Annotated in this window: 52 protein-coding genes and 1 pseudogene (2 of these 53 only partly in view); 23 read left to right on the top strand and 30 right to left on the bottom strand. The window is 66.7% G+C overall.

The features are described 5' to 3' along the window. A protein-coding gene (locus ACZ5TO_RS08685) for a flagellar biosynthetic protein FliO (RefSeq protein ID WP_464800219.1) crosses the window boundary here: on the bottom strand, positions 1-511 show its 5' portion. Its footprint begins 452 nt before the window's first position; the window shows 511 of its 963 coding nt (coding positions 1-511); it begins with the start codon at positions 509-511; the stop codon falls past the left edge of the window. 269 nt (positions 512-780) lie between these two features. Here ACZ5TO_RS08685 and cckA point away from each other — a divergent pair, with 269 nt between their 5' ends. Further along, positions 781-3,381, top strand: a complete 2,601-nt coding sequence (gene cckA, locus ACZ5TO_RS08680; protein WP_464800218.1) for a cell cycle histidine kinase CckA — start codon at positions 781-783, stop codon at positions 3,379-3,381. A 267-nt stretch (positions 3,382-3,648) separates the two neighbouring features. On the opposite strand, the gene ACZ5TO_RS08675 is transcribed toward cckA, so the two are convergent. Both ACZ5TO_RS08675 and ACZ5TO_RS08670 read right to left on the bottom strand, forming a co-directional pair. Then, positions 3,649-4,575, bottom strand: coding sequence for a pseudouridine-5'-phosphate glycosidase (locus ACZ5TO_RS08675; protein WP_464800217.1), 927 nt, complete (start codon positions 4,573-4,575; stop codon positions 3,649-3,651). 46 nt (positions 4,576-4,621) lie between these two features. Next, on the bottom strand, positions 4,622-5,569 hold the full coding sequence (locus ACZ5TO_RS08670; protein WP_464800216.1) for a carbohydrate kinase family protein: 948 nt from the start codon (positions 5,567-5,569) through the stop codon (positions 4,622-4,624). Between the two features lie 228 nt (positions 5,570-5,797). Here ACZ5TO_RS08670 and recA point away from each other — a divergent pair, with 228 nt between their 5' ends. From recA to ACZ5TO_RS08655, 3 genes are all read left to right on the top strand, one after another. Further along, a complete protein-coding gene (gene recA / locus ACZ5TO_RS08665) occupies positions 5,798-6,883 on the top strand; it encodes a recombinase RecA (RefSeq protein WP_464800215.1) in 1,086 nt (361 codons plus the stop codon). A 313-nt stretch (positions 6,884-7,196) separates the two neighbouring features. Continuing rightward, complete coding sequence (gene alaS / locus ACZ5TO_RS08660; RefSeq protein WP_464800214.1) at positions 7,197-9,860, top strand: alanine--tRNA ligase; 2,664 nt, start codon at positions 7,197-7,199, stop codon at positions 9,858-9,860. A gap of 109 nt (positions 9,861-9,969) precedes the next feature. Continuing rightward, positions 9,970-11,202: a GGDEF domain-containing protein gene (locus tag ACZ5TO_RS08655; RefSeq protein ID WP_464800213.1), complete on the top strand. Its 1,233-nt coding sequence runs from the start codon at positions 9,970-9,972 to the stop codon at positions 11,200-11,202. On the opposite strand, the gene ACZ5TO_RS08650 is transcribed toward ACZ5TO_RS08655, so the two are convergent. The 7 genes from ACZ5TO_RS08650 to ACZ5TO_RS08620 form a co-directional block, all read right to left on the bottom strand. After that, positions 11,203-11,841, bottom strand: coding sequence for a glutathione S-transferase family protein (locus ACZ5TO_RS08650; protein ID WP_464800212.1), 639 nt, complete (start codon positions 11,839-11,841; stop codon positions 11,203-11,205). It lies immediately after the preceding gene. 94 nt (positions 11,842-11,935) lie between these two features. Further along, entirely contained in the window at positions 11,936-13,141 is a 1,206-nt protein-coding gene (locus tag ACZ5TO_RS08645) for a multidrug effflux MFS transporter (protein ID WP_184142207.1), read from the bottom strand. A gap of 125 nt (positions 13,142-13,266) precedes the next feature. Beyond that, a complete protein-coding gene (grxD, locus tag ACZ5TO_RS08640) occupies positions 13,267-13,602 on the bottom strand; it encodes a Grx4 family monothiol glutaredoxin (RefSeq protein ID WP_184141403.1) in 336 nt (111 codons plus the stop codon). Positions 13,603-13,755: 153 nt separating this feature from the next. Continuing rightward, on the bottom strand, positions 13,756-14,016 hold the full coding sequence (locus ACZ5TO_RS08635) for a hypothetical protein (protein ID WP_184141405.1): 261 nt from the start codon (positions 14,014-14,016) through the stop codon (positions 13,756-13,758). Between the two features lie 5 nt (positions 14,017-14,021). Next, positions 14,022-14,255, bottom strand: a complete 234-nt coding sequence (locus ACZ5TO_RS08630; protein WP_184141407.1) for a BolA/IbaG family iron-sulfur metabolism protein — start codon at positions 14,253-14,255, stop codon at positions 14,022-14,024. 17 nt (positions 14,256-14,272) lie between these two features. Then, a complete protein-coding gene (gene purL, locus ACZ5TO_RS08625) occupies positions 14,273-16,510 on the bottom strand; it encodes a phosphoribosylformylglycinamidine synthase subunit PurL (protein ID WP_464800211.1) in 2,238 nt (745 codons plus the stop codon). Positions 16,511-16,612: 102 nt separating this feature from the next. After that, a complete protein-coding gene (locus tag ACZ5TO_RS08620) occupies positions 16,613-18,034 on the bottom strand; it encodes an aminotransferase-like domain-containing protein (protein WP_464800210.1) in 1,422 nt (473 codons plus the stop codon). Between the two features lie 91 nt (positions 18,035-18,125). Here ACZ5TO_RS08620 and ACZ5TO_RS08615 point away from each other — a divergent pair, with 91 nt between their 5' ends. Further along, positions 18,126-18,341 carry a DUF1127 domain-containing protein gene (locus ACZ5TO_RS08615; RefSeq protein ID WP_464800209.1) on the top strand — a complete coding sequence of 72 codons (216 nt, stop codon included), beginning with the start codon at positions 18,126-18,128 and terminating at the stop codon, positions 18,339-18,341. A gap of 6 nt (positions 18,342-18,347) precedes the next feature. Here the strand turns inward: ACZ5TO_RS08615 and ACZ5TO_RS08610 are convergent, their stop codons facing one another. From ACZ5TO_RS08610 to purC, 5 genes are read right to left on the bottom strand one after another with little or no spacing between them, the layout of a single operon-like run. Continuing rightward, positions 18,348-18,740 (bottom strand): hypothetical protein, encoded by a 393-nt coding sequence (locus ACZ5TO_RS08610; RefSeq protein WP_464800208.1) that lies wholly within the window; start codon positions 18,738-18,740, stop codon positions 18,348-18,350. A gap of 47 nt (positions 18,741-18,787) precedes the next feature. Then, the gene (gene purQ / locus ACZ5TO_RS08605; RefSeq protein ID WP_464800207.1) at positions 18,788-19,459 is read right to left on the bottom strand and encodes a phosphoribosylformylglycinamidine synthase subunit PurQ; all 672 of its coding nucleotides are present in this window, start codon (positions 19,457-19,459) and stop codon (positions 18,788-18,790) included. Continuing rightward, positions 19,456-19,716, bottom strand: coding sequence for a hypothetical protein (locus ACZ5TO_RS08600; RefSeq protein WP_246434213.1), 261 nt, complete (start codon positions 19,714-19,716; stop codon positions 19,456-19,458). The genes purQ and ACZ5TO_RS08600 overlap by 4 nt, the downstream gene beginning before the upstream one ends. A gap of 12 nt (positions 19,717-19,728) precedes the next feature. Then, on the bottom strand, positions 19,729-19,971 hold the full coding sequence (purS, locus tag ACZ5TO_RS08595; protein ID WP_184141419.1) for a phosphoribosylformylglycinamidine synthase subunit PurS: 243 nt from the start codon (positions 19,969-19,971) through the stop codon (positions 19,729-19,731). Between the two features lie 29 nt (positions 19,972-20,000). Beyond that, positions 20,001-20,765, bottom strand: a complete 765-nt coding sequence (gene purC, locus ACZ5TO_RS08590; protein WP_064330132.1) for a phosphoribosylaminoimidazolesuccinocarboxamide synthase — start codon at positions 20,763-20,765, stop codon at positions 20,001-20,003. A gap of 227 nt (positions 20,766-20,992) precedes the next feature. Here purC and ACZ5TO_RS08585 point away from each other — a divergent pair, with 227 nt between their 5' ends. Further along, positions 20,993-21,313, top strand: coding sequence for a DUF1476 domain-containing protein (locus ACZ5TO_RS08585; RefSeq protein ID WP_184141421.1), 321 nt, complete (start codon positions 20,993-20,995; stop codon positions 21,311-21,313). A 61-nt stretch (positions 21,314-21,374) separates the two neighbouring features. Here the strand turns inward: ACZ5TO_RS08585 and ACZ5TO_RS08580 are convergent, their stop codons facing one another. Further along, entirely contained in the window at positions 21,375-23,960 is a 2,586-nt protein-coding gene (locus ACZ5TO_RS08580; protein WP_464800206.1) for a sensor domain-containing protein, read from the bottom strand. Positions 23,961-24,044: 84 nt separating this feature from the next. Beyond that, positions 24,045-24,605 carry an RBBP9/YdeN family alpha/beta hydrolase gene (locus ACZ5TO_RS08575; RefSeq protein ID WP_464800205.1) on the bottom strand — a complete coding sequence of 187 codons (561 nt, stop codon included), beginning with the start codon at positions 24,603-24,605 and terminating at the stop codon, positions 24,045-24,047. A 169-nt stretch (positions 24,606-24,774) separates the two neighbouring features. Between ACZ5TO_RS08575 and ACZ5TO_RS08570 the strand changes: the two genes are divergently transcribed. After that, entirely contained in the window at positions 24,775-25,575 is an 801-nt protein-coding gene (locus ACZ5TO_RS08570; RefSeq protein WP_464800204.1) for a DUF2189 domain-containing protein, read from the top strand. 96 nt (positions 25,576-25,671) lie between these two features. Here the strand turns inward: ACZ5TO_RS08570 and purB are convergent, their stop codons facing one another. From purB to ACZ5TO_RS08540, 6 genes are all read right to left on the bottom strand, one after another. Beyond that, positions 25,672-26,979, bottom strand: a complete 1,308-nt coding sequence (gene purB, locus ACZ5TO_RS08565; protein ID WP_464800203.1) for an adenylosuccinate lyase — start codon at positions 26,977-26,979, stop codon at positions 25,672-25,674. Between the two features lie 64 nt (positions 26,980-27,043). Further along, positions 27,044-27,577: a hypothetical protein gene (locus ACZ5TO_RS08560; protein WP_464800202.1), complete on the bottom strand. Its 534-nt coding sequence runs from the start codon at positions 27,575-27,577 to the stop codon at positions 27,044-27,046. 1 nt (position 27,578) lies between these two features. Beyond that, on the bottom strand, positions 27,579-28,310 hold the full coding sequence (locus ACZ5TO_RS08555) for a DUF2259 domain-containing protein (RefSeq protein ID WP_464800201.1): 732 nt from the start codon (positions 28,308-28,310) through the stop codon (positions 27,579-27,581). Beyond that, entirely contained in the window at positions 28,307-28,984 is a 678-nt protein-coding gene (gene rpe, locus ACZ5TO_RS08550; RefSeq protein WP_464800200.1) for a ribulose-phosphate 3-epimerase, read from the bottom strand. The genes ACZ5TO_RS08555 and rpe overlap by 4 nt, the downstream gene beginning before the upstream one ends. Before the next feature lie 70 nt (positions 28,985-29,054). Continuing rightward, positions 29,055-30,056, bottom strand: a complete 1,002-nt coding sequence (locus ACZ5TO_RS08545; protein WP_464800199.1) for a P1 family peptidase — start codon at positions 30,054-30,056, stop codon at positions 29,055-29,057. Beyond that, positions 30,053-31,126 (bottom strand): ABC transporter substrate-binding protein, encoded by a 1,074-nt coding sequence (locus tag ACZ5TO_RS08540; RefSeq protein ID WP_464800198.1) that lies wholly within the window; start codon positions 31,124-31,126, stop codon positions 30,053-30,055. The genes ACZ5TO_RS08545 and ACZ5TO_RS08540 overlap by 4 nt, the downstream gene beginning before the upstream one ends. 216 nt (positions 31,127-31,342) lie before the next feature. On the opposite strand from ACZ5TO_RS08540, the gene ACZ5TO_RS08535 reads away from it, so the two are divergent. The 7 genes and pseudogenes from ACZ5TO_RS08535 (at position 31,343) to ACZ5TO_RS08505 (ending at position 35,945) form a co-directional block, all read left to right on the top strand. Beyond that, entirely contained in the window at positions 31,343-31,795 is a 453-nt protein-coding gene (locus tag ACZ5TO_RS08535; RefSeq protein WP_184142213.1) for a flavin reductase family protein, read from the top strand. A gap of 78 nt (positions 31,796-31,873) precedes the next feature. Then, entirely contained in the window at positions 31,874-32,749 is an 876-nt protein-coding gene (locus tag ACZ5TO_RS08530) for an AAA family ATPase (protein ID WP_464800357.1), read from the top strand. Between the two features lie 2 nt (positions 32,750-32,751). Next, positions 32,752-33,987, top strand: a complete 1,236-nt coding sequence (locus ACZ5TO_RS08525) for a vWA domain-containing protein (RefSeq protein ID WP_464800197.1) — start codon at positions 32,752-32,754, stop codon at positions 33,985-33,987. Between the two features lie 13 nt (positions 33,988-34,000). Beyond that, a complete protein-coding gene (locus tag ACZ5TO_RS08520; protein WP_184141441.1) occupies positions 34,001-34,333 on the top strand; it encodes an XdhC family protein in 333 nt (110 codons plus the stop codon). Then, positions 34,333-35,031, top strand: a complete 699-nt coding sequence (locus ACZ5TO_RS08515) for an XdhC family protein (RefSeq protein ID WP_464800196.1) — start codon at positions 34,333-34,335, stop codon at positions 35,029-35,031. The genes ACZ5TO_RS08520 and ACZ5TO_RS08515 overlap by 1 nt, the downstream gene beginning before the upstream one ends. Further along, positions 35,007-35,624 (top strand): annotated as a pseudogene (locus ACZ5TO_RS08510) (nucleotidyltransferase family protein); the annotation flags it as partial. The gene ACZ5TO_RS08515 and the pseudogene ACZ5TO_RS08510, both read left to right, overlap by 25 nt. Positions 35,625-35,627: 3 nt before the next feature. Then, complete coding sequence (locus tag ACZ5TO_RS08505) at positions 35,628-35,945, top strand: TfoX/Sxy family protein (protein WP_184141445.1); 318 nt, start codon at positions 35,628-35,630, stop codon at positions 35,943-35,945. Here the strand turns inward: ACZ5TO_RS08505 and ACZ5TO_RS08500 are convergent. The 5 genes from ACZ5TO_RS08500 to ACZ5TO_RS08480 form a co-directional block, all read right to left on the bottom strand. Next, positions 35,918-36,355, bottom strand: coding sequence for an NUDIX domain-containing protein (locus ACZ5TO_RS08500; RefSeq protein ID WP_464800195.1), 438 nt, complete (start codon positions 36,353-36,355; stop codon positions 35,918-35,920). The two genes, ACZ5TO_RS08505 and ACZ5TO_RS08500, sit on opposite strands and share 28 nt — an antisense overlap. Before the next feature lie 8 nt (positions 36,356-36,363). Further along, complete coding sequence (locus ACZ5TO_RS08495; RefSeq protein WP_184141449.1) at positions 36,364-37,854, bottom strand: DEAD/DEAH box helicase; 1,491 nt, start codon at positions 37,852-37,854, stop codon at positions 36,364-36,366. A gap of 191 nt (positions 37,855-38,045) precedes the next feature. Then, on the bottom strand, positions 38,046-39,317 hold the full coding sequence (locus tag ACZ5TO_RS08490; protein WP_464800194.1) for a M23 family metallopeptidase: 1,272 nt from the start codon (positions 39,315-39,317) through the stop codon (positions 38,046-38,048). 98 nt (positions 39,318-39,415) lie between these two features. Continuing rightward, a complete protein-coding gene (locus tag ACZ5TO_RS08485) occupies positions 39,416-40,243 on the bottom strand; it encodes a ferritin-like domain-containing protein (protein WP_464800193.1) in 828 nt (275 codons plus the stop codon). A gap of 22 nt (positions 40,244-40,265) precedes the next feature. Continuing rightward, positions 40,266-40,733 (bottom strand): peroxiredoxin, encoded by a 468-nt coding sequence (locus tag ACZ5TO_RS08480; RefSeq protein ID WP_464800192.1) that lies wholly within the window; start codon positions 40,731-40,733, stop codon positions 40,266-40,268. Between the two features lie 150 nt (positions 40,734-40,883). Between ACZ5TO_RS08480 and ACZ5TO_RS08475 the strand changes: the two genes are divergently transcribed. After that, entirely contained in the window at positions 40,884-44,282 is a 3,399-nt protein-coding gene (locus ACZ5TO_RS08475) for a YhdP family protein (protein ID WP_464800191.1), read from the top strand. Between the two features lie 204 nt (positions 44,283-44,486). Here the strand turns inward: ACZ5TO_RS08475 and tyrS are convergent, their stop codons facing one another. Further along, a complete protein-coding gene (gene tyrS / locus ACZ5TO_RS08470; RefSeq protein WP_464800190.1) occupies positions 44,487-45,740 on the bottom strand; it encodes a tyrosine--tRNA ligase in 1,254 nt (417 codons plus the stop codon). Positions 45,741-45,830: 90 nt separating this feature from the next. Between tyrS and ACZ5TO_RS08465 the strand changes: the two genes are divergently transcribed. Together ACZ5TO_RS08465 and ACZ5TO_RS08460 are read left to right on the top strand one after the other, a co-directional pair. After that, entirely contained in the window at positions 45,831-46,952 is a 1,122-nt protein-coding gene (locus ACZ5TO_RS08465) for an anhydro-N-acetylmuramic acid kinase (RefSeq protein WP_464800189.1), read from the top strand. A gap of 89 nt (positions 46,953-47,041) precedes the next feature. Next, positions 47,042-48,220, top strand: a complete 1,179-nt coding sequence (locus tag ACZ5TO_RS08460; RefSeq protein WP_464800188.1) for a GGDEF domain-containing protein — start codon at positions 47,042-47,044, stop codon at positions 48,218-48,220. Positions 48,221-48,276: 56 nt separating this feature from the next. Here the strand turns inward: ACZ5TO_RS08460 and ACZ5TO_RS08455 are convergent, their stop codons facing one another. Beyond that, positions 48,277-48,954 (bottom strand): alpha/beta hydrolase, encoded by a 678-nt coding sequence (locus tag ACZ5TO_RS08455; RefSeq protein WP_184141463.1) that lies wholly within the window; start codon positions 48,952-48,954, stop codon positions 48,277-48,279. Between the two features lie 209 nt (positions 48,955-49,163). Here ACZ5TO_RS08455 and ACZ5TO_RS08450 point away from each other — a divergent pair, with 209 nt between their 5' ends. The 6 genes from ACZ5TO_RS08450 to ACZ5TO_RS08425 form a co-directional block, all read left to right on the top strand. Further along, complete coding sequence (locus tag ACZ5TO_RS08450; RefSeq protein ID WP_464800187.1) at positions 49,164-50,321, top strand: cysteine desulfurase family protein; 1,158 nt, start codon at positions 49,164-49,166, stop codon at positions 50,319-50,321. 137 nt (positions 50,322-50,458) lie between these two features. Continuing rightward, on the top strand, positions 50,459-51,928 hold the full coding sequence (sufB, locus tag ACZ5TO_RS08445; RefSeq protein ID WP_184141467.1) for a Fe-S cluster assembly protein SufB: 1,470 nt from the start codon (positions 50,459-50,461) through the stop codon (positions 51,926-51,928). Between the two features lie 113 nt (positions 51,929-52,041). Further along, positions 52,042-52,203, top strand: a complete 162-nt coding sequence (locus ACZ5TO_RS08440; protein ID WP_184141469.1) for a hypothetical protein — start codon at positions 52,042-52,044, stop codon at positions 52,201-52,203. Between the two features lie 46 nt (positions 52,204-52,249). Beyond that, entirely contained in the window at positions 52,250-53,005 is a 756-nt protein-coding gene (gene sufC, locus ACZ5TO_RS08435; protein WP_184141471.1) for a Fe-S cluster assembly ATPase SufC, read from the top strand. Positions 53,006-53,027: 22 nt separating this feature from the next. Next, complete coding sequence (sufD, locus tag ACZ5TO_RS08430) at positions 53,028-54,302, top strand: Fe-S cluster assembly protein SufD (protein ID WP_464800186.1); 1,275 nt, start codon at positions 53,028-53,030, stop codon at positions 54,300-54,302. A 22-nt stretch (positions 54,303-54,324) separates the two neighbouring features. Then, positions 54,325-55,381, top strand: partial view of a cysteine desulfurase gene (locus ACZ5TO_RS08425; protein WP_464800185.1) — the 5' portion only. The gene runs 182 nt beyond the window's last position; the window shows 1,057 of its 1,239 coding nt (coding positions 1-1,057); its start codon is at positions 54,325-54,327; the stop codon falls past the right edge of the window.

The raw sequence follows: 55,381 nt of genomic DNA, 5'->3' as shown, positions 1-55,381 counted from the left end.
CGGCGGTCTCCTCGTCGGCGGCGTAGAGCACCTTGCCCATGGCGGAAACGCCGTCGGGCTGGTTGGCCGGGCGGCGCTCGGCGGCGCTTGCCGTCGCGACGGCGGCGGAACGGGCGGCGACCGGCGTTTCGACCGGCCTGGTGAGAGGTTCCTGCGCCGGCTGCTGCACGGGCTCGGCCTTGTGCGCCTTCTGCTCCACCGGCTGCGCGGTGCTTTCGGCCGGCGTGGACACGATGCGCGATTCGATCACCACGTCCGTCGGTCCGCCGATCATGATGAGATGTTCCACGTCGTCGCGGCGCACCAGCACGAGCCGGCGGCGTGTATCGATCGCCGCGGCGTCGAGCACGGCAAGGCGCGGCAGCCGGTTGCGCCCGCCGCGGATGAACGGCGAGGAGGGGCGTCCGCGGACGATCCACAGCACGAGCGCGAGGCAGAGAAGGCCGAGCAGCACCACCACGGCGGCGACGATGAACTTCGTGCCGTTCTCGGTGAGAATCTCCTGGAACATGGGCGGTTACTCCTTTTCGGCACGGTGGCTGCATTTGAAGGCTTTTTTCGGGCTCCTACAAGCCGCCTTCGCCGGTTGTCCAGCGCCGATTGCCGGCCTGGGCGGCCCTGCGGCCGGCAATCGGCTGAATCAGTGGGAATATTCCCTGTGAATTGGCGGCCTTGCTTCCCCTCGACGGCTTTTTGCGCTTCCCTCGGGCGGATAAACATGATTCCCGCATCGCATGCGGATGGCAGACAGTGCCGCGCGCCGGTGCAGACGAGGGATTGATGACGACGATGAAGCGGCCGGGCGAGGACACTATGCCGATCGTGGACCGCGGCATGCGGCCGGCGGTCGCGTTGCGGATCGTGCTGCTCGCCCTCGTGCTGGCGGCCTCCGCCGGCGCGTTCATCGTCTTCAAGAACCAGCTCGACAACGAACTGGTGCTCGGCGTTCTCGGCGTTCTCGCCATGGCCGGCATCTTCTTCGTCGTTTCCGCGCTCATCGGCTTCATCGAGGTGATGCCGGAGGCGAAGGATTCCGGCGAGCTTGCCCAGTCCTTCCTCGATTCCCATCCCGACGGCACCGTCGTCACCGACCGCAAGGGCCGCATCGTCTATGCCAACGCCGCCTACGGCGCGCTGACCGGGGCGAAGGGCGGCGCGGAAATCCAGACGCTCGAAACCTTGCTGTCGCGCAACCGCGAGGCGACGGAGGCCGTCTACCGCCTGACCAACGGCCTGCACGAGGGCAAGGAAGGCGCGGAGGAGTTCCGCGTCCAGAAGACGCTCAACGCCGCCTCCTCCAGCGGCTCCGGCGCGCACTGGTATCGCCTCAAGGCGCGCGTGCTGCCGAGCCGCAAGGGCGGCCAGCCGCTCTATATCTGGCAGATTTCCGACATCACCTCCGAGCGGGACGACCAGGAGCGCTTCTTCAAGGAATTGCAGAACGCCATCGATTATCTCGACCATGCGCCGGCCGGCTTCTTCTCCGCCGGGCGCAAGGGCGAGATCGTCTATCTCAATGCGACGCTCGCCGAATGGCTCGGCATCGACCTGACGAAATTCCAGCCCGGTTCGCTCGCCATTGCCGACGTCGTGGCGGGCGAGGGGCTTGCGCTCATCCAGTCCGTGCAGGCCGAGCCCGGCCTCAAGCGCACCGAGACGCTGGACCTCGATCTCCGGAAGACCAACGGCCAGAGCCTTCCGGTGCGCATCGTGCACCGCGTCTCCTCCATGCGCGACGGCGCGCCGGGCGAAAGCCGCACCATCGTGCTGGCGCGCGAGGAGGGCGGGCAGAACGACCAGTCCGCCTCCATCGCCTCGATGCGCTTCACGCGCTTCTTCAACAATACGCCGATGGCGATCGCCTCCGTCGACGGGGACGGGCGCATCCTGCGCACCAACGCGCCCTTCCTGAAGCTCTTTTCCGGCGTCGTCTCGCGGGACGACATCGACCGCGGCGTCAAGCTCGAGACCATCGTGCACGAGACCGATCGCGTGCGCCTCGAGGCCGCCGTGGAGGCCGCCAAGGACCGGCAGGGCGATATTCCGCCCATCGATTCCCTGCATCCGGCCGATGACGGCCGGCATTTCCGCTTCTACGTGAACGCCGTCATCGATCAGAGCGACGAGGCGCCGGAAGAGGCGGCCATCGTCTATGCCGTCGAGATCACCGAGCAGAAGGCGCTCGAAACGCAGATGGCGCAGACGCAGAAGATGAACGCGGTCGGCACGCTCGCCGGCGGCATCGCGCACGACTTCAACAACGTGCTGACGGCGATCCTGCTCTCCTCCGACCACCTGCTGCTCTCCGCGCGTCCCTCCGATGCGAGCTTCGCCGATCTCATGGAGATCAAGCGCAACGCCAACCGCGCCGCCGTGCTGGTGCGCCAGCTTCTCGCCTTCTCGCGCAAGCAGACGATGCGCCCGACCGTCCTCAACCTCACCGACGTCATCGGCGACCTGCGCATGCTCGTCGACCGCATGACCGGCACCAACGTCAAGATCGACGTGGAATACGGCCGCGACCTCTGGGCCGTGAAGACGGACCTCGGCCAGTTCGAGCAGGTGCTGATCAACCTTGCCGTCAATGCGCGCGACGCCATGCCGGAGGGCGGCACCATCACCTTCCGCACGCGCAACGTGCCCGCCGAGGAAGCGGCCGCGCGCAACCTGCGCGACCTGCCGCCGGGCGACTATGTGGAAGTGGAGGTCGCCGACCAGGGCACCGGCATTCCGCAGGAGATCATCGACAAGATCTTCGAGCCCTTCTTCACCACCAAGGAAGTGGGCAAGGGCACGGGCCTCGGCCTTTCCATGGTCTACGGCATCGTCAAGCAGTCCGGCGGCTACATCTACCTCGATTCCGAGGTCGGCAAGGGTACCACCTTCCGCATCCTCATGCCGCGCCATATCGAGGAGATCGTGCCGGAAGCCGAGGCGGTGCCGCAGGCCGGTGGCGGGCAGGCCGCTGCCGCCCTCCCGGCGCCGGAAAAGGAGCCGCGCGACCTGACCGGCGGTTCCGCCGTCGTCCTTCTCGTCGAGGACGAGGAGGCGGTGCGCCGCGGCGGCAAGCGCATGCTGGAGACCCGCGGCTACACGGTGCACGAGGCCGGCTCCGGCGTGGAAGCGCTCGAGATCATGGAAGAGCTGGACGGCGCGGTCGACATCGTCGTCTCGGACGTCGTCATGCCGGAAATGGACGGGCCGTCGCTGCTGCGCGAATTGCGCAAGACCTATCCGGACATGAAGTTCATCTTCGTCTCCGGCTACGCCGAAGACGCCTTCGCCCGCAACCTGCCCGCCGACGCCAAATTCGGCTTCCTGCCGAAGCCCTTCTCGCTGAAGCAGCTTGCCGAGGCGGTGCGGGAGATGCTGGACGCGTGAGGCTGCGGGGCGGCGTTTGCGCTGTGCGGCTTCGATGGATGGGGGGAGGCGGCTGCTTACTCTATCCCCCACCATCCGGGCCGCACCCTCTCCTCCGTCATGCTCGGGCTTGACCCGAGCATCCACAGCCGCAGGTGCCGTGTGGATCCTCGGGTCAAGCCCGAGCATGACGACCTTGGAGGGTGGTGCTGCACGGTGGCGGGGCGACAGGAAAGAGACGGCGAAGCACGAGAAAAGCGGTCGGCGTGAACCGGCCGCCCGCGAATATCAATCCACCAGTGCCACGGCGATTTCCGCCGCAAGCCGCGCGTTGTTCTCCACCAGTGCGATGTTCGTCTTGAGGCTGCGCCCGTCCGTCAGGTGGAAGAGGTTGTCGAGCAGGTAGGGGGTGACGGCCTTGCCGGCGATCTCGTCGCGCTCGGCGTTGTCGATCGCGCGGGCGATGTAGATCTCCATTTCCTCGCGCGGGATCTCGTCGGCCTCCGGCACGGGATTGGCGATCAGCATGCCGCCTGTAATGCCGAGCGCTTCGCGCACCGCCTGGAAATTGGCGATGGCGGCCGGGCTGTTGAGCATCAGCGGGCTCTTGAGCCCCGAATCGCGCGACCAGAAGGCCGGGAAGACCGGGCTGTCATAGGTGACGACCGGCACGCCGCGGGTCTCCAGCACTTCCAGCGTCTTCGGAATGTCGAGGATCGCCTTGGCGCCGGCGCAGACGACGATGACACCGGTGCGCGCCAGCTCCTCGAGGTCGGCCGAGATGTCGAAGGTCTCTTCCGCGCCGCGATGTACGCCGCCGATGCCGCCGGTGGCGAAGACCTTGATGCCGGCAAGCGCCGCGCCGATCATCGTCGCCGCGACCGTGGTGGCGCCCGTGCGGCGCTCGGCGATGGCGAAGGCGAGGTCGGCGCGCGAGACCTTCATGGCGCCCTCGCTCTGCGAGAGCGCTTCGAGCTGCGCATCCTCAAGGCCGATATGCAGCACGCCGTCGATCACCACGATGGTGGCCGGCACGGCGCCTTCCTCGCGGATGATGCGCTCGACGCTGCGCGCCATGTCGAGATTGCCGGGATAGGGCATGCCGTGGGTGATGATGGTCGATTCGAGGGCGACGATCGGCGCGCCGCGCGCCTTTGCGGCGGCGACTTCGGCGGAATATTGCAGCGGCAGGCTGGGGGTGAGGGGGCTGGTCATGACGTGTCCTTACGCGATCCTGGGAGGAATCCTGGGCAAAAAAGTCTCATGACAGGATTTCGGCCTTCGGCACAAGAAAAAGTGCGTCGGCAAGCGCCTCTTCCGACATTTCCTCGGCGACGGCGAGGGGCGAGCGCACGGTGATGGCCGCCGCCGCCACGCCATGGCGCAGCGCCTCGCCGATCCCCGCGCCGCGGGCCCAGGCGCTGAGGAAACCGGAGGCGAGCGAATCGCCCGCCCCGGTGACGTCGCCGAGCGCGGGGATATCCGGCGGCACGACGAGGGCGGCGCCCGTCTCGTCGAAGGCGACGACGCCCCGGCCGCCGCGTGTCACCACGCCTGCGGAAAGTCCCGCTTCGCGCAGCGCCTTCGGCCAGTCGGCCGGGTCCTCCGGCGAAGCGCCTGTCAGCGTGCGGGCCTCCGCCTCGTTCATGAAGAGGAAGGCGAGGGCGGAAAGGTTTTCCCTGAACCGCACGACCTTCGCCGGCGAGATGGCGATGCCGGCGAGCGGCAGCCGCAAGGACGTCGCAGCCCGGGCGATCGCGGCAAGCGTTTCGGCCGGCAGGTTGGCGTCGGTGAGGATGACATCGGCCTCCGCCATCGCCTCGCGCATCGCCCGCTGCTGCAGGCGGCGCGGCGAGAACAGCCGGTAGAGCTCCATGTCGGCGAGCGCGATGACGAGGTTGCCGTCCCGCTCGATGATCGCGGTATAGCTCGGCGTTGCGCGGTCGAGGAAGACGAAGGGCGTGTCCTCGACGCCCGCCGCTTCCGCCGCCGCCGTCACGATATCGCCGTCCGCATCCCCGCCGCGCGGCGAGACGAGCCGCACGCGGTGGCCGAGCCGGGCGAGGTTGCGCGCCGCGTTGAACGCGCCGCCGCCCGCCTCCACGAACCACGTTCCCGGATTGCTCGCCCCCGGCGCCGTCTCGCCGGCGATGCGCCCGCGCCTGTCCACATGGGCGCCGCCCAGCACCAGTATCCTGCTACCCGTCATCGTCATCCTCTATGCGCCGATTCGGCCCCGAACGCCCGCCGCGGCAGGGGTTCCGGACCTGTTCGCCCGCCTGTTTCATCCACCGGAAACGAAAATAGAACACGCACTCGATTCACAAATCCATTCAAATGGATGATGGTACCTTGCAAAACGAGAACAAAATGTGTACATAGCTTTCATCGGCGGCTTCGTTGCCTGTCTTGCTTCAATAACCTAAAGGTGGACCAAATGGCACAGAACACTTTGCGGCTCGTAGAGGATAAAACAGTGGATAAAAGCAAGGCACTCGAAGCGGCTCTCTCCCAGATCGAGCGCTCGTTCGGCAAGGGCTCCATCATGAAGCTCGGCGGCAAGGACAGCGTGATCGAGGTCGAGACGGTCTCGACGGGTTCGCTCAGCCTCGACGTCGCGCTCGGCATCGGCGGCCTGCCGAAGGGCCGCATCATCGAGATCTACGGGCCGGAAAGCTCGGGCAAGACGACGCTGGCGCTGCAGACCATCGCCGAATCCCAGAAGAAGGGCGGCATCTGCGCCTTCGTCGATGCCGAACACGCGCTCGATCCGGTCTATGCCCGCAAGCTCGGCGTCGACCTTGAAAACCTGCTGATCTCGCAGCCGGACACCGGCGAGCAGGCGCTCGAGATCACCGATACGCTGGTGCGCTCCGGCGCCATCGACGTGCTGGTCGTCGACTCGGTCGCAGCGCTTACGCCGCGCGCCGAAATCGAGGGCGAGATGGGCGAGAGCCTGCCCGGCCTCCAGGCCCGCCTGATGAGCCAGGCGCTGCGCAAGCTGACGGCGTCCATCTCCAAGTCCAACACGATGGTCATCTTCATCAACCAGATCCGCATGAAGATCGGCGTCGTCTACGGTTCGCCGGAGGTGACGACCGGCGGCAACGCGCTGAAGTTCTACGCCTCCGTCCGCCTCGACATCCGCCGCATCGGCGCCGTCAAGGAGCGCGACGAGGTGATCGGCAACCAGACCCGCGTCAAGGTCGTCAAGAACAAGATGGCCCCGCCCTTCAAGCAGGTCGAGTTCGATATCATGTACGGAGAGGGCGTGTCCAAGACGGGCGAGCTCATCGACCTCGGCGTCAAGGCCGGCATCGTCGAGAAATCGGGCGCCTGGTTCTCCTACAACAGCCAGCGCCTCGGCCAGGGCCGCGAGAACGCCAAGACGTTCCTGCGCGACAACCCGGATCTCGCCCGCGAGATCGAGACGGCGCTGCGCCAGAATGCCGGCCTCATCGCCGACCGCTTCCTGGAAAACGGCGGGCCGGATCCGAACGACGGCAGCGACGGCGAAGTGTAATCGCCGCGCAACGGTGGTGAAAAACTCGAAAGACCGGCCTCTTCTTCGCGAAAGGCCGGTTTTTTGGTGTCTGGACAGGTGCCGAGGCGGGCGATAAAAGCCTTGGGTTCGCGCGCGCGCCCGGGGTTTCCGGCCTTTTTGGGAAGGCTGTCGGCAGGCGCGCGCAACTTCGACGGAATTCGCGGATGGATGGCCCCGAGCGGCCTCCGGCGGGCACTCCGGCCGGCGGGGCGATTTCGCATCTGCTGAACGTGACATTGGGTGGATGACGCGCCGGCCACCGGCGTGCGCAGGGCAAGATGAAGGACGCGATATGAGCGGCGTGAATGAGATCCGGTCGACTTTTCTCGACTATTTCCGAAAGAACGGACACGAGGTCGTGCCGTCCAGTCCGCTCGTGCCGCGCAACGACCCGACCCTAATGTTCACCAATGCCGGCATGGTGCAGTTCAAGAACGTCTTCACCGGCCTGGAGACGCGTCCCTATTCCACGGCGGTCACCGCGCAGAAATGCGTGCGCGCCGGCGGCAAGCACAACGACCTCGACAATGTCGGCTATACCGCGCGCCACCACACCTTCTTCGAGATGCTCGGCAACTTCTCCTTCGGCGACTACTTCAAGGAGCGCGCGATCGAGCTTGCCTGGAATCTGATCACGAAGGAATTCGGCATCGACAGGACGCGGCTGCTCGTCACCGTCTACCACACGGACGACCAGGCTTTCGACCTCTGGAAGAAGATCGCCGGCCTTTCCGACGACCGCATCATCCGCATCCCGACCAGCGACAATTTCTGGGCGATGGGCGATACCGGCCCGTGCGGCCCCTGTTCGGAAATCTTCTACGACCACGGCGACCACATCTGGGGCGGCCCGCCCGGCTCGCCGGAAGAGGACGGCGACCGCTTCATCGAGATCTGGAACCTCGTCTTCATGCAGTTCGAGCAGTTGACGAAGGAAGAGCGCGTCGACCTGCCGCGTCCGTCCATCGACACCGGCATGGGCCTCGAGCGTATCGCCGCGCTCCTCCAGGGCAAGCACGACAACTATGACATCGACCTCTTCCGCGCGCTGATCGAGGCCTCGGTCGAGGCGACCGGCGTTCCGGCCGAGGGCGAGGCGCGCGCCAGCCACCGCGTCATCGCCGACCACCTGCGTTCCTCCGCCTTCCTGATTGCCGACGGCGTGCTGCCGGCCAAGGACGGCCGCGGCTATGTGCTGCGCCGCATCATGCGCCGCGCCATGCGCCACGCCCAGCTGCTCGGCGCCAAGGAGCCGCTGATGTGGAAGTTGCTGCCGACGCTGGTCGGCGAGATGGGCCGCGCCTATCCCGAGCTCCAGCGCGCCGAAGCGCTCATCTCCGAGACGCTGAAGCTGGAGGAAACCCGCTTCCGCACCACGCTGGAGCGCGGCCTCAATCTCCTCTCCGACGCGACCGGCACGCTTCACAAGGGCGACATGCTGGACGGCGAGACCGCCTTCAAGCTCTACGACACCTACGGCTTCCCGCTGGACCTGACGCAGGACGCGCTGCGCGCCCGCGAGATCGGCGTCGACCTTGCCGGCTTCACCGATGCCATGGAGCGCCAGAAGGCCGAGGCGCGCTCGCACTGGGCGGGCTCGGGCGACAAGGCGACCGAGACGATCTGGTTCGAGCTGAAGGAGAAGTTCGGCGCGAGCGAATTCCTCGGCTACGACACCGAGACGGCCGAGGGCGTCGTCCAGGCGATCGTCCGCGACGGCAAGGCGGTCGATTCCGCCTCGGCCGGCGATGAGGTGCAGATCGTCTTCAACCAGACGCCGTTCTATGGCGAATCCGGCGGCCAGATGGGCGATACGGGCACGATTGCGGGCGACAATGCGAAGCTTTCCGTTTCCGATACGCATAAGAAGGGCGAGGGCCTTTTCGTGCATGTGGCGACCGTCGCGGAAGGCACGCTCAAGGTGGGCGATGCCGTGGCGCTGACGGTCGACCATGCTCGCCGCTCGCGCCTTCGCGCCAACCATTCGGCGACCCACCTCCTGCACGAGGCGCTGCGCGAGGTGCTCGGCACCCATGTCGCGCAGAAGGGCTCGCTCGTCGCGCCCGAGCGCCTGCGCTTCGACGTGTCGCATCCCAAGCCCATGTCGGCCGAGGAACTGCGCGTCATCGAGGACATGGCGAACGAGATCATCGTGCAGAACGCGCCCGTCACCACGCGCCTGATGACCGTGGACGACGCGATTGCCGAGGGCGCCATGGCGCTCTTCGGCGAGAAGTACGGCGATGAGGTCCGCGTCGTCTCCATGGGCACGGGCGTTCGCGGCGCCAAGGCGAACCGGCCCTATTCGGTCGAGCTTTGCGGCGGCACGCATGTTTCCGCCACGGGCGAGATCGGCCTCGTGCGCATCGTTTCGGAAAGCGCCGTCGGCTCGGGCGTGCGCCGTCTGGAAGCGCTGACGGGCGAGGCGGCCCGCGCCTATCTCGCCGAGCAGGACGAGCGCGTGAAGGCGCTCGCCACGGCGCTGAAGGCCCAGCCGAACGAAGTGCTCGCCCGCGTCGAGGCGCTGGTCGACGAGCGCCGCAAGCTGGAGCGCGAACTGACCGAGGCGAAGAAGAAGCTGGCGCTGTCCGGCGGCGGTTCGGCCGGCGGGGACGAGGGCGTGCGCGAGGTTGCCGGCCTCAAATATCTCGGCAAGGTCGTCACCGGCGTCGAGCCGAAGGACCTGAAGAGCCTTGCCGACGAAGGCAAGAAGAGCCTCGGTTCCGGCGTCGTCGCCTTCGTCGGCGTTTCGCCGGACGGCAAGGCGAGCGCGGTGGTCGCCGTGACGGAAGACCTGACGGGCCGCTTCAGCGCGGTTGACCTCGTGCGCCGCGCCTCCGAGGCGCTCGGCGGCAAGGGCGGCGGCGGGCGTCCCGACATGGCGCAGGCCGGCGGGCCGGACGGCGGCAAGGCGGCCGATGCCATCGAGGCGGTCGCTTCGGCACTCGCCGGCTGACCTTCCTTCGGGATACGGAATCGAGACGACGGCGGGCCTCGGCCCGCCGTTTTCGTTTGCGAAGTCTTCAAGGTTTGCGCCTAGTCTCGCCGCGTGCGGAGTGCGTGCCTTGATTGAAGATATCATCAGCATATCGACCTTGATGATCTGTACCTTCCTGTCGACCATGGTCGTCGGGATTTTCATGCTCCAGGTCTGGCTGACCGACCGGCGCCATGCGGCGGCCGGCTACTGGTGCGTTTCCATGTGGGTCGGCTCGCTGTGCACGCTGCTCTATGCGCTTCGCCCGGTCGGCTTTCCCCTGTTGACCGTCGGGCTCAGCAATGCGCTCGCCGCCTTCGCCTATGCCCTCATGTGGGCGGGCTTCCGGGTGTTCGACCGCCGGCGGGTCCATCTGCCGGTCGTGCTCACCGGGCCGGCGCTTTGGGGGCTCGCCTATCTCTTCCTGCCGCAGGTTTCGGGCGATGTGAACAACCGCATCATCCTCTCCTCGGTGATCATCACCACCTATTCGCTCTGGATGGGCGTCGACATCTGGCGCGGACGCGGCGGCGAAAGGCTGCCGACCCGCACCATGTCCGCCGTCTTCTTCCTCACCCACGGCGTCATCTATTCGCTGCGCATTCCCATGGCGATCCTCACGCCGGCGCAGCTTGCCCACGGCACGGCCTATTCCGCCTGGTTCGCCGTGTTCTCGCTGGAGCTGTTCGCCCACACGATCCTTGCCGCCGTCGCCATGCTGGTGCTCATCAAGGAGCGCGGCGAGGCGCTTTACCGGCAGGCTTCGCGCACAGACGCGCTGACCGGGATACCCAACCGCGGCTCCTTCCTCGAAGACATCCAGACGCGGCTCTCCGGCAAGGGGCAGGGCACGCTGATGATCTTCGACCTCGACCGCTTCAAGGCCATCAACGATACCCACGGCCATGTCGCGGGCGACACGGTGCTGAAGCGTTTTTCCGCCCGCGTCAGCGCCCTGCTGGAGGATGGCATGCTGTTCTGCCGCTTCGGCGGCGAGGAATTCGCGCTTTTCGCGCCGGTGCACGATATCGCCCGGGCCGAAGCCTTCGCGGAAATGCTGCGCCGGGAGACGGCGGGTATCGCCATCGCCTCGGGCGCGGGCGATATCCGCATGTCCGTCAGCATCGGCCTTGCCGATGTCGCGACCTTCGGGGCGGATTTCGACCGGCTGCATTCCGCCGCCGACAGTGCGCTCTATGCCGCCAAGGAGGCCGGGCGCGACCGCGTGATGCGGGCGACGCCCTCCGCCGGCCTTCCGGATATGGCCGGCCGCATGCGGGCCGCCGATGCGCCACCGGCAAGCACCGCGCTGACGGCTTGATCAGCCGGCGTTGGCCGCCTGAAGCTGGCGGTGCATCTCCTCGTCGTCGAGGGCCTTGGCTTTCAGGTGGGCGGGGCGATCCTTCAGGCGATCCCAATAGGCCTGGAATTCCGGCCGCGGCTCGATCGTGTTGAACTGCAGGCCCCAGTTGACGTGCGCGCCCACATAGACGTCGGCGGCCGTGAAGGTATCGCCGGCAATATAGGGCGTGCGGCCGACGGCGAGTGACAGTGCGTCCATCACCGCTTCGAAGCTGCCGCAACCGATGCTGCGCTGGCGTTCCTTCGGGATCTCGATGCCGAAGGCCTTGAGGGAGACGGCCGTTTCCAGCGGGCCGGCGGCGAAGAAGAGCCAGCGGTAGTAGTCGGCGCGGGCATCGTTGGCCGGTGCGAGGCCGGCTTCGGGGAAGGCGTCGGCGAGATAGGCGCAGATCGCCGCGCCCTCGGTAACGACCGCCTTGCCGTGGCGGATGGCGGGCACCTTGCCCATCGGGTTGAGCGCGAGATAGTCCGGCGCCTTCATCGAGCCGTCATAGGTCAGCCATTGTATGCGGTAGGGCGCGCCCACCTCTTCCAGCATCCAGCGAGCGATGCGCCCGCGCGACATGGGGTTGCTGTAGAAAACCAGTTCGTCTGCCATGGGCCTCTCCTGTGCTGGCGGGAGAATAGGGCAAGGTACGGACGCTGCAAGGGGCAGAAAAAAGCCCGTCGGCGGGACCGTCGGGCTTTTCGTTTCAGACCGGCTTGTTGTGCGGCTGGAAAAGTTTCCCGCGCTCGGCGAGGAGCACGAAGACGAGGCCGACGATCGACACGGAGAAGAAGCCGGTGACGAGCGGCAGCGCCGTGCCGTTGAAGGACTGGCCGATGACCGCGCCGATGATCGTGCCGCCGGCCGTGCCCATGAAGCCGAGCACGGAGGAGGCCGTGCCGGCGACGTGGCCGAGCGGCTCCATGGCGAGCGAGTTGAAGTTCGAGCCGATCCAGCCGAACTGGAACATCGCCAGCGCGAAGAGCACGATGAAGATCGGGAAGGGCACATGCGGCGTCCACAGCAGCGTCAGCACCAGCCAGAGCGTGTTGATGCCGAGGAAGCCCAAAAGCGCGCCATGCGACAGGCGCCGCATGCCGAACCGGCCGACGAGGCGCGAATTGACGAAGGACGACAGCGCCATGAAGGTGGCGACGCCCGCAAAGGCGAGCGGGAACCACACGCCGAGCTCGTAGATGCCGACATAGATCTGCTGGGCCGAGTTGATGAAGCCGAACAGCGCGCCGAAGATGAAGGTGCTCGCCAGCGTATAACAGAGTGCCACGCGATCCGTCAGCACGATGCGGAAGCCGCCGAGCACCGAGCGCACCGTGAAGGGGCGCACGTCGTCGGCATGCAGCGTCTCGGGCAGGCGCAGGTACATCCAGGTGCCGATGACGGCGGCCATCACCGCCATGAAGACGAAGATCAGGTGCCATTCGCCGAACAGCATGACGATCTGCCCCGTGCCCGGCGCCATGACCGGCACGACCATGAACACCATCATGATCAGCGACATGACCTCGGCCATCGCGCGCCCGCCGAAGACGTCGCGGACGATGGAGACCGTGATGACGCGCATGGCGGCCGAGCCGATGCCCTGGATGAAGCGCAGCGCAAGGAGCGCGGCAAAGCTCGGCACGAGGATCGCCGCAAGCGAGGAGACGACGTAGATGGCAAGGCCGAAGAACATGGGGCTGCGCCGGCCGAAACGGTCGGAGACCGGGCCGTAGAGAAGCTGCGCGAAGGCAAAGCCGATCAGGTAGGCCGAAATGACATATTGCCGATGGTTCTCGTTTTCCACGCCGAGGCTGGCGCCGATCTGCTGGAGGCCGGGCAGCATGATGTCGATGGCAAGCGCGTTGAGCGCCATGAGGAGCGCCATGAGCGCGATGAATTCTATCTTGCCCATGCCTTTCAGGCGCTGGGCCGCTTCGGGGGAAAGTCCAGTCATATCAATTTAATCCATGAAAGAGATAAGGCGCCGCTTTATGCGGCGCCTTTGAAAAGCTCTGGGCCGGAATGGACCGTTAAGCGTCAGGCGGCGCCCTTGACGGCGATACCCTGTCCCTGAAGGTGGGACTGCAACTCGCCCGACTGGAACATCTCGCGCACGATGTCGCAACCGCCGACGAACTCACCCTTCACGTAAAGCTGCGGGATGGTCGGCCAGTTGGAATAGTCCTTGATGCCCTGGCGGATGTCGGCGTCGGCGAGGACGTTGATGCCCTTGTAGTCCACACCCACGTAGTCGAGGATCTGCACGACCTGGCCGGAGAACCCGCACTGGGGGAATTCCGGCGTGCCCTTCATGAACAGGACGACGTCGTTGCTCTTCACTTCGTTTTCGATGAAATCGTGGATGCCGCTCATTGTCGTATTCCCTAGCAAATCGGTTTCAAGGACCGATGCGATGAACCATTCGCCCTAGATAACAACCTCGGGTGACAAATGCCATAAGGCCCTCGCAAATTTTGCAAGGGCCGTTCCCGCTCCCGTTCAAGGTGTTGCGCGTTGGCCGCGGTTCTACCGGCTGCGCTGGCGGCTGCGGCTTGCCGCCGTCTTGCGGCGGCTCACCTGCTTGCGCGGGCGCTTGGCCGCCTTCTTCTCCGGCTTCAGCGCCGCCTCGAGGATATCGCCGAGGAGGCCGCCGGAGGCTTTCTTGCGCGTCGTCGTCTTGCGGCGCGTGCGCCTGGTCGTCGCCTTGCGCACGCCGGTCTTCTTCAGCACCTCTTTCAGGGCTGCATCGACCACGCCGGAAACGAGCTCGTCGAGAAGGCCGGCCATGGCGGTCAGTCCGGGATGGAGGTCTGGAGGGCGAGGGCGTGCAGGACGCCGCCCATGTTGCCCTTCAGGGCGTCGTAGACCATCTGGTGCTGCTGCACGCGGGTCTTGCCGCGGAAGGCTTCCGCGATGACCTCGGCGGCATAGTGGTCCCCATCGCCGGCAAGATCGCGGATGACCACCTTCGCTCCGGGAATGCCGGTCTTGATGAGGTCTTCGATATCGCCGGGTGACATGGCCATGGAATTCTCCCTTATCGTTATTCTGCGGCGGCAGCGGCGTTGCCGTTGCCATCCATGAAGTCAGGGAACCATGATTCATGGGTGTCGCGCAATTGTGCAATCGGCAGCGAGAAGAGGCCTTCCACGGTCAGCGCATCGCCGCCGACCTTGCCGAGGCGGCGGAAGGGCACGCCGGCGCCTTCCGCATTGGCGGAGATGAAGTTGGCGAGATCGGCCGGGACGGCGATCACGTAGCGGGCCTGGTCCTCGCCGAAGAGGAGGGCATGGGCCGGGCCGTTCGCCTCGGAAAGGTCGACCGTGGCGCCCTTGCCGGAGGCCATCGCCATTTCGGCGAGCGCGACGGCAAGGCCGCCGGAGGAAATGTCGTGGCAGGCCGTGACCTGGCCGTTGCGGATGGCCGAGCGGACGAAATCGCCGTTGCGGCGTTCGGCGTGGAGGTCGACTTCCGGGGCGGGGCCGTCGATCCTGCCGACGACGTCGCGCAGATAGACGGACTGGCCGAGATGGCTGCCGTCGACGCCGATGAGCAGGAGGTGGTCGCCGTCCTTCGCGCCGCCGATCTTCGCCATGACGGACCAGTCGGGCAGGAGGCCGACGCCGGCGATGGTCGGGGTCGGCAGGATCGCGACGCCGTTCGTCTCGTTGTAGAGCGAGACGTTGCCGGAGACGATCGGGAAATCGAGCGCGCGGCAGGCTTCGCGGATGCCTTCGATGGCCTTGACGAACTGGCCCATGATCTCCGGCTTTTCCGGATTGCCGAAATTGAGGTTGTCGGTGGAGGCGAGCGGCTCGGCGCCCGTCGCCGTGATGTTGCGCCAGCATTCGGCGACGGCCTGCTTGCCGCCCTCGAACGGATCGGCCTCGACATAGCGGGGCGTGACGTCCGAGGAGAAGGCGAGCGCCTTGCTTGCATGGCCCTCGACGCGCACGACGCCGGCATCGCCGCCGGGGATCTGCAGCGAATTGCCCTGGATGAGCGTGTCGTACTGCTCGTAGACCCAGCGGCGGCTCGACTGGTTCGGCGAGCCGACGAGCTTCAGCAGCGCATCGCCGTAGTCGGCGGGCTCTGCGACGAGGTTTGCCGGCAGCGGGGCAGGCTTGCCCGGCTCGCGCCAGGGGCGGTCGTATTCCGGGGCCTGGTCGCCGAGGTCCTTGATCGGCAGGTTGGCGACTTCCTCGCCCTGGTGCAGGACGCGGAAGCGCAGGTCGTCTGTCGTGCGGCCGACGATGGCGAAGGCGAGGCCCCACTTGATGAAGATCGCCTTGGCGACCTCTTCCTTCGCGGGCTCCAGGACCATGAGCATGCGCTCCTGGCTTTCCGACAGCATCATCTCGTAGGCGGTCATCTGGTCTTCGCGGACGGGCACGAGATCGAGGTTCAGTTCGATACCGAGGTCGCCCTTGGCGCCCATCTCGACGGCCGAGCAGGTGAGGCCGGCCGCGCCCATGTCCTGGATGGCGATGACGGCGCCGGTCTGCATCAGCTCCAGGCAGGCTTCCAGCAGGCACTTTTCGGTGAAGGGGTCGCCGACCTGCACGGTCGGGCGCTTCTCCTCGATGCTCTCGTCGAACTCCGCCGAGGCCATGGTCGCGCCGCCGACGCCGTCGCGGCCGGTCTTGGCACCGAGATAGACGACGGGCAGGCCGACGCCCTTGGCTTCCGAAAGGAAGATCGCGTTGGATTTGGCAAGGCCGGCGGCAAAGGCGTTGACGAGGATGTTGCCGTTGTAGCGGGCGTCGAACTCCACTTCGCCGCCGACGGTCGGCACGCCGAAGGAATTGCCGTAGCCGCCGACGCCGGCGACGACGCCGGAGACGAGGTGGCGGGTCTTCGGGTGATCCGGCTCGCCGAAGCGCAGCGCGTTCATCGCCGCGACCGGGCGCGCGCCCATGGTGAAGACGTCGCGCAGGATGCCGCCGACGCCCGTCGCCGCGCCCTGGTAGGGCTCGATATAGGAGGGGTGGTTGTGGCTCTCCATCTTGAAGACGACGCAGTCGCCGTCGTCGATGTCCACCACGCCCGCGTTCTCGCCCGGGCCCTGGAGGACGCGCGGCCCCTTGGTCGGGAGCGTGCGCAGCCAGCGCTTGGAGGACTTGTACGAGCAATGCTCGTTCCACATGGCCGAGAAGATGCCCAGTTCCGTGAAGGTCGGCTCGCGGCCGATCAGCGAGAGGATGCGGTCGTATTCATCCGGCTTCAGCCCGTGGGCGGCAATCAGCTCCGGGGTGATCGGGCGGGTGTTCGAAATGGTCATCGTCGCTCGTCTTGTCGTGGAGGGCAGGATTGCGGTCTCTTTAACCCAAGCCGCCTTGCAGCGCGACAGGAAAATGACCGCAGGCCACAGGCTGGGCGGCGGTCACGCGGGGCTGTCGTAACCCGTCGGGCCATGGGTCAGGAGATTGCGCAGCCGCCGGAAGCCGGCCGCGACCTCCGCGCGGCTTTCCGGCGACGAAAAGCCGACCCGCACGCGGTAGAAGGTCTTCTCCGAGCGGCCGGCCTTGAACTCGTCCTCGTCGTCGATGAGGATATCTTCGGCAAAGGCCGCCTGGCGAAACGTGCCGGCGAGCCACGGGTCCGGCAGCTTCAGCCAGAGGAAGGGCACGCGCGGGTGCGAATTGAAGTCGAGGCCGGCGAGGATCGCGCGTGCCTCCGCCTCGCGGGCGCCGACCTCTTCCGAGACCTTCGTGCGGATCGTGTCGGCCGTGCCGGAAAGCACCAGCCGCGAGGCCAGCTCCGCCAGCAGGAAGGGCAGGCCGCCGCTCACCATCTTGTGGGCGATGCGCACGCGCTGGGCAAGGTGCGGCGGGCAGGCGATCCAGCCGCCGCGCACGCCCGCCGCGACGCTCTTCGAAAGGCCGCCGACGAGGAAGGTCCGGTCCGGCGCGATCTCCGCGATCAGCGGCACGTCGCCGCCCGTCGTCGCGCCGTAGAGATTGTCCTCCACGAGAAAGACATTGTGCCTCTTGGCGATGGCGGCAATCGCCCGGCGCCGGTCTTCCGGCAGGGTGGCGAGCGTTGGGTTCTGCGCCGAGGACATGAGGAAAGCGAGTTTCGGATGCTGCTGCAGGCAGACCCGCTCGAAATCCTCGGGAATGACGCCGTGCTCGTCCGACTCGACGAGGGCGGTCTGGCGGCCGAGCAGTGCGATGCCGCGGCTGATCTGCGAATAGGTGACGTGCTCGAAGACGATGCGGTCTCCCGGTGCGGTGATGACCGAGACGGCGGCGATGACGGCGGCATGGGCGCCGAGCGTCGGCACGATGCTGTCGATGCCCGGCTGCCAGTCGCCGTGCCTCAGCCAGCGCCGGCCGGCCTCCATCCAGTGTGCCGGGAAATTGCGGGTGTAGCTGGCGATCTCGTTCGGCATGTCGCGGCAGATGCCGGAGAGAATATCGGTGATCGCGGCGGATTGCCCGACATCGGTGGCGGCCGTCGTGTCGAAGCGCAGCTTGCCGGGCGGGGCGTGCGCCGCGCGCGTGCCGGAAAGCCGGGCGCTGACCGGGTCGACGGCGGCGGGCGCTTCCTCTTCCTCGGTGGTTCCGAGCACATAGGTGCCGCGCCCGACCTCGCCGCTGACGAGGCCGCGTTCGCGCACCATGCTGTAGGCCCGGCTGATCGTGCCGATCGTCACGCCGATATCATAGGCGAGATTGCGCTGCGGCGGCAGCTTGCTGCCGGCGGCAAGCGAACCGGCGTGGATCGCCTGCTCGATCTGGTCGGCGATGCGGACATAGAGAGGCCCGTCGGAGGCCTGCAGATCGGGAAGCCAATTTGTCATGGTGTCAATTCTTATATTGCACCGTTTCGGGAGTCAATTCATTCCTGAATGCACCGATTTTGGCAAAGCTGGGTGCTTTGGAGACATGACAATGGCAATCGATACAATCTTCGCCGGCACGGATGCCGAGGATAGCTCGATCTGGCGCGCCGCGGGCCGTCGCCTCTGGCTGGCCTTCCGTGCGTGGTACGTGAAGCGGCAGACGCGCCATGCGCTGCTCGGCATGACCGACGATCAACTGGCGGATATCGGCATCAGCCGCCGCGAGGCGGAGCGGGAAGCCGCGAAATCGTTCTATTGGGATTGAGGCGCGTCAGCAGCCCTTGCCGCCGGCGGCCCAGCGCCTGACGTCGGTGGCGACGCGCGTGCCGACGGCTTCGCTCATCAGCGGGCCGAAGGCATCGAGCCGCGCAGGATTGCCCTCGGCCTGGACGACCAGCAACGGGCGCGCTTCCGGCGAATGGCCGTGAACGAGGAGGATGCGCGGCCGGCCGGAGAAGGAATTGAGCTCGGGTGCAAGGCGGTAGGCCTTGAAGGCCGGATCGCCAGACTTGAACCAGCAGCTATTCGCCCCCAGTGCAACGCGCTCCATGGTCGGCAGGGCCGCATTGTCCGCCTTCGGCGCCGGTGGTTTTGTCTGGCAACCGGCCAGCGCCGCGGCGAGGGCGAGCGACAGAAGGAGCGTCGCGTGGGAAAGAGGGCGCATGGAAAGCCTTTCGGGGATGAGCATGCGCCCTTGATAGCAAAGGCCGGTTAAGCGGCGATTACGTCGAGCACCGAGGCGAAGAGGCCGCGGCCGTCCGAACCGCCATGGGCGGCTTCGATCAGGTTTTCCGGGTGCGGCATCAGGCCGAGCACATTGCCCTTCGCGTTCATCACGCCGGCGATGTCGTTGACCGAACCGTTCGGGTTGGTGCCTTCGGCATAGCGGAAGACGACCTGCCCGTTGCCTTCGACGGAGGCGAGCGTCTCGGCGTCGGCGAAATAGTTGCCGTCGTGATGGGCGACCGGGCAGCGGATGATCTGGCCCTTCCCGTAGGCGCGGGTGAAGTCCGTCTCGGCGTTCACGACTTCCAGCTTCACTTCACGGCAGACGAACTTCAGCGAGGCATTGCGCATCAGCGCGCCCGGCAGGAGACCCGCTTCGAGCAGGATCTGGAAGCCGTTGCACACGCCCAGCACCTTCACGCCCGCCTCGGCCTTCGCCTTGATCGCCTGCATGACCGGCATGCGGGCGGCAATCGCGCCGCAGCGCAGGTAGTCGCCGTAGGAGAAGCCGCCGGGGATGACGATGAGATCGACGTCCGGCAGCTCGGTTTCCGTCTGCCAGACGGTGACCGGCGCCTTGCCGGAAATCTTGGTCAGCGCCGCGATCATGTCGCGGTCGCGGTTGAGGCCGGGAAGTTGGACGACGGCGGATTTCATGGGTGCGGTTCAAACCTTGCCTGGGCCTCGGCGAGTTCACGCAGTTCGAGGCGGTTTTCGATACGGTCGAGGCGCTGGTCCATCTGGGCGAAGGACCCACGAAGACTGTTGATGTCGCCCTGCATGGCATGAATCTGGTTGCGTATGGCGAGGTTGTCCTGGCGAAGGTCACGTTGGCCTTCCTTCAGCAGGGCAATGTCCGTCTGGATACGCTTCAGGATTTCATAGACGAGATCAGCATCCACCGTGGCCATCATCCACCTCAACCATTAAGAGAGGGCGATAGTATAGTTCTCGATTACCGTGTTGGCCAGAAGCTTCTCGCACATGGCCTTGAGGTCGGCTTCGGCCTTGGCGCGGTCGGCGGTCGCAAGCTCGAGGTCGAAGACCTTGCCCTGGCGGATTCCGCCGACGCCGTCGAAGCCGAGGCTGGAAAGCGCGCCTTCGATCGCCTTGCCCTGCGGGTCGAGGACGCCGTTCTTGAGCGTAACCGTTACGCGTGCCTTGATCATGTCTTTCCGTTCCATCCTTGGGGAGCGCGTTACTTCACCAGTACCGGGCCGGTGCCGCGGACGGGTTCGTTCTCGTTGATGATGCCGAGGCGGCGGGCCACTTCCTGATAGGCTTCCACGAGGCCGCCCATGTCGCGGCGGAAGCGGTCCTTGTCCATCTTCTCCTGCGTGGCGATATCCCACAGGCGGCAGCTATCGGGCGAGATCTCGTCGGCGATGATGATGCGCATCATGTCGCCCTCGTAGAGGCGGCCGCATTCGATCTTGAAATCGACGAGCTGGATGCCGACGCCGAGGAAGAGGCCGGAGAGGAAGTCGTTGACGCGGATGGCGAGCGCCATGATGTCGTCGAGTTCCTGCGGGCTCGCCCAGCCGAAGGCGGTGATGTGCTCCTCGGAGACCATCGGGTCCTCGAGCGCATCGGCCTTGAAGTAGAATTCGATGATCGAGCGCGGCAGCACGGTGCCTTCCTCGATGCCGAGGCGCTTGGAGAGCGAGCCGGCGGCAACGTTGCGCACGACCACTTCGAGCGGGATGATCTCCACTTCCTTGATCAGCTGCTCGCGCATGTTGAGGCGGCGGATGAAATGGGTCGGAATGCCCATTTTGTTCAGCTGCGTGAAGATGTACTCGGAAATGCGATTGTTGAGCACGCCCTTGCCGTCGATGACGTCATGCTTCTTCTTGTTGAAGGCGGTGGCGTCGTCCTTGAAGAACTGGATCAGCGTGCCCGGCTCGGGACCCTCATAGAGAATCTTGGCCTTGCCCTCGTAGATACGGCGGCGACGGTTCATGGATTTTATCTCTGTTGTTGGCGCGCTTGGGGCCGCGCAGGTGTCGTTCGTTTGCGCTCCCTTAAACGAAATGCCGCCCTTTAACAATCGCCGTGACGTCCGATCCCCCGATTTCCGGCCTTCGCGCCAAGTTCCGCAGGGACGAAAGTTCGCATTGCACTTTTGCCTTCGTTTTGATTTATGGGCGGGGAAAGCCTATCGGGTCACAGAATCTACGGGAGCCATGGATGACCAGCATACAGGATCGGGAAAAGGCCTTCGAAGCCAAGTTCGCGCTGGACGAAGAGCTGCGCTTCAAGGCCGAGGCACGCCGCAACAAGCTGGTCGGCTTGTGGGCTGCCGGCCTGCTCGGCAAGACGGACGGTGATGCCGAGGCCTATGCCAGGGACGTCGTCGCCGCCGATTTCGAGGAAGTCGGCCATGAGGATGTCGTGCGCAAGATCAAGGCCGATTTCGACGCTGCCGGCGTCGTGCGCAGCGAGGACGACATCCGCGTGCAGATGATCGAGCTCCTGGCTGTCGCCATTGCGCAGGTCGAAGCCGGCTGAGGCCAGACTTTGCTATGTCTTTGGAAAGCCGTCCGGCGCTGCCGGGCGGCTTTTTCGTTGGCTAGCGGGTGGCGGTGCGGCGGAGGTCGCCGTGAGGGGCCGGCGCCGCCCCGGCATGATCGCGCCACTCCTGCGCCTCTACGAAGCCGGGAACGGCGGATGCCGGCATGGGGCGGGCGAGGGCGTAGCCCTGGAGGATATCGCAGCCGAGATCGCGCATGATGGAAACATGGGCGGGCGTTTCCACGCCCTCGGCGACGACCTCGATGTTCAGCGAGCGGCCGATCTCCACGATGGTGCCGACCAGCTTGCGCTGGCCCGGCGAGCGGCTGACCGGCTTGATGAGCTGGCGGTCGATCTTGAGGCGCCGCGGGCTCAGCTTCATCAGGCTGACGATGGAGGCATGGCCGGTGCCGAAGTCGTCGATCTCGATATCGATGCCGAGCCTGCGCATCTCGGCGAGGTTTTCCAGGACCGTACGGTCGCAATCGTCGAGGAAGATCGATTCCAGCAGCTCGAAGGAAAGCGATTTCGGCGCGATCTCCAGCGTGCGCAGCGAACGGCCGAGCTCCGGGTCGTGCAGGCGCTTGGAGGAGACGTTGGCCGAGATCTTGCCGATGCCGAGCCCGAGCCTCTGCCATTCGGCGAAATCGGCCAGCGACCGTTCGAGCACGATCCTGTCGATCATCGCCACGCAGTCGAGGTCCTCGGCGATCTTCAGGAAGGTGTCGGGCGTGAGGATGCCGCGCGTCGGGTGATCCCAGCGCGCCAGCGTCTCGACGCCGATGAGGTCGAGCGTGCGCGCGCAGAACTGCGGCTGGTACCAGGGCAGGAAACGGCGCTGCTCGATGCCGGAGAGAATGTCGTCGGCGGTCTGCTTGCTGACGATGATCTGCGCCTGGAAATCGCTGGTGAAGAATTCGTGCCGGCTGCGGCCGCGATTCTTGGCGCGGTAGAGCGCAAGGTCCGCATTGACGAGGAGCTGCTTGGCGTCGATGGCCGTGCCGGACTGGCTGGCGATGCCGACGCTGGCCCCGAAACGGCAGACATGGCCGTTGAAGGTGACGGGCTTGCGCATGGCCTCGACGATCGCCTCGGCGAGCGTTGCAAGGTTGCGCCCGGCCGAGACCGAGGAGACGAAGACGAATTCGTCGCCGCCGATGCGCGCGACGAAATCGCCGGGGCCCTTCAGCTCGTTCAGAACGCCGGCGGCATGCACCAGCATCCGGTCGCCCGCGACGTGGCCGAGCGTATCGTTGATCTCCTTGAAGCGGTCGAGGTCGATATGCAGCACGGCAAGGCGGCTGCCGGCCTGGCGCGCCTCCTCGGCGGTCGCCTCGATGGCGGCGTCGAGATAGCGCCGGTTTGGCAGGCCCGTCAGGTGGTCGTGCAGGGCCGTGTATTCGATGCGGGCCCTTGCGGCCTCCAGTTCGGCGGCGCGGGCTTCGGCGAGGTCCTTCGCGCGCTTCAGCTCCTCCTGCAGCAGCACGTCCTCCGTCACGTCCCAGTTCGCCCCGATGAGGCGGGGAACGCCCGTCAGGTCGACATAGGGCGCGGAACGGCCGCGCAGGTGGCGGACCTCGCCGTCGCCGCGCACGATGCGGAATTCGTTGGCGAAATCCTGGCCGCTGGAGATGCCGTCGCTGACCCTGGCGGAAGCCTTGCGGCGATCCTCCGGGTGCAGCGAGCGCTCCCAGGTCTCGCCGTCGGGCGTGCCGGCAAAGCCGTACATCTCGAGCATGCGGTCGTCCCAGCGCACTTCGCCGGTGCGCAGGTTGACCTCGAAGACGCCGATGCGCGAGACGCCGAGCGCCAGCTCCAGGCGGCGGGACATCTGTGCGAGGCGCTCTTCGGCCTCCTTGCGATCGGTGATGTCGGTATCGGTGCCGGCGATGCGGACCGGCTTGCCGGCCGCATCGTATTCCACCACCGCCCCGCGGCTCTCGATCCAGATCCAGCGCCCGTCCTTATGCCGTTCGCGGTAGCTGAAGACGTTGAACGCCGCTTCGCCGGTTTCCTGCTTGGCGATCTGCGCGAGCACATGCGCGCGGTCGTCCGGATGGACGGACTGGATCCACGCCTCCAGGGAAGCCTCGATCGGCTCGTCCGACCTCAGGCCGCGGATGGCGCGCCACTGGCGGGAATAGAAGAGGTCGCCGCGGGCGAAATCGTGGTCCCAGACACCCTGGCCGGCGGATTCGAGCGCATGGTTCCAGCGGCTTTCCCGCTCGGCCAGCTCCAGCGCGTTGCGCTTGCGCTCGTCGATGTCGAGGGTCTGGACGAGGAGGGCGGGCGCGCCTTCGCCGGGAAGGGCAGGCGGCATGACGAAGGAGGCAAGCACCCAGAATTCCGTGCCGTCGGCCCGTCGCAGGCGAAGTTCCCACGGGGCCTGCTCGGCGAGGCTCGCCCGCATGGCGAAGGAAAGGACGCTCCGGTCCTTCGGTGAGACGCAGTCTTCGAAGGCGGGAAGGCCGGTGACGGAAGCAACGCCGAAAGGCGCGAGGAAGGCGGCATTCGCATCGACGATGCGGCCCCTGCCGTCCAGCGCGGCAAAGCCGAATCCGGAGCGCGCGAAAAGGCCGCGATAGAACGGCTCCTCGTCCGCTTCCCGCATGGCAATGGAGGTCGAACCGGACGGTTTGGCCATAAACGCGGCGCCTGCAATGAACTCAACAGCCGCAGCGTGCAACAGTTCTATGAAATTCCTCTTAATGACGAGGAAGGGCGCCGGTCAGGCCGGCGCCTTCAGCTTGCCGAGGAACTGGGCGAAGACCATCGTGCCCTCCGGCCAGGGGCCGTGCCCGGACTCGGCATTGATATGGCCGGCCTCGCCCGCATCGAGCAGCAGCGAGCCCCAGGCGGCGGCGATGTCGTCGGCATGCTCGTAGCTGCCGAACGGATCGTTGCGGCTGGCGACGAGAAGCGAGGGGAAGGGAAGCGGGTCGCGCGGATAGGGGCCGAAGGTCATGAAGTGCTTCGGCCGTATATCCGGGTTGGCGACGTCCGGCGGCGCGACGAAGAAGGCGCCGGCGACCTTGCCGCCGATCTGCGGGACGGCGTGGATGGCGGCCGCGACGCCCAGCGAATGGGCGACGATGACGACCGGTTTCGTCGCGGCCGAGACCTCCTCGGCCACGCGCTGCACCCAGTCCTCGCGCACGGGCTTTGCCCATTCGGCCTGTTCCACGCGGCGCGCGGTGGACAGTTTCGACTGCCAGCGGCTCTGCCAGTGGTCGGGGCCGGAATTGGTGTAGCCGGGGATGATGAGGATATCTGCTTCGGAGGCTTTCATGCCCCGGCATGTGCGTTCACGAAGTGCTGAAGTCAAGGGGACGGGACAAATCCGCGCACGGGGTGTATAATTCGCGCTCTGCAAAGCCAGTCACGGTGCACCATGGTGGCCGATGGTCGCCTTCTGCGCCTCATGCCGTGACGGTTTGGAACCGGCAAGGAGGAAGCCTATGACGACGTTTCATGTCATGGCCGGCCCTGACGCGATGGTTGCCCATCCGGCTGTCCGGCGGATCGCACTCACGGATGTCCGCGATGCGCTCGTGCAAGGGTTCGACGATTTCCGCGCAAAGCCCTCCCACTACGTTTTCCTGAGCCTCATCTACCCGATCTGCGGGGTCGTGCTCGTCACCTGGAGTTCCGGGGCGAACATGCTGCCGCTGATCTTTCCGCTGGTCGCGGGTTTTGCGCTGCTCGGGCCGTTCTTCGCCATCGGCCTCTACGAGATCAGCCGGCGGCGCGAACTGGGCATGGATACGTCCTGGCGCCATGCGCTGGACGTGCGCCGTTCGCCGGCGCTGCCGTCGATCCTCGCCCTCGGGGCCATGCTGATGGTGCTCTTCGTCGCCTGGCTGGTCTTCGCGCAGATGCTCTATACGAGCCTCTTCGGGCCTGAGCCGCCGCGCTCGCTGTCGCTGTTCCTCGCCTCGATCTTCGGATCGGAGAACGGGCTGCTGCTGATGCTGGCGGGCAATGCCATCGGCTTCTGCTTCGCCCTCGTCGTGCTGGCGACGACGGTGATCGCCTTTCCGCTGCTGCTCGACCGCGACGTCGGGGCGGTTGCCGCCATCGAGACGTCGCTGCGCGCGACGCTCGCCAATCCGATGCCGATCGCCTGCTGGGGCCTGATCGTCGCGGCGCTGCTCATCGTCGGGACGATCCCGATCTTCGTGGGCCTTGCCGTGATCATGCCGATCCTCGGCCATGCGACCTGGCACCTCTACCGCAAGATCGTCGTCGACGGGCGGTAACGTCTTTCGCGGGCGGTACGCGCCGGAGGAGTGCGCAAGGCCGCCCGCCAGAGGGGAGCGATGGCGCCACTGGCGCCATCGCCGTTTTTCAGGCGATCAGACCGTGCCGAAGACACGGCGGAAGATCGTGTCGACGTGCTTGGTGTGGTAGCCGAGGTCGAATTTCTCGCGGATCTGCTCTTCCGAGAGCGCGGCACGCACCTCCGCGTCGGCCAGAAGCTCCTCGAGGAAGTCCTTGCCCTGTTCCCAGACCTTCATGGCGTTGCGCTGCACGAGGCGGTAGGCGTCCTCGCGCGAAACGCCGGCTTGCGTAAGGGCAAGCAGCACGCGCTGCGAGTGAACGAGCCCGCGGAACTTGTTGAGGTTCTTCAGCATGTTCTCCGGGTAGATCACCAGCTTCTCGATGACGCCGGCAAGCCGGTTGAGCGCGAAGTCGAGGGTGATCGTCGTATCCGGGCCGATGCCGCGCTCGACGCTGGAATGGGAGATGTCGCGCTCGTGCCAGAGCGCCACGTTCTCCATGGCGGGCGTCACGGCCATGCGCACGAGGCGGGCAAGGCCCGTCAGGTTCTCCGTCAGCACGGGGTTGCGCTTGTGCGGCATGGCGGAGGAGCCCTTCTGGCCGGGCGAGAAGAATTCTTCCGCTTCCAGCACTTCCGTGCGCTGCATGTGGCGGATCTCGATGGCGATGTTCTCCATCGAAGAGGCGATGACGCCGAGCGTGGCGAAGAACATGGCGTGGCGGTCGCGCGGGATGACCTGCGTGGAGACCGGCTCGGGCACGAGGCCGAGCTTGGCGCAGACATGCTCTTCCACGCGCGGGTCGATATTGGCGAAGGTGCCGACGGCGCCCGAGATCGCGCCGGTCGCGATTTCCGCGCGGGCGGCGACAAGGCGGGCGCGGTTGCGGTCCATCTCGGCATAGAAGCGGGCGAGCGTCAGGCCCATCGTCGTCGGCTCGGCATGGATGCCGTGGCTGCGGCCGATGCGGATCGTGTCCTTGTGCTCGAAGGCGCGGGCCTTGAGGGCCGCGAGCACGCGGTCCATGTCGGCGAGCAGGATATCGGCGGCGCGCACGAGCTGGATGTTGAAGGTGGTGTCGAGCACGTCGGAGGAGGTCATGCCCTGGTGGACGAAGCGGCTGTCCGGGCCGACGAATTCGGCAAGGTGCGTGAGGAAGGCGATCACGTCGTGCTTGGTGACGGCCTCGATCTCGTCGATGCGGGCGACGTCGAATTCGGCCTTGCCGCCCTTTTCCCAGATCGTCTCGGCGGCGGATTTCGGGATGACGCCGAGATCGGCAAGCGCGTCGCAGGCATGGGCCTCGATCTCGAACCAGATGCGGAACTTCGTTTCGGGCGACCAGATGGCGACCATGTCCGGTCGGGAATAACGAGGGATCATCGGCTGAGGCTTTCCTTGGGACGGGTGGGAATTGCCGCCGCTTTAGCAAAGATGGCCGGCAAGCTCAACGCATGGTTCTGGACATCCGGCCCGCAAGCCACAGGCTGACGCCCGCAAGAAGCGGCAGGCCGGCGGGAAGATAGAGCCTGAGCCCCATGACGAGGAACTGGTAGGCGGCGCCGGCGATGGTGAACGCGAACTGGTACGCCCAGATGCGCGTGCCGAAGGGCTGGTGCCAGCGGGCGTAGAAAACCCGGTAATCCAGGGCGAAGACGAAGGCCGTCACGGCGACCGTGCCGAGGCCGAGCAGCGCGAAATGGCCGGCAAAGCGCGTTTCGACGCCGTGCCGGCGCGTGAGGAGCCGCGCCATCGGCAAGGCAAGGAGCCAGGCGCCGAAGCCGCCGGAGAAATAGACGAGCATCAATTCGCCGAGATGGAAGGTCTGCCAGCGGCCTTCGAGGACGAGCGAGGCGAAGGCGCAGCCCGTCATGGCAAGGCCCCAGCAGACGGCGCCGGCGACGTGGCGGGTGAGGGGCGGAAAGGCCGGCATCGGGCCGCCGGCCGGAACGCTGGAAAACTCGCCTGTTCCCTCGCTCATGTCAGGGCCGGAAGGGAACGGCGAGCCAGCGCCCGTCCGCACCCTCGAAGCCGACGCTGCGCAGGAGGACGAGCGCGACATGGACGGGGTCGCCCTCGGCCGGATGGAAGGTCACAGCGCCCGAGACCTGGTAGGAGAGCGGGCAGTTGCGGCTGTCGGGAATGCGCGCGTCTTCGTGGATCACGCGGTCGGCCGCCGCACCGTCGCGCGCGACGAGCTTCAGGCGGAAACCCTTGCCGCCGGGCGTGATGTCCTTGCAGCGCTCGGGAAGCGCAAGCGGGATCTCCTCCAGCGCGAGCGCATAGGCGCCGCCGGGGGCGGGCTCGACGGCATGCTCGATATAGTCGATGCGCTTGCGGTCGACGCCGGCCTCGCCCATCGGGTTGAAGGCGGCAAGGACACCGGGATTGGAGAGGACGGCGTGCTGCTCGATCAGCGGCCTGGCGAGGGCGAGGCTTTCGGCGCGCGCCTTGCCGATGTCGGCCGCCTCGTCCTCTATGCGCACGCGCACCGGCGTGCCGGCGAGGAAGGCGTCCTTCTCCGTATCGATGAAATAGAGCGTGGAATAGGCAAAGCCCGAGCCGTCCTGCACGCCGAATTCCTCGAAGGCGTAGACCTTTCCGTCCGGCGAGAAGCCGAGCGACTGGAAGGTGGCGAAATCGCCGGCGGCAGCGCCCGGCGCCGTGACGAGGCCAATGAGGAGGCCGGCCGCCGCTTTCGCCAGGATTTTCACGCGCGCGCCCCCTCCGCATTGCCGCGAAGGGTCTCGACGGTCTTGCGGTAGGCGTCGACATGGCCGCCGCCGAAGATGGCCGAGCCCGCGACGAAGACATTGGCGCCGGCCGAGGCGGGCAGCGCGATCGTCTCCGTCGCAATGCCGCCGTCCACCTGGAGATCGATAGGGCGCTCGCCGATCATCGCGCGCACGCGGCGGATTTTTTCCTCCATCGCCGGAATGAACTTCTGGCCGCCGAAGCCGGGGTTCACCGTCATGACGAGGATGAGGTCGAGCTTGTCGAGAAGGTATTCCAGCACGCTTTCGGGCGTCGCCGGGTTGATCGCCACGCCGGCGCGCTTGCCGAGCGCCTTGATCGCCTGCACCGAGCGGTCGAGATGGTGGCCGGCCTCGGCATGGACGGTGATGCTGTCGCAGCCCGCCTTGGCGAAGGCTTCCAGATAGGGATCGGCCGGGGCGATCATCAGGTGGCAGTCGAAGAAGGCGTCGGTATGCGGGCGCAGCGCCTTGATGACATCCGGCCCGAAGGAGATGTTCGGCACGAAATGCCCGTCCATGATGTCGAGATGGATCCAGTCCGCGCCGGCCGCAACGACATCGCGCACCTCCTCGCCCAGCCGGGCATAGTCGGCGGCGAGGATGGAGGGCGCGATCCGGATGGGAAGGGTCATGTCAGGCTCCGTGGGGCAGAAGGGTCTTGCGGCCCGCAATACCATTCGCCGCGGGGGCGAACAACGGGAATTACCGCCCCGACCAGCCCGGCAGGAGATCGCCGGGCATCGGCCGGGCATCGTGCACGCCCCTTGCGATGGCGCGGGCCATGGCGGAGGCTGCGGCCGCGCAAAGGCCGATGAACTCTTCCGGTGCCGGCGCGCGGCCGCTGCGGCCGGTCGAAAGCGCGAAGACGAGGTCGCCGTCCATCGGCGTGTGCGCGGGCCAGAGGGCGCGGGCGAAGCCGTCATGGGCGGCAATCGCCAGCCGCCTGGCCTCGGCCTTGGTGAGGATCGCATCGGTGGCGATGACGCCAATCGTCGTGTTCTCGACGCCGGTGGGCCTTGCGGAAAGCTTCGTGCGCGGCAGGCGGGCGTTTTCCGGGAAGGGTGCGGGCAGGCCGAGCCCGCCGAATTCCGTGCCTTCCTCGAAGGGGGCGGCCCAGAAATGCCGCGTCTCGCCGACCGTCGCCGAGCCGAGCGCGTTGACGGCGACGAGGGCGCCGACCGTGAAGCCTTCCTCCGTGATGGCGGAGGCCGAGCCGAGGCCGCCCTTGAAGGTGGCGGTGAGGGCGCCGGTGCCGGCTCCCGCGCTGCCGGTTTCAAAGGTTGTCGAAGCAGCGGCGAACGCCGCATGGCCGAGCTCGCGATAGGGCGGGTAGCGGCCCCAGTCCTTCTCGCCGCCATTCATCAGGTCGAAGAGGATGGCGGCCGGGACGATGGGCACGCGATAGGGACCGACGGCAAAGCCTCGGCCCGCCTCGCGCAGGCCCGCCTGCACGCCGGAGGCCGCATCGAGCCCGAAGGCCGAGCCGCCGGAGAGCACGACGGCATCGACCGTCTGCACGGTGTTGTGCGGGGCGAGAAGGTCCGTCTCGCGCGTGCCCGGCGCGCCGCCGAGCACCTGAACGGCCGCCACCGCCGGTTCCTCGCAGAGGACCACCGTGACACCGGAACGCAGGGCATGATCCTCGGCATTGCCGACGCGAAGGCCGGCGACATCCGTGATGAGGTTTTTCGGCCCCGGCCTCATTCCGCGCGATCCTCCGCAGGCACGAACGCCCCGGCACGCCAGACGAGGAGGCGATAGGGATTGTCGCGCAGCTCATGGTCTGCGCCGAAGGAAAGCGGGCCGATGGCCGTCGTGAAGCTGCCGGCGGCAAGCCGGTCCGCAAGGTCGCCGCCTTCCGTGGCTGCGGCGGCCGCAAGGGCGGTCATCGCCGCATGGGCGGGCAGAACGTAGCCTTCCGCGACGATGCCCTTTTCCTTCATGGCGTCCGCGACCGGACGGCCCTCGGGCGTGAGCGCATAGTCGGGCAGGGCGATGGCTTCCACGCCGTCCGTCATCGGCACGGCGGGGTCGGCGCCGACGAGCGCCTCGCCGCCGAGCAGGCGGAAGGGTGCCTTCTCCGCCTTCGCATCGCGGGCGATGACGGCGGCATCCGTCCGGTCGCCGCCGATGAAGACGCGGGTGACGCCGGTTTTCGCAAGGCGCCGCACGAGGGCGATCTGCTGTTCCTGCGCGGGGCGGAACGTGTCGACGAAGGCGGCCTTCATGCCGACGTCCTCCAGATGCAGGCGAACGGTCTCCACCAGTTCGCGCGCATGGATCGTGCCGTCGTCGATGAGGGCGAAGGGCTCGGATTTCCAGTCGCGGGTAATGGTCTCGACGGCCTTTTCCGCCTCGGCCTTCGGGCCGGGCGCGAGGCGGAAGAGCGGCCATTTCTTCTTCAGCGCATCCTCCATGAGGATGCCGGAGCGCACGGAAAGGGTGATGGCGGGCACCTTCGCCTCGGCGAGCGCCGGCAGGGAGGCGGAAAGCCCCTCCGTGCAGAGGAAGCCGATGGCGGCGGCGGCGTCCGCAGCGAGAACCGCCTTGGCGATACCCGCTCCGTCGCTCTCGTCGCAGGCTTCGGCGATCTCCACCACCGTGTCGCCGTCCGCTTGCGCCGCAAAGCGCGCGCCGTCGCGGACCTGCTGGCCGAGAATGGCAAGGGGGCCCTCCTTCGGCGCGACGACGGCGACGGTAAGGCCCCGGGCGGCGGCCGGGGGAGCGGCAAGCGCCAGAGCGCCGATGAGGCTGGCGAGAAGGGCGGTCTTCATGCTCGATCCATGGCTTGCGATCCCGCCCTTTGTAAGGATCAGGCCCGGGGCGTCAAAGGAAATATCGCGGCTTTCCCTTTGCCCGCCCCGCGCCGTGCGGGAAAATTCCGCCGCAGGGGTTACATTTTTCTTCATTTTCGCCATGTATCTCTTTTGTCGAAGGAGAACAGCGTGTTGGATAGATTGGTGGTGGATCCGTCGCTCTACCGGGACGCCATGAGCCGCTATGCAGGCCATGTGCAGATCGTGACGACGGCGCACGAGGGCGAAAAGCGCGGGGTGACGATCACCGCCGCCTGCTCGGTGTCGGACAATCCCGCCATGGTCCTTGCCTGCGTCAACGCCTCCAACCCCAAGAACGCGATCTTCGAGAGAAGCGGGCGCTTTGCGCTGAACACGCTTTCGGCCGACCAGATCGACCTTGCCAACGCCTTTTCCGGCCGCGATCCCTCGCTCACTTCCGAGCAGCGTTTTGCCATCGGCAACTGGCAGGAGCTCGTCACGGGCGCGCCCGTCCTTTCGGATGCGCTCGCCGCCTTCGATTGCCGCCTCGTCGAGCTCAAGGTCATGGCGACGCACATGATTTTGATCGGCGAGGTGATGGGCGTCACCTTCGGCGAGACGAAGCCGGCGCTTCTTTATATGGACCGTAGCTACCGGGCGCTATAAGTTCTCTTCCGGACCCGGAGGAACGACGTGCCCCATCATCGCGGACAAATCCCGCAATCCATCGACGAAACCGTGGACATGCTCTCGGCCGGCAATTACCTCGCCGGGCGGTCGCTGGCGACGGTGCTCTTCCTCGCCCTGCGCATGAAGCGGCCGCTGTTCCTCGAAGGCGAGGCCGGCGTCGGCAAGACGGAGATCGCCAAGGTTCTCGCCGCCGCGCTCGACCGGCCGCTGATTCGCCTGCAATGCTACGAGGGGCTGGATGTCTCCTCGGCGGTCTACGAGTGGAACTACCCCGCGCAGATGCTGGAAATCCGCCTTGCCGAAGCCGCCGGCACCACGGACCGCGGCCGCATCGAGGCCGACATCTTCTCCGAGCGCTACCTGATCCGCCGGCCGGTGCTGCAGGCGCTCTCCTCGCCGGACGGCCGTGCGCCGGTCTTCCTCATCGACGAGCTCGACCGCACGGACGAGGCCTTCGAGGCCTTCCTTCTGGAAGTGCTTTCCGATTTCCAGGTGACGGTGCCGGAACTCGGCACCATCCGAGCCGCCGAGCCGCCCATCGTCATCATCACGACGAACCGCACGCGCGAGGTGCACGACGCCCTGAAGCGCCGCTGCCTCTACCATTGGGTGGATTATCCCGAGGCCGCGCAGGAGCTGGAGATCATCCGCCGCAAGGTGCCGGGCTGCAACGCGGCGCTGTCGCGGCAGGTCGTCGTCTATGTGCAGAAGCTGCGCACACTCGACCTCTTCAAGAACCCCGGCGTCGCCGAGACCATCGACTGGGCGAGCGCGCTCACCGAGCTCGACCGCGTGGCGCTCGATCCCGAGACGGTGTCGGACACGCTGGGAACGCTCCTCAAGTATCAGGACGACATCGCCCGCATCGAGGGCGCGGAGGGCCGCCGGCTGCTCGACGACGTGAAGGCCGAGCTGGCGGCGACGGGGTGACCATGACCGGCGCGGCGCACATCGCGGCCTTGGATGCGGACGGGCGGCTTGCCGACAACATCGTGCATTTCGCCCGCGTGCTGCGCAAGGCCGGTCTGCGCCTCGGCCCGGCGGCGGTGACCGACGCCATCGAGGCGGTGCAGGCGATCGGCATCGGCGACCGCGAGGAATTCTACACGGCCCTCCATGCCACGCTCGTCAAGCGGCACGAGGACGAGGCCATCTTCGACGAGGCGTTCCGCCTGTTCTGGCGGGCGCGCGACCTCGTGGGAAAGATGATCGCGCTGATGTCGCCGGTCGTTACCCGGAACGAGGAGCGCGAGAAGCGCAAGGCGGCGGAGACGCGCGTTTCCGATGCGCTCTTCGGCGGACGGCAGGACGAGAAGCGCCTGCGCGACGAGCCGGAGATCGAGATCGACGCACGCTTCACGGCCTCCGGCAGCGAGGTGCTGCGCCGGACCGACTTCGCGCAGATGAGCGCTGCGGAGCTCGCCGAGGCCCGGCGCGCCATCGCCCGCCTCGTGCTGCCGCTGGACGAGGTGCGCACGCGGCGCTTCCGCCGCAGCACGAGGCCCGTCGCCATCGATGCGCGCGCCACCATGCGCCAGGCCATGCGCACCGGCGGCACGCTGATCCTGCCGCGTCACCGCGCGCCGAAGACCGTGCATCCGCCGCTCGTCGTGCTCGCCGACATTTCCGGCTCCATGAGCCAGTACACCCGCATCTTCCTGCATTTCCTGCATGCGCTCGGCGAGCATCGCCGCCGCGGCCACGCCTTTCTCTTCGGCACGCGCCTCACCAATGTCACGCGCCAGATGCGCAACCGCGACCCGGACGTCGCGGTCGAGGCGTGCAGCCGGGCGGTGAGCGACTGGTCGGGCGGCACGCGCATCGGCGAGACGCTGAAGGAATTCAACCGGCTCTGGTCGCGCCGCGTGCTCGGGCAGGGAGCCGTGGTGCTCCTCATCACCGATGGGTTGGAGCGCGAGGGGATCGAGTTGCTCGAAACGGAGATGGACCGGCTGCACCGCTCCTGCCGGCGGCTCGTCTGGCTCAATCCGCTGCTGCGCTTCGAGGGTTTCGAGGCGCGGGCGCGGGGCGTGCGCGCCATGCTGCCGCATGTCGACGAGTTGCGGCCGGTGCATAATCTGGAAGCCATGGCCGACCTGGTGGCGGCGCTTTCCGGCGCTGCACCCCGCAAAGCCGGCGATCCGCGGCGTTTCCTGCCGGCCGCATGAGGAGGACGAAGACATGAACGAGACCGCAGACGACGTGCTCGACCCGCTCGCCATCGCCGAGCGCTGGATGGACGACGGGCGCATGGTGGCGCTTGCCACGGTGGTCGAGACCTGGGGATCGGCGCCGCGCCCGGTCGGCAGCCATCTGGTGATCGACGGCGAAGGCAATTTCCACGGCTCCGTCTCCGGCGGCTGCGTGGAAGGGGCGGTGATCAGCGAGGCGATGGACGTGATAAGCGACGGGGAGCCGCGCATGCTGGAATTCGGCGTCGCCGACGAGACCGCCTGGCGCGTGGGCCTTTCCTGCGGCGGGCGCATCCGCGTCTATGTGGAAAGGGTCGGCTGATGGATCCCTATCTGCTGCGCAAATTGAACGGCGAGCGCGCCGCGCGCCGCGCCGTCATCCACCTGACGGACCTCGGCGACGGGCGCGACCGCGTCATCTGCGAGGGCGACCCGGTGGCAGGGCCCCTCGGCGAGGCGGTCGCAGGGGCCTTCCGCTCCGGCAAATCGGGCATTGCGGAGGCCGACGGGCGCGCCTTCTTCCTCAACGTCCACCTGCCGCCGGCGCGCATCGTCGTCATCGGCGCGGTGCATATCAGCCAGGCGCTGGCGCAGATGGCGAAGATCGCCGGCTTCGACATCGCCGTCATCGATCCGCGCACGGCCTTCGCCACCGAGGAGCGCTTCGCCGGCATCGACCTCGTCGCGGACTGGCCGGAGGACGTGCTGAAGGATCGCCCGCTCGATGCCTATACGGCGCTCGTCGCCGTGACGCACGATCCGAAGATCGACGATGTCCCGCTCTCGCAGGCGCTGTCCGCCGGCTGCTTCTATATCGGCGCCCTCGGCAGCCGGAAGACCCATGCCAGGCGTGTCGAGCGGCTGACGGCGCTCGGCCATACGGAAGCGGAGATCGGCCGGATTTCCGCGCCGATCGGTCTCGATATCGGCGCGGCGAGCCCGGCGGAGATCGCCGTCGCCATTCTCGGCGACATCATCCAGCACCTGCGCCGCCGGGCGCTGCGCGGGGCCGCGGCGTGAGCGTCGCCGCCCTCGTTCTGGCCGCCGGCAGCGCAAGCCGCATGAACGGCCGCCACAAGCTGCTCGCCGCCTTCGACGGCACGGCGCTGGTGCGCCGTTCGGTGGAGGCGGCGCTTGCCGGCGCGCCGGACCGTGTCGTGGTCGTGACGGGGCATCGGGCGGAGGAAATCGAGGCGGAGCTTGCCGGGCTTGCGGTCGGGATCGTGCGCAATCCGGATTATGCCGAGGGCATGTCGACCTCGCTACGGGCCGGCATCGCGGCGCTCGATCCCGATTGCGGCGGGGCGGTCGTGATGCTGGCGGACATGCCGCATGTCACGGGCGCCGACGTGCGCCGGCTGCTCGACGCCTTTGCCGAAGCCGGCGGCCGCGCCGTCGTGCGGGCGGTCTCCGGCGGCAGGCGCGGCAATCCGGTCGTGCTGCCGCGCGCGACCTTCGCCGCGGTCCTTCGGCTCAAGGGCGATGTCGGCGCGCGGCATGTCATCGAAACCGCCGGGCTCGATGTGGTGGACGTGGAGATCGGCGCGGCGGCGCATGTCGACGTGGATACGCCCGAAGCGGTGGCGGCCGCGGGCGGCGTGCTGAAAGGATAGGAGATGGATCGCGACGGGATCGAGGAAATGTTCCAGGCGCTGGGGCCGGTGACCATCAAGCGCATGTTCGGCGGCAAGGGCATCTATCACCAGGGCATCATCCTGGCGCTGGAATATCGCGGCGATATCCTGCTCAAGGCCGACGGCGAGAGCGCGCCGGACTTCGAGGCGGCCGGAAGCCGGCAATGGACCTATGAGGGAAAGCGCGGCCAGCCGGTGAAGATGCCCTACTGGTCCGTGCCGGATGCGGCTTATGACGATCCGGACGAGATGGCCGTCTGGGTGCGGCGGGCCTACGAGGCGGCGCTGAGGGCGCGGTGACGCGTGCCAAGCGCCGCCACGGCATCGGCCGCGAAGCGCGAGAGCGGCGCGGGCAGCGCGTCGAGCGCGAACCAGCCGAATTCCGGCAGCTTTTCCGGCTCCATGACGCGCGGTTCGCCGGAGAAATCCTCGCTCACATAGATGAGCGAGAGCCAGTGCTGGCGCTCTTCCACGATGATCTGCTCGGAGACACAGAGGAAATCGACCTTGCCGATGACAAGGCCCGACTCCTCCTCCGCCTCGCGGCGGGCCGAGTGGGCGGCGCGCTCCATGTGGTCGACCTTGCCGCCGACGATGTTCCAGGTGCCGGCCTCGGGTGCGCGAAGGCGCCGGTAGAGCAACAGCTTGCCCTCACGCAAAAGCGCCAGGCCGCAACCGAGGCCTGGCACGTCGATACCGGGAACGGGCATGGAGCCGATCAGGCCTTGCCGGCGATCAGCATGAAGGCCGGGACCTCGTCGCCGAAGCCGAGCGGCGTCGGGCCGTCGTCGTCGTCGCGGCGGTAACGGCTGCGGCGATCGCGGCTGTCGTCGTTGGCCGGGCGCGGGGCGGCATGGTTTGCGGCTCGCGGGTTGCGGGCGGGAGCCTGCGGGCGCCCTTCGGTCTTGCGTTCAGCTTTCACGGCTTCCACCTTCTCTTGCGCCTCACTGGTCTCGGTACGGGTTTCCGCACGGGGCTCGCCCCTGGTGTTGCGGCCGCGCGAACGGTCACGGTCGCGACCGCCGCGTTCGCGGCCGCCGCGGGGGCGTTCCTCGCTCTCGGCCTGCGGCGGCAGCGCGTCGATATCGCCGTTCAGCCATTCGATCTTCTGGTCGATCAGCTTTTCGATGGCATCGACGAACTTTCCGTCGCGCTTGGAGACGAGGGTGAAGGCGGCGCCCGAGCGGCCGGCCCGGCCGGTACGGCCGATGCGGTGGACATAGTCCTCGGCATGGATCGGGACGTCGAAGTTGAAGACGTGGCTCACGTCGGGGATATCGAGGCCGCGTGCGGCGACGTCGGACGCCACGAGCAGCGTGAGCTTGTTTTCCTTGAAGTTCGCCAGCATCGTTGTGCGGGCCCGCTGGTCCATGTCGCCGTGCAGCGCGCCGACGGAGAAGCCGTGGCGGTCGAGCGAGCGGAAGAGGTCGGCGACGTCGACCTTGCGGTTGCAGAAGATGATCGCGTTCTTGAGGTCGTCCTGCGCGCGGATGAGGTCGCGCAGCACGGAGCGCTTCTCGTAATCCTTGCTGTGGGTGGCGACGAGCCGCTGCGTCACGGTCTTGGCCGTGGAGGAGGGCGGGGCGACCTCGATGCGTTCCGGGTTCTGCAGGAAGCGGTCGGCCAGCTTCTGGATTTCCGGCGGCATGGTGGCCGAGAAGAACAGGGTCTGGCGGGTGAAGGGGATGAGCTTGGCGATGCGCTCGATATCCGGGATGAAGCCCATGTCGAGCATGCGGTCGGCCTCGTCGATGACGAGGATCTCGACGCCGGTCATCAGCAGCTTGCCGCGCTCGGTGTGGTCGAGGAGGCGTCCGGGGGTGCAGATGAGGACGTCCGCGCCGCGCTCCAGCTTGCGGTCCTGCTCGTCGAAGGAGACGCCGCCGATGAGGAGGGCGACGTTCAGCTTGTGGTTCTTGCCGTATTTCTCGAAGTTTTCCGCGACCTGCGCGGCGAGTTCGCGCGTCGGCTCGAGGATGAGCGTGCGCGGCATGCGGGCGCGGGCCCGGCCCTTTTCGAGAAGCGTCAGCATCGGCAGCACGAAGGAGGCCGTCTTGCCGGTGCCGGTCTGGGCGATGCCGAGGATGTCGCGCCGCGCGAGCGCCGGGGGAATTGCTCCGGCCTGAATCGGGGTCGGGATCGTGTACCCCGCATCGGTGACGGCGGACAGGACTTTCGGGCTTAGGCCAAGATCAGCAAATGTGGTCAAAGGGAAATCAGTTTCCGTTTCGGTTCTTGCGAACGCAATGGGTTCAGCGGCCAGAACGCCGCGAGATGCAGCGCACATAGGCCGAAAGCGCCGGAAAGTCAAGAAAATCAGCGAATTTGGTAAATCAGCAAGTGATTTGAAGGCTATGGCGGCGATTCTGCCACGCTTGTAGCGCCCGGCCTTGCCGTGCGTCAATCCATGTAGGTCGTCAGCTTCATGCCGGCGGTCAGGAAGCCCATCGGGTCGACGGCCCGGCCGTTGCGGCGCACTTCATAGTGGATATGTGGGCCGGTGGAGCGGCCGGTCGTGCCGGAAAGGCCGACCGCATCGCCCGCCTTCAGCCGGTCGCCGACCTTCACGAGCACGCGGGAAAGGTGGGCGTAGCGGGTGGTGAGGCCGTTGCCGTGGTCGACCTCGACCATGTTGCCGTAGCCGCCGTTGCTGCCGGCGAGCGTGACCTTGCCGGCGCCGGTGACGTGGACCTCGGTGCCCGTATGCGCCCGGAAATCGATGCCGGCATGCAGCGCAAGGCGCCCGAGGAACGGGTCGGTCCGGTTGCCGAAGCGGCTCGTCACGGTGCTGCCCGGCGCGGGATTGCCGAAGGGCAGCTTCTTTGCGGTGCGGCGGGCGGCGTCGAGGCGGTCGAGCGCGGTGTCGAGGCCGTTGATGGAATCCTCGAAGGCGTCAGAGACCGTCTCCGGCTCGATGAAGGGGCCGCCGATCCCCGTATCCGAATCGTCGTCCGCCGTCGCCTCCTCGGCGACGTCGAAGCCGCTGCGGCGCAGGATCGTCTGGATCGCGTCCGCACGCTCGGAGGCGCCTTCGGTCAGCGACTGGATGCGGGTAAGCTGCTCGTGCTCGAGATCCTTCAGCGAGAGCGTCACCTTGGAGAAGAGGCGGTCGGTGCGGTCGGCGGCCGATTCGGCCGTTTGCGCATAGGCGAGCTCCGTCGTCTTGCGCGGCTTGATTCCCATCAGCGCCTCGATGGCGTGGGCGGCGCTGGCGCTGCGGCCGTCGTCGTCCTGCGGCTTCTTGTCGGCGGCGTCCTTCGCAAGGCCGCTGTCTTCGGCGCGGCTCAGCAGGGCGTCGAGCTTGCCGTGGCGCTCGGAGAGGACCATCTGCTGCTGCATCAGCTTCTCGACCTTCTCCTCCACGACCTGCTGGTCGAGGAGCTGGCGGCTGGTGACGCGGTCGACCTGGGCGCGGAGGGCGGAGATTCGGTCCTCGTAGTCGTGCTGCATGCGCGCCTGCCGCGCCATGGTGGCGCCGATCAGGTCGTCGCGCAGCACGAGGTAGGAGGTGGCGGCGAGATAGCCGACGGTGAACATGCCGGCGACGCAGAAGGTGACGGCCGCCATCCACGGGCGGATCGTCATGTGGCGGATCTTGTCGCCGCTCGCCAGAATGACGACATGCTGCTTCGCGCGCTTTCCGAAGACGCGGTTTTCAGGACGCTCCGCCACTCTTTTGACTCCCCGACCGATTCTGCTGGTCTTGCCGGGGAATTACACCTTGTTAGGGTTAACAAAGCCTTTCCCGGTGGAATTGCAGGCGGTAAATATCAGCTCTGGCTCACGGAAACGAGGGCGCGGTAGAAGGATGGCGTCAGCCCCGCCTCGGCACGGGCGACATCGTTGAACGGCGGCTTCAGCGGCCCGCGGAAGTTCGTGCGCACCAGCTCCCTGAAAGTCGCGGCCGGGTCTTTCTTCTCGCGGGCGCACAGGAAGCGGAACCATTTCGCCCCGACCGCCACATGGCCCTTCTCGTCGTTGTAGATGATGTCGAGGATATCGGCGCTCTCGTGGTCCCCGGTCTCGCGCATCTTCATCTGCAGGGTCGGCGTCACGTCGAGGCCGCGCGCTTCGAGGATAAGCGGCACGACGGCAAGGCGCGCGGTCAGGTCGTTGCGGGTGTCGTGCGCGGCCTGCCACAGGCCGTCATGGGCCGGCAGGTCGCCGTAGTCCGCGCCGAGGTCGCGCAGCCGGTCGCGCACGAGGCGGAAGTGCTTGGCCTCCTCGAACGCCACCTGCATCCAGCCGTCGAAGAAGGAATGCGGCACGCGCTCGGTGGTGAAGCGCGCGACGATGTCGAGCGCGAGGTCCACCGCGTTGAGCTCGATATGGGCAAGCGCATGGAGGAGGGCGATGCGGCCCTTCTCGGTATGCAGCGAGCGCTTTTCCATGTGCTTGGGTGGAATGAGCTCCGGCTTTTCCGGTCGGCCGGGACGGACGGGCAGGGCCGGATCGCGCGGCGAGCGCATCGAAAGCGTGCGGGCGAACCAGCGCCGGGCGGTCTCCTGCGCCAGCGCGGTCTTCATGTCGAGATCGGCGGCGAGGATTGCGGCCGTCGCGCCGCCGCGGAGGCTTTCGATGTGTGGGAGGGGAATCATTCCAATACCTTGCCGACGTTGCCTAAAGTTTCCTGGCGGCGTCGAGCACCGCCTCGACATGGCCCTTGACCTTCACCTTGCGCCAGATCTCGGCGATCCTGCCGGCGGCATCGACGAGCACGGTCGTGCGCTCGACGCCCATATAGGTGCGGCCGTACATGCTCTTTTCCTTCCACACGCCATAGGCTTCCAGCGTGGAAAGACCCTCGTCGGAGGCGAGCGCAACGCCGAGGCCGTGCTTCCTGATGAACTTGTCGTGCTTTCCAACCGGATCGGGCGAAATGCCGAGGAGCGCCACGCCCGCAGCGTCGAAATCGGCCTTGGCGGCGGTGAAATCCTTCGCCTCCGTGGTGCAGCCTTCCGTATCGTCCTTCGGATAGAAGAAGAGGACGACGGGACGCCCGCGGAACGCGGACAGCGAGACGGTGCTTCCGCCGTCGCGCGGAAGCGTGAAATCCGGGGCTTCGATGCCCGGGGCCAGTTCTGCCATGGGATTTCCTTTCTTTGGCCGGCTTTTTGAGTCAAGGACGCGGCTTCCCGCATATATAGTGACAGGCAGAATCGTCCAGCGGCGAGCGGACGAGGCTTTGCGATTTCGCGGGATAACGCGGACGTCAGGGGCAGAGGAAACAGGCGCGAGATGGGAGAAATCCGCGGCGAGAAAGTCGTCTTCCGCAGGAAGGACATCGTTCCGCTGCACGAGCTGCCGTCCGCGCAGGCGCACGAACCCATCGTCCTGCACGCGGTCGACGCTAGCCGCTTCGGCATTTTCTGGCGCATCGTCGCCGCCACCGTCGCGCTCGTCCTCTTCCTCGGCGCGGGGATCGTCGGGCTGGTCGAGACGGGAATTTTCGACAGCACGCTCAATGCCCGCGCCGTCACCGCGCTCAACCAGGCGCTCGGGCCGCGCTACCGCGCCTCCGTCGACCATACGGTGCTGCGCCTTGCCGGTTTCAGCGGCTTCGCGCTCAAGGCGGAGAACGCCCGCATCATCGAGGTCGCGTCGGAAAAGGAACTGGCGACGACCGCATCCGTCGGCATCGTGCTCGATCCCTTCGCGCTGGTTTCCGGCCGCATCGCCGTCTCCCGGCTCGACGTGGACGGCGTCACCTTCAACGCGGCGCTCCTGCCGAAGAGCAAGCCGCTCGATCTTTCGGCCGTGCGTATTTCCGACGTGCCCGACTATCTTTCCACCGCCTTCGAGCGGCTGGACGGCCTCGACCGCCTCGTCGACGCCAACCGCATGCAGGCGGTGACGCTCTCCGACCTCGGCGCCACCTTCGCGGGGCCGGGCGGCAAGCCGGTGACGCTTGCCATCGCCAACCTGAAATTCTCCCATACCGGCGACGGCGTGATGTCCATCGAGGGCGCCTTCACGCTCGACGGCAACGAGGGCGAGATCGACCTGACGGCGCAGACCGGCGGCGGCATCGCCCATACCATCGACGGGGAAGTGCGCAACATCGCGCTCGGGAACTTCTTCCTCAGCCACACCGCCGAGGGCGAGGTGCATGCCGGCCTCGACACGAGCGCGGACATCGCCGTCCATGCGCGGCGGGAGGCCGACGGCACCGCCCCGCAACTGGCGCTCGACGTGAAGCTTGCCGCCGGGGCGGTCTACGGCGACGGCATCGCCGCGGAGCTGCACCCGTCCTCGCTGAAGGCGACCTACAATTTCGCCAAGGGGACGATCGAGCTCGCCTCGTCGGATGCCAGCGTCGGCCAGTCGCAATTCCCCTTCACAGGCGGCCTCATCGATCTCGACCGCGTGTCGGACAAGCGGGATCCGGGCTTTGCCATCGACCTCGTCTTCCGCGACGCCATCAGCCATCCGGTCGATTCCAGCGAGGCACCGATCCGCTTCGACGCCAAGGTCAGCGGCTATTACCTGCCGAAGGCCAGGCGGCTCGCCTTCGAGGAGATGGCGGTCTCGAGCGAGAAGGGCAATGTCGCGGGCTCGCTCGCCATGCGCTTCGGCGACCGCGAGCCGGAGGTGAGCTTCGTGATGATCGCGAGCGAGCTGCAGTCGGCCGCGGTCAAGCAGTTCTGGCCCTTCTGGATGGGCAGGACGGCGCGCAACTGGGTGATCAAGAACATCTACGGCGGCACGGTCACCAACGGCCGCATCGAATTCTACCTGGCCGAGGGCCGCCCGCGCGAGCCGGGCGTGCCGATGCATCTCAACGCGGACGAGTTGAAGATCGACTTCGACATCGAAGGGGCGCGCATGAACGTGGCCGGCGATATCCCGCCGCTGCGCGACACGTCCGGCAAGTTCCACCTGCGCGGCCCGCGCACGGAGATCGAGATTGCCGGCGGTACGGCCTACTTCCCCTCCGGCCGTTCCGTCGGGCTTACCGGCGGCACCTTCGTCCTGCCCGACAACTATGCCCGGCCGCTGATGGCGGACATGGACATCAATGTCGAAGGCGATGCCGACGCCGTCGCCGAGCTCGTCACCTACAAGCCGATCCGTGCGCTGCCCGCGACCGGCTTCGTCCCGGAGGATTTCAGCGGCCTCGTCAAGGCGAAGGTGAAGGCGCATTTCGGCGTGATCTCCGCGCATAACCCGCCGCCGCCGGAATGGACGGCGGCCCTCACGTTCGACGACGTCGACGTGCACAAGCCGGTCACCGGGCATGCGGTGAGCGGCCTGCACGGCGTCCTCACGATCGATCCGAAGCAGGCCGATCTCGACGCCAGGGCGAATATCGACGGCGTTCCGCTCAATATCGAACTGGTCGAGCCGGTCGACAAGAGCGCGGGCGCCAGGCGCAGGACGATCCTTTCCGGCACGCTCGGCAACAACGACCGCCGCAAGCTGATGCCGGGCCTGGAAGACGTTCTCGAAGGAGAGATCGCCATCAGGCAGGAGCAGGAGGGCGACGGCCCGCGGATCGTCGAGGCCGATCTTTCGGGCGCCGCCGTCTCCATCCCGTGGATCGGCTGGACGAAGGGCGCGGGGATCGGCGGCAAGGTGACGCTGACGGCGGAGACCAAGGACGGCATAACCCGGATTTCCGATTTCCGCTTCACCGGCGACGGGTTCAATGCGGCGGGCGACCTGGTGCTTCGCGGCGCGGCGCTCGATTCGGCGAATTTCTCGACCGTCAAGCTCTCGGCTGACGATCGGTTCCGGCTGAAGGTGGAGCGCAGCAAGTCCGGCTATGCGGTGACGGCGGACGGCGAAGCGGCGGACGTGCGGCAAGTGCTGGCGCGGCTCAAGACCGCCTCCGGAGGCAAGGGCGCCGGCAATGGCGCAAAGCAGGACATCAGCGTCGCCGCCGCCTTCTCGCGCGTGACCGGCTTCAACGGCGAGAACCTTTCCAGCGTGAAGTTCCGCTACGGCACGTCGATGGGGCGCATTTCCGCGCTCGACCTTTCCGCCGTGACGGCAAGCGGCGCGCCGGTGGTCGGCCAGCTCCTCACCGGCGGCCAGTCGGACATCATCCAGTTGACCAGCGGGGACGCGGGTTCCATCGCGCGCTTTGCCGACATCTACCGCCACATGCGCGGGGGCCTTCTCAACGTGCGGCTGCGCGAGGGCGGAAACAACGGCTGGATCGGCTCGGTCGACATCCGCAATTTCGCGCTGGTCGGCGAGGAGCGGCTGCGCTCGCTCGTCTCCACCCCGACCGGCGAGGGCGGCCGCAGCCTCAACGATGCCGTGCGCCGGGAGATCGACGTCAGCGCCGTGAAGTTCTCGCGCGGCTTCGCGCAGGTGCGGGCCGGCGGCGGTTCGCTGCAGGTCGATAACGGCGTGGTGCGCGGCGAGATGGTGGGCGCGACCTTCCAGGGCACGGTGCGCGATGCGAGCGGCCAGACGGACATGACCGGCACCTTCATGCCGGCCTACGGCCTCAACCGGCTCTTCGCCGAACTGCCGCTGATCGGCATCCTCCTCGGCAACGGCAACGACCGCGGCCTGATCGGCATCACCTTCAAGCTCTCCGGCGCCTTCGACAAGCCGAATCTCACGATCAACCCGCTGTCGATCATCGCCCCCGGCGTCTTCCGCAACATCTTCGAGTTCCAGTGACAGGCGGCCACCGCGGTGGATCCTCGGGTCAAGCCCGAGGATGACGAAAGGGGAAAAGTCGGCGGCCAAGGCAGCGGTGCTGCATCCCGAGCCGTTCGATGGGCCGGTTGCGTTTCCTCCCCACCGTCATCCTCGGGCTCGACCCGAGGATCCAACGCCACAGACGCGGCGGTACCACTATGCCTGAAACGGCCTGCCCGCCCGTCAGGCCGGGCGGACCAGGATGTGCTTCTTCTTGCCGAGCGAGAGCTTGATGACGCCGTCGGCGGAGACGTCGGCGGTGCCGATGACGCGGCGCTCGTCGGAGATCGCGGCGTCGTTGATGCGCACCGCGCTGCCCTGGACGTGGCGGCGGGCCTCGCCGTTCGAGGCGGCAAGGCCAGCCTTCACGATGAGGCTGAGGAGGCCGATGCCGGCCTCGAGCTCACCCGCGGCGACGTCGATCGACGGCAGGTTTTCCGAAAGCCCGCCTTCCTCGAAGGTCTTGCGCGCGGTCTCGGCGGCCTGCTCGGCGGCGGCGCGGCCATGCAGCATCGCCGTCACTTCCGTTGCGAGGATCTTCTTCACCTCGTTGATCTCGGCGCCGCCGAGGGCGGAAAGGCGGGCGATCTCGTCCATCGGCAGCGTCGTGTAGAGCTTGAGGAAGCGCGAGACGTCCGCGTCTTCCGTGTTGCGCCAGTACTGCCAGAAATCGTAGGCCGAGAGCATTTCCGGGTTGAGCCAGACGGCGCCGGAGAGCGACTTGCCCATCTTCGCGCCCGAAGCGGTGGTGAGCAGCGGCGAGGTGAGGGCGTAGAGCTGCGGCGTGCCCATGCGGTGGCCGAGGTCGATGCCGTTGATGATGTTGCCCCACTGATCCGAGCCGCCCATCTGCAGGCGGCAGCCATAACGCTTCGACAGTTCGACGAAGTCGTAGGCCTGCAGGATCATGTAGTTGAATTCGAGGAAGGACAGGGAGTGTTCCCGGTCGAGCCGCGTCTTCACGCTGTCGAAGGCGAGCATGCGGTTGACCGAGAAATGCCGGCCGACATCGCGCAGGAATTCGAGGTAGTTGATGGCGAGCAGCCAGTCGGCGTTGTTGATCATCAACGCGTCCTTGGGGCCGTCGCCGTAGGTCAGGTAGTTGGAGAAGACCTTCTTGATACCGGCGATGTTCGCGTTCAGCGTCTCGGGCGTGAGGAGCTGGCGCGCCTCGTCCTTGAAGGACGGATCGCCCACCATGCCCGTGCCGCCGCCCATCAGCGAGATCGGCCGGTGGCCCGTCTGCTGGAACCAGTGCAGCATCATGATCTGGATGAGGCCACCGGCATGCAGGCTCGGCGCCGTCGGGTCGAAGCCGATATAGGCCGTCACGGTTTCCTTGGCGAGAAGATCGTCGAGGCCGGTTTCATCGGATACCTGGTGGATGAAGCCGCGCTCTTTCAGCGTGCGAAGGAAATCGGATTTGAATTCGGACATGGCCTGTCTCTCTGGTGGGATTGTTTCGGCCGGGCGTTTATCACCTTTATGGTGAGTTATCACTTCAAAAGTGAGTCTGGAGCGGACGGCATGATGCGGACGGCAATCGGTTTGATGAGCGGCACCAGTCTCGACGGCATCGACGTGGCGCTGCTGCGCACGGACGGCGAGGCCGTCGTCGAGCGCGGCCCGTCGATGGGGCGGCCCTACGACGCCGCCTTTCGCCGCCGACTGCAGGGCGCGCTGGAAACGGCAAAGGCCATCGGCGAGCGGATGGAGCGGCCGGGCGATCTTGCCGATATCGAGCGGGAACTGACGCTGCGCCACGGCGAGGCCGTGCGTGCCTTCCTTGCGGAAAACGCGCTGAAGCCGGCCGACATCGACGTCGTCGGCTTCCACGGCCAGACGGTACTGCACCGGCCGAATGTCGGCCTGACGGTGCAGCTCGGCGATGGCGCCCTGCTCGCCCGCGAGACGGGCATCGACGTCGTTTACGACATGCGGGCGAACGACATGGTCCATGGCGGGCAGGGGGCGCCGCTCATCCCGGCCTATCATGCCGCGCTTGCCGCCGGCCTTGCCGAGGCTGCCGGCAAGGCCGTGGTCTTCGTCAATATCGGCGGCATCTCCAATCTCACCTTCATTGGCAGCGAGATCGTCGCCTTCGACAGCGGGCCGGGCAACACGCTGATCGACCAGTGGATCGAGGCCCATGCCGGCATTCCCTACGACCAGGGCGGCATGATCGCCTCGGAGGGCAGGGTGGATTGCGGCCTTGCCGAAAGATATCTGGGTCATGCCTTCTTCACCGATCCGGTGCGCCGCTCGCTCGACCGCAACGATTTCCGTCCGCCGGAGGGCGCGGCGGCGACCCTTGAGGACGGCGCGCGCACGCTGGCCCATGTCACGGCCGCCGCGATCCTGCGCTCCGCCCGCCACCTGCCGGAACGTCCGGCGCTCTATGTCGTGTGCGGCGGCGGACGGCTCAACCGGGCGATCATGGGCGATCTTGCGGCCCTCGCCGGGGAAGAGGGCGCGCGTGTCGTTACGGCGGAGGCGGTCGGCCTCGACGGCGACAGCATGGAGGCGGAAGCCTGGGCCTATCTCGCCGTGCGCTCGCTGCGCGCCCTGCCGCTGACCTTCCCGGGAACGACCGGCGTGACGGCGCCCGTTTCGGGCGGGCTGCTCGCACGGGCGGCTTCCGGCGATTAACGTTTTTTTCGCTGCCGCGGCTTAGCCTTGGCGCGGGTCGTGCCGGGGTGTATGCGTCGGCCGACGATGTTTCTTGTCCAGGGTGGCCAATGAGTGGCGCGGGCTTTCTGCTGGCGGTGAATTTCCTCATCGCGCAGTGTTTCTGCATGTTCTTCCTGGCGGTTTCCGCCCGGAGCCGCAACCGCGTTGCCGCCCGCTGGTTCGCCGGCTGCTTTGCCGTCGCCTCCCTTTCGGCCGTCTTCGAATTGCTCGTCGCCTACGTGCCGCCGGCCAGGCCCTGGGCGATCCTCGCCTTCGCCTCGATGCTCTGCGGCATGTTCATGCTGCGCGTCGGCATCGGGCATCTCTACGGGCTGAGGACGAACCGCCTCGTGCTCGCCCTCGTCTTCTTCGCCTTCGTCGGGCTCGATCTCGTGATCTACGACCTGCCGCGCGGCACGTTCCGGCATGCGCTGTCCTACCAGACGCCCTTTGCCGTCGCCCTCGGCATGAGCGCCTGGGCCGCCTACCGTGCGCAGGTGAAAAGCCTCGTCGACCGTGCGCTGGTGGTGCTCCTTGCCGTCACGAGCGGGCATTTCCTCCTGAAAGCCTTCGCGGCCGTGCTTGCCGGCTCGGGCCATACGGCGAGGGACTATATGGCGAGCCAGTTCGCCCTCATCTCCCAGAGCATGGGCGCCGTGCTGATCGTCGCCGTCGGCTTGATGCTCCTCTGCGTGCTCGTGCTGGAGATCGTCGCCGAGGAGAAGGTGAATGCCGAGGTCGATCCGCTGTCGGGCCTGCTGAACCGCCGCGGCTTCGACAATCGGGTCGACGCGCTGATGGCGCAGCCCTGTCCCCACAGCATCGTGCTGTGCGACCTCGACCGCTTCAAGGCGGTGAACGACACTTACGGCCATCAGGGCGGCGATGCCGTCATCCGCTCCTTCGGGGAGATGCTGAAGGCCGCCGTGCCGGTGGGCGCGCTCGCCGCGCGCATCGGCGGGGAGGAGTTCGTGTTGTTCCTGCCGCAGACGGGCAAGGAGGCGGCCCTGCTCTTCGCCCATGCGCTGCGGGCGAACCGGGCCGTCTCGCCGGTGCCGGGCCTTCCGGCCGGCGTGCGGGTGACGGGGAGCTTCGGCGTTGCGGAAATCGGCGGGAACGAGCCGCTGCGCTTTGCCATGCGCCGCGCCGACGACGCGCTCTATGCGGCCAAGAATGCCGGGCGCGACTGCGTGCGCGAGGCCGAGCCGCCGGCCGTCGTGCTGGATGTCGTGCGGCAGGCCAATTAAAAAAAAGCCCGGCGGCGGGGCCGTCGGGCTTTGAGGTCTTCGGTGCTTTCGGCCGATCAGCGGATGCGCTTGGCGGCCGGCTCCGGCGTCAGTTCGCCGGCAAGGCGGCGGTCGAGATAGTCCTCGCATTCGGCCATCAGCGTTTCCGTATGGCCGTTGAAGAAGTGGTTGGCGCCGGGCACCGTGCGGTGGGTGATGAGGATGCCCTTCTGCGTCTTCAGCTTCTCGACGAGGCCGTTGACGTCCTTTTCCGGAGCGACCTTGTCGGAATCGCCGTTGATGATGAGGCCGGAGGACGGGCAGGGCGCCAGGAACGAGAAGTCGTAGATGTTCGGCTGCGGGGCGATCGACATGAAGCCTTCGATCTCCGGGCGGCGCATCAGGAGCTGCATGCCGATCCAGGCGCCGAAAGAATAGCCGGCGACCCAGCAGCTCTTGGAATCGGGATGCAGGCTCTGCACCCAGTCGAGCGCGGAGGCCGCATCCGACAGTTCGCCCGCGCCGTGGTCGAATTCGCCCTGGCTGCGGCCGATGCCGCGGAAATTGAAACGCAGCGTCGTGAACCCGCGCTTCTGGAACATGTAGAAGAGCTGGTAGACGATCTGGTTGTTCATCGTGCCGCCGAACTGCGGGTGCGGGTGCAGCACGATGGCGATGGGGGCGTTCTTCTGCTTGGACGGCTGGTAACGGCCTTCAAGGCGACCGGCGGGTCCGTTGAAGATGATTTCGGGCATTCTTACTCCGGCAAGCTCGCGTTCGAAACGGATTCTTGTCAACTGAAGTCTTGACGAAAGCACTCAGCTTTTCTAGAACCCAGTTTAGAACTATTCGAAACTGATGGGCGCATATCGGGCGCCGTGAGCTTGGTGTCATAAGGCAAGCCCGGCGGAAATTTCAAGAAAAATGCGCCGCCGCGAATTCAGCGCGCGCAGACGGACTGCCAATGACGAAGACGGAGCGCACATATCTGGACTGGAATGCGACGGCGCCGCTCCTGCCGGCGGCGCGGCAGGCCGTCCTCGTTGCGCTCGACATGACGGGCAATCCGTCCTCCGTTCACGGCGAGGGCCGGGCGCTGCGCATGCTGGTGGAAGCCGCCCGCCGGGACGTTGCCGCGCTGGTCGGCGCCGCGCCCGCCCATGTGATCTTCACGAGCGGCGCGACGGAAGCCGCGAACCTCGTCCTGACGCCGGACTACCGGATGGGCCGCACGCCGCTTGCCGTCGGCCACCTCTATGTGTCCGAAATCGAGCATCCGGCCCTTCGCGAGGGCGGGCGCTTTGCGCGGGAAGACGTGACGACCGTTCCCGTTACCCGCGCCGGCATTGTCGATCTCGATGCGCTGGAAACCCTGCTGCGGGGCCACGACAAGGCGAAGGGCCTGCCGATGGTCGCCGTCATGCTGGCCAACAACGAGACGGGCATTCTTCAGCCGGTGAAGGCGGCTGCGGAGATCGCGCATCGTCACGGCGGGCTCCTCGTCGTCGATGCGGTACAGGCCGCCGGCCGCGTGCCGGTCGATATCGAGGCGCTGGAGGCCGATTTCCTCATCCTCTCCTCGCACAAGCTCGGCGGGCCGAAGGGCGCTGGCGCGCTCGTCTCGCGCGGCGAGGTGCTGATGCCGGCGCCGCTCATCCGCGGCGGCGGGCAGGAGAAGGGGCACCGCTCCGGCACGGAAAACCCGGCGGCGATCGCCGGCTTTGCCGCGGCGGCCCGCTTTGCTGCGGCGGACCTTGCCGCGCGCAATGCCCGGATCGCCGCCCTGCGCGATGGTCTTGAAGCCGGCATGCGGATTGCGACCAATGACGTGATCGTCCACGGCGCGGATGCCGAGCGCGTTCCCAACACCTCCTTCTTCAGCCTGCCGGGACTGAAGTCGGAAACGGGGCAGATCGCCTTCGATCTCGAAGGCATCGCGATTTCGGCGGGTTCGGCCTGCTCCTCCGGCAAGGTCGGGCAGAGCCACGTGCTGACGGCGATGGGGTTCGATGCCGCGCTCGGCGGGCTTCGCGTCTCGCTCGGGCCGGGCTCGACGGAGGCCGATGTGGACCGTTTCCTGGCCGCCTTTTCGCGCATCGTGTCGCGGCGGCGGGCGGCCTGACGGGAATCTTGCGGAAACCCAAGTTTTCGCTTGCCAAAGGGTGGGAAAAGCCGCCTTTGGCGCTTACATAACCGGCGGCGAGCCGCCACACGTTGACAAACTGCCGGACCTTGGATCCGGCAAGATTGGAGAACGATATGCCTGCGGTGCAGGAAACGATCGATCAGGTCCGTCAGATAGACGTCGACCAGTACAAGTACGGCTTCGAGACTACGATCGAGATGGACAAGGCCCCGAAGGGCCTTTCCGAGGAGATCATCCGCTTCATCTCGGCCAAGAAAAGCGAACCCGAATGGATGCTCGAATGGCGCCTTGAGGCCTATCGCCGCTGGCTGACCATGGAAGAGCCCACCTGGGCGCGCGTGGATTATCCGAAGATCGACTTCAACGATCTCTATTACTACGCCGCGCCGAAGAACCAGAGCGGCCCGAAGTCGCTCGACGAGGTCGATCCGGAGCTTCTCAAGACCTATGAGAAGCTCGGCATTCCGCTGCGCGAGCAGGAAATCCTCGCCGGCGTGGAAAAGTCCAAGATCGCCGTCGACGCGGTCTTCGATTCGGTCTCCGTCGTCACGACCTTCAAGGAGGAGCTGAAGAAGGCCGGCGTGATCTTCATGTCGATCTCCGAGGCCATCCGCGAGCATCCCGACCTCGTGAAGAAGTATCTCGGTTCCGTCGTGCCGACGACCGACAACTTCTATGCGACGCTCAACTCGGCGGTCTTCACCGACGGCTCCTTCGTCTTCGTGCCGAAGGGCGTTCGCTGCCCGATGGAGCTGTCGACCTACTTCCGCATCAACGAGAAGAACACCGGCCAGTTCGAGCGCACGCTGATCATCGCCGAGGACGGCGCGTATGTCTCCTATCTCGAAGGCTGCACGGCGCCGCAGCGCGACGAGAACCAGCTTCACGCCGCCGTCGTCGAGCTGGTCGCGCTCGACGATGCCGAGATCAAGTATTCCACCGTCCAGAACTGGTATCCGGGCGACAAGGAAGGCAAGGGCGGCATCTACAACTTTGTGACGAAGCGCGGCGATTGCCGCGGCAAGAACGCGAAGATCTCGTGGACGCAGGTCGAGACCGGCTCCGCCATCACCTGGAAATACCCGTCCTGCATCCTGCGCGGCGACGGCTCGCGCGGCGAGTTCTACTCGATCGCCGTGTCGAACGGCCACCAGCAGATCGACAGCGGCACGAAGATGATCCATCTCGGCAAGAACACGTCGAGCCGCATCATCTCCAAGGGCATTTCCGCGGGCTTTTCCAACAACACCTATCGCGGCCAGGTTTCGGCCCACCGCAAGGCGGAGAACGCGCGCAACTTCACCCAGTGCGACTCGCTTTTGATCGGCGACAAGTGCGGCGCGCATACCGTGCCCTATATCGAGGCGAAGAACGCCACCGCTCAGTTCGAGCACGAGGCGACCACCTCGAAGATCTCCGAGGACCAGCTCTTCTACTGCCTCCAGCGCGGCATTCCGGAAGAGGCGGCGATCGCGCTGATCGTCAACGGCTTCGTCAAGGAAGTCATCCAGGAACTGCCGATGGAATTCGCCGTCGAGGCGCAGAAGCTCATCGGCATCTCGCTGGAAGGTTCGGTCGGCTGACCGGGTAGCAATGCCCCGGCGGGTTTTCCGCCGGGTGGCCGGACAGGCCTTTCGATGAAGTTCCCGCGTGATCCGTTATATCAGCGGGTGCGGTTCTCATCGGGAGAGACGACATGGATCCGGTCAATCTGACGTATTACGCCGTGGTTTGCGGTGGACTGGCAGCGTATGCGCCCAACGTTCGGAACGTGGGCCTGCGCACGGTGGTGGGGCTTGGCCTCGGCGGTTTTTCCGCCATGATGCTTCCGGTGGTCCATTTCTTCCTCGGCTTCTGAAACGAAGACGGGAGCGTGAGCGCTCCGAACGCAGGACCGAGACATCATGCTTGAAATCAAGAATCTGCACGCTCGCATCGCCGAAGACGGCACCGAGATCATCCGCGGCCTGAACCTCACGGTGAAGGCCGGCGAAGTCGCCGCCATCATGGGCCCGAACGGTTCCGGCAAGTCGACGCTCTCCTACATCCTGTCGGGCCGCGAGGACTACGAGGTCACCGAGGGCGACATCCTCTACAACGGCGAGAGCATCCTGGAGCTCGACCCGGCCGAGCGCGCCGCCAAGGGCATCTTCCTCGCCTTCCAGTACCCGGTCGAGATCCCGGGCGTCGCCACCATGCAGTTCCTCAAGGTCGCGATGAACGAGCAGCGCAAGGCGCGCGGTGAAGCTGAACTGACGACGCCGGACTTCATGCGCCGCGTCAAGGAAGCCTCGGCCGAGCTGAAGATCGCGCCGGAAATGCTGCGCCGTCCGCTCAATGTCGGCTTCTCCGGCGGCGAGAAGAAGCGCGCGGAAATCCTGCAGATGTCGCTTCTGGAGCCGAAGCTGTGCGTGCTCGACGAGACCGATTCCGGCCTCGACATCGACGCCCTGAAGATCGTCGCCGACGGCGTCAACGCGCTGCGCTCGCCCGACCGCGCGGTCATCGTCATCACCCACTACCAGCGGCTGCTCGACTACATCGTGCCGGACACGGTGCACGTCCTCTACAAGGGCCAGGTCATCAAGTCCGGCGACAAGACGCTGGCGCATGAGCTGGAAGCGAACGGCTACGCCGATATCATCGGCGCCGCTGCCTGAAGGCAGGTGAAGGAGTAATTCCATGAACATGCAGACAGGCAAGACGCTTTCGGCGGCCGAAGCCGCGCTTTGCGAAGCCTACGACCATGCGGTCGGCGAACTGCCGGGCGATGCCGCCGTGCTCGCCGCCCGCGACACGCTGATCAGCGATTTCAAGCAGGCGGGGCTTCCCACGCGCCGCGTCGAGGCCTGGCACTATACCGACCTCAAGGCGATGCTGCGCGCGCTGCCGGCCTTCGATCCGGCCGCCTCAGCCGCCAAGGCTTCTCCGCTGGTGGAAGGCTCGACGGTGCTTTCCATCGTCAACGGCGCTGCCGACGTCCGCGGTGCGGCCAAGGCCGTGACGGTCCGCCGCTTCGCCGACGCGCTCGCCGACGGCACCGCCGCCGAGGGCCTTTCCGCGCGTGACGCCGACGACACGATCGGCCGCATCAACGGCGCCTTCGTGCGCGACGGCTTTGTCATCGACGTGCCGGCCGGCACGGAACTCGACGCTCCGCTCGAAATCCAGGCCGTGCAGAATGCCGGCCAGACGCATACGCGCTTTCCCGTCACCTTCGGCGCCGGCGCGAAGGCGACCGTCGTCGAGCGGCACCTTGCCGCGGGCCAGAACCCTGCCTTCGTGACGTCGGTAAGCGACATTTCGCTGGCCGACGGCGCGGACATCACCTGGATCATCCTCCAGGCGCAGGGCGCGGCGGATACGCATCTCGGCGAGATCCGCATCACGCTCGGCACGGACGCCAAGCTGCGCCTCTACGTGGTCAATGCCGGCGGCAAGGTCGTGCGGCAGGAAATCCACGTCGTCGTGGCGGGCGAGGGCTCCGATCTCAAGCTGCGCGGCATCAACCTGCTGGGCGGCGAGACGCACAACGACGTGACCTTCACGGTCGGCCACAACGTAGCGAACACGACGTCGACGGAAGTCATCCGCAACGTGGTCTTCGACCGCGCCCGCGGCGTCTTCCAGGGCCAGATCCGCGTTGCGCCCGATGCGCAGAAGACCGACGCGAAGATGTCGTGCAACACGCTTCTGCTCTCCGACGAAGCCGATTTCTCGGCCAAGCCCGAGCTGGAAATCTTCGCCGACGACGTCCAGTGCGGCCACGGTGCAACCGTGATCGACATCGACCACACGCAGCTCTTCTACCTGATGGCCCGCGGCATTCCGGAAAACAAGGCGCGCGCCATGCTGGTCAACGCCTTCGTCGCCGAGATCGTCGAGGAACTGGAAGACGAGCCGCTGGTGGAGGCGCTGGAAGGCGTCATCGCCGCCTGGCTGGACAAGCACGCCTGACAGGGCGGATAGGAAGCACGAGATGGAACACGCACCCGCAAAGGCCTATGACGTCGAGGCGATCCGCAGGGATTTCCCGATCCTGTCGAAAACGGTCTATGGCAAGCCGCTGGTCTATCTCGACAACGGCGCCTCGGCGCAGAAGCCGCAGGTGGTGATCGACGCGGTCGCGAACGCCTATTCCAACGAATATGCCAACGTGCACCGCGGCCTTCATTTCCTCTCCAATGCCGCCACCGACGCTTACGAGGCGGCGCGCGAGAAGGTGCGCCGTTTTCTGAACGGCGCCTCGGTCGACGAGATCGTCTTCACGAAATCCTCGACGGAGGCGATCAACACGGTCGCCTACGGTTACGGCATGGCCAAACTCGGCGAGGGCGACGAGATCGTCCTGTCGATCATGGAGCACCATTCCAACATCGTGCCGTGGCATTTCATCCGCGAGCGCAAGGGCGCCAAGCTCGTCTGGGTGCCGGTGGACGAGACGGGTGCGTTCCATATCGAGGACTTCGAGAAGTGCCTCACCGAGCGCACGAAGCTCATCGCCATCACGCATATGTCGAATGCGCTCGGCACCGTCGTGCCGGTCAAGGAGATCTGCCGCATCGCCCGCGAGCGCGGCATCCCGGTGCTGGTCGATGGCTCGCAGGGGGCCGTGCACATGCCGGTGGACGTGCGCGACATCGATTGCGACTGGTATGTGATGACCGGCCACAAGCTCTACGGGCCCTCGGGCATTGGCGTGCTCTACGGCAAGATGGACCGGCTCAAGGAGATGCAGCCTTTCCAGGGCGGCGGCGAGATGATCGTCGACGTGACGGAGGACATCGTCACCTACAACGATCCGCCGCACCGCTTCGAGGCCGGCACGCCGCCGATCGTCCAGGCGATCGGCCTCGGCTATGCGCTGGACTATATGGAAAAGATCGGCCGCGCGGCGATCTCCGCCCATGAGGCGGACCTGCGCGACTACGCCCATGAACGGCTTTCGGCGATCAATTCGCTGCGTATCTTCGGCACGGCCGAGGGCAAGGGCTCGATCTTCTCCTTCGAGCTGGAAGGCATCCATGCCCATGACG

The sequence above is a fragment of the Shinella sp. Sh6 genome (assembly GCF_055392685.1).
The sequence above is the reverse complement of the archived record's forward strand: the minus strand, read 5'-3'. Positions and strand labels throughout refer to the sequence as shown.

What these genes read in the sequence shown, in the direction of transcription:
- cckA (WP_464800218.1), top strand. Translation starts at nt 781, where the DNA reads ATGACGACGATGAAGCGGCCGGGCGAGGACACTATGCCGATCGTGGAC.
- ACZ5TO_RS08675 (WP_464800217.1), bottom strand. Translation starts at nt 4,575, where the DNA reads ATGACCAGCCCCCTCACCCCCAGCCTGCCGCTGCAATATTCCGCCGAA.
- ACZ5TO_RS08670 (WP_464800216.1), bottom strand. Translation starts at nt 5,569, where the DNA reads ATGACGGGTAGCAGGATACTGGTGCTGGGCGGCGCCCATGTGGACAGG.
- recA (WP_464800215.1), top strand. Translation starts at nt 5,798, where the DNA reads ATGGCACAGAACACTTTGCGGCTCGTAGAGGATAAAACAGTGGATAAA.
- alaS (WP_464800214.1), top strand. Translation starts at nt 7,197, where the DNA reads ATGAGCGGCGTGAATGAGATCCGGTCGACTTTTCTCGACTATTTCCGA.
- ACZ5TO_RS08650 (WP_464800212.1), bottom strand. Translation starts at nt 11,841, where the DNA reads ATGGCAGACGAACTGGTTTTCTACAGCAACCCCATGTCGCGCGGGCGC.
- ACZ5TO_RS08645 (WP_184142207.1), bottom strand. Translation starts at nt 13,141, where the DNA reads ATGGGCAAGATAGAATTCATCGCGCTCATGGCGCTCCTCATGGCGCTC.
- grxD (WP_184141403.1), bottom strand. Translation starts at nt 13,602, where the DNA reads ATGAGCGGCATCCACGATTTCATCGAAAACGAAGTGAAGAGCAACGAC.
- ACZ5TO_RS08635 (WP_184141405.1), bottom strand. Translation starts at nt 14,016, where the DNA reads ATGGCCGGCCTTCTCGACGAGCTCGTTTCCGGCGTGGTCGATGCAGCC.
- ACZ5TO_RS08630 (WP_184141407.1), bottom strand. Translation starts at nt 14,255, where the DNA reads ATGGCCATGTCACCCGGCGATATCGAAGACCTCATCAAGACCGGCATT.
- purL (WP_464800211.1), bottom strand. Translation starts at nt 16,510, where the DNA reads ATGACCATTTCGAACACCCGCCCGATCACCCCGGAGCTGATTGCCGCC.
- ACZ5TO_RS08620 (WP_464800210.1), bottom strand. Translation starts at nt 18,034, where the DNA reads ATGACAAATTGGCTTCCCGATCTGCAGGCCTCCGACGGGCCTCTCTAT.
- ACZ5TO_RS08615 (WP_464800209.1), top strand. Translation starts at nt 18,126, where the DNA reads ATGGCAATCGATACAATCTTCGCCGGCACGGATGCCGAGGATAGCTCG.
- ACZ5TO_RS08610 (WP_464800208.1), bottom strand. Translation starts at nt 18,740, where the DNA reads ATGCGCCCTCTTTCCCACGCGACGCTCCTTCTGTCGCTCGCCCTCGCC.
- purQ (WP_464800207.1), bottom strand. Translation starts at nt 19,459, where the DNA reads ATGAAATCCGCCGTCGTCCAACTTCCCGGCCTCAACCGCGACCGCGAC.
- ACZ5TO_RS08600 (WP_246434213.1), bottom strand. Translation starts at nt 19,716, where the DNA reads ATGATGGCCACGGTGGATGCTGATCTCGTCTATGAAATCCTGAAGCGT.
- purS (WP_184141419.1), bottom strand. Translation starts at nt 19,971, where the DNA reads ATGATCAAGGCACGCGTAACGGTTACGCTCAAGAACGGCGTCCTCGAC.
- purC (WP_064330132.1), bottom strand. Translation starts at nt 20,765, where the DNA reads ATGAACCGTCGCCGCCGTATCTACGAGGGCAAGGCCAAGATTCTCTAT.
- ACZ5TO_RS08585 (WP_184141421.1), top strand. Translation starts at nt 20,993, where the DNA reads ATGACCAGCATACAGGATCGGGAAAAGGCCTTCGAAGCCAAGTTCGCG.
- ACZ5TO_RS08580 (WP_464800206.1), bottom strand. Translation starts at nt 23,960, where the DNA reads ATGGCCAAACCGTCCGGTTCGACCTCCATTGCCATGCGGGAAGCGGAC.
- ACZ5TO_RS08575 (WP_464800205.1), bottom strand. Translation starts at nt 24,605, where the DNA reads ATGAAAGCCTCCGAAGCAGATATCCTCATCATCCCCGGCTACACCAAT.
- ACZ5TO_RS08570 (WP_464800204.1), top strand. Translation starts at nt 24,775, where the DNA reads ATGACGACGTTTCATGTCATGGCCGGCCCTGACGCGATGGTTGCCCAT.
- purB (WP_464800203.1), bottom strand. Translation starts at nt 26,979, where the DNA reads ATGATCCCTCGTTATTCCCGACCGGACATGGTCGCCATCTGGTCGCCC.
- ACZ5TO_RS08560 (WP_464800202.1), bottom strand. Translation starts at nt 27,577, where the DNA reads ATGAGCGAGGGAACAGGCGAGTTTTCCAGCGTTCCGGCCGGCGGCCCG.
- rpe (WP_464800200.1), bottom strand. Translation starts at nt 28,984, where the DNA reads ATGACCCTTCCCATCCGGATCGCGCCCTCCATCCTCGCCGCCGACTAT.
- ACZ5TO_RS08545 (WP_464800199.1), bottom strand. Translation starts at nt 30,056, where the DNA reads ATGAGGCCGGGGCCGAAAAACCTCATCACGGATGTCGCCGGCCTTCGC.
- ACZ5TO_RS08540 (WP_464800198.1), bottom strand. Translation starts at nt 31,126, where the DNA reads ATGAAGACCGCCCTTCTCGCCAGCCTCATCGGCGCTCTGGCGCTTGCC.
- ACZ5TO_RS08535 (WP_184142213.1), top strand. Translation starts at nt 31,343, where the DNA reads ATGAGCCGCTATGCAGGCCATGTGCAGATCGTGACGACGGCGCACGAG.
- ACZ5TO_RS08530 (WP_464800357.1), top strand. Translation starts at nt 31,874, where the DNA reads ATGCTCTCGGCCGGCAATTACCTCGCCGGGCGGTCGCTGGCGACGGTG.
- ACZ5TO_RS08525 (WP_464800197.1), top strand. Translation starts at nt 32,752, where the DNA reads ATGACCGGCGCGGCGCACATCGCGGCCTTGGATGCGGACGGGCGGCTT.
- ACZ5TO_RS08520 (WP_184141441.1), top strand. Translation starts at nt 34,001, where the DNA reads ATGAACGAGACCGCAGACGACGTGCTCGACCCGCTCGCCATCGCCGAG.
- ACZ5TO_RS08515 (WP_464800196.1), top strand. Translation starts at nt 34,333, where the DNA reads ATGGATCCCTATCTGCTGCGCAAATTGAACGGCGAGCGCGCCGCGCGC.
- ACZ5TO_RS08505 (WP_184141445.1), top strand. Translation starts at nt 35,628, where the DNA reads ATGGATCGCGACGGGATCGAGGAAATGTTCCAGGCGCTGGGGCCGGTG.
- ACZ5TO_RS08500 (WP_464800195.1), bottom strand. Translation starts at nt 36,355, where the DNA reads ATGCCCGTTCCCGGTATCGACGTGCCAGGCCTCGGTTGCGGCCTGGCG.
- ACZ5TO_RS08485 (WP_464800193.1), bottom strand. Translation starts at nt 40,243, where the DNA reads ATGATTCCCCTCCCACACATCGAAAGCCTCCGCGGCGGCGCGACGGCC.
- ACZ5TO_RS08480 (WP_464800192.1), bottom strand. Translation starts at nt 40,733, where the DNA reads ATGGCAGAACTGGCCCCGGGCATCGAAGCCCCGGATTTCACGCTTCCG.
- ACZ5TO_RS08475 (WP_464800191.1), top strand. Translation starts at nt 40,884, where the DNA reads ATGGGAGAAATCCGCGGCGAGAAAGTCGTCTTCCGCAGGAAGGACATC.
- tyrS (WP_464800190.1), bottom strand. Translation starts at nt 45,740, where the DNA reads ATGTCCGAATTCAAATCCGATTTCCTTCGCACGCTGAAAGAGCGCGGC.
- ACZ5TO_RS08465 (WP_464800189.1), top strand. Translation starts at nt 45,831, where the DNA reads ATGATGCGGACGGCAATCGGTTTGATGAGCGGCACCAGTCTCGACGGC.
- ACZ5TO_RS08460 (WP_464800188.1), top strand. Translation starts at nt 47,042, where the DNA reads ATGAGTGGCGCGGGCTTTCTGCTGGCGGTGAATTTCCTCATCGCGCAG.
- ACZ5TO_RS08455 (WP_184141463.1), bottom strand. Translation starts at nt 48,954, where the DNA reads ATGCCCGAAATCATCTTCAACGGACCCGCCGGTCGCCTTGAAGGCCGT.
- ACZ5TO_RS08450 (WP_464800187.1), top strand. Translation starts at nt 49,164, where the DNA reads ATGACGAAGACGGAGCGCACATATCTGGACTGGAATGCGACGGCGCCG.
- sufB (WP_184141467.1), top strand. Translation starts at nt 50,459, where the DNA reads ATGCCTGCGGTGCAGGAAACGATCGATCAGGTCCGTCAGATAGACGTC.
- ACZ5TO_RS08440 (WP_184141469.1), top strand. Translation starts at nt 52,042, where the DNA reads ATGGATCCGGTCAATCTGACGTATTACGCCGTGGTTTGCGGTGGACTG.
- sufC (WP_184141471.1), top strand. Translation starts at nt 52,250, where the DNA reads ATGCTTGAAATCAAGAATCTGCACGCTCGCATCGCCGAAGACGGCACC.
- sufD (WP_464800186.1), top strand. Translation starts at nt 53,028, where the DNA reads ATGAACATGCAGACAGGCAAGACGCTTTCGGCGGCCGAAGCCGCGCTT.